We start from the raw sequence: 40,577 nt of genomic DNA, 5'->3' as shown, positions 1-40,577 counted from the left end.
AATTATGCTACCCCGGGTGTGTCGTCCAGCATGGCGTAGTAGCGCTGCTCGGCTTGGGCGGGTGGGATATTGCTGATGGGTGCGAGCAAGCGCCGGTTGTTGAACCAGTCCACCCATTCGAGCGTGGCGTATTCAACGGCTTCAAAGGATCTCCACGGTCCTCGTCGATGGATGACCTCGGCCTTGTAAAGGCCATTGATCGTCTCAGCCAAGGCGTTGTCGTTGCTGTCGCCAACGCTCCCGACCGACGGCCCGATGCCTGCCTCGGCAAGGCGCTCGGTATATTTGATCGAGACATATTGGCTGCCGCGGTCGCCGTGGTGGATCAGGCCACCACGATGGACAGGGCACCGATCATGGATCGCTTGGGTGCGGGCATCCAGCACTAAGCTGGCATGCGCCGTTCTGCTCACCCGCCAGCCCACGATATAGCGGGCGTAGACGTCGATCACGAAGGCCACGTAGACGAACCCCGCCCAGGTCGCGACGTAAGGGAAGTCCGATACCCACAGCATGTTCGGCGCAGGCGCATGGAACTGGCGGTTGACCTGATCGAGCGGACATGGCGCCGCCTTGTCGCTGATCGTCGTCTTCACTGGCTTGCCCCGGATCACGCCTTGCAGGCCCAGATCCCGCATCAGCCGCTCGACCGTGCAACGGGCAATATCGAAGCCTTCGCGCTGCATCTGCCGCCACACCTTGCGCACGCCATGGACCTTGAAGTTAGCGTCGAACACGCGCCGAACCTCTGGCTTCATCGCTTCGTCGCGCTGGGCACGCGGCGACAAGCGTGATGGATCGCGGCGTTGCGCCACATGCTCATGATAGGTGGATGGGGCGATCGGCAGAACCCGGCAGATCGGCTCGACCCCAGACTCATCCCGATCCTCATCAATGAAGCTGGTCGTCGCTTGAATGGGCGGTCGAACTCCGCCTGGGCAAAAGCGGAAGCCTTGCGCAGGATCTCGTTGGCCTACCGCAGATCGCGGTTCTCGCACTCCAACGCCTTGAGGCGGTCTGCCAACTCGGTGGGAACGCCGGCACGCTTGCCGCTGTTTACCTCGGCCTTCTTCTCCCACTCCAACAGCGTGTGCCCCGAGCAGCCGATCATGGTCGCTATGGATGTGATCGCCGCACAGCGGGATGGATGCTCGCTCTCGTGCTCCAGAACCATGCAGACTGCCCGCTCACGAACCTCAGGGGCAAACTTGTGCGTCGTCCTGCCCATCCTAGACCCTTCCTCTCAGGAGTTAGGGCCTCCGACAATCCCAGGGTGGTTCAATTGGCGGGCGACACGGAGTATATCTCAGGGTTTGCGCGGTTGTGGTAACCACTCTCGTCAATAGGAGCCAAGGGCGTTAGATTCGGCGGCAATGTGCTGGAACTCCATTCAAAATTGCGTGCCGTCAAATCGGCTGTTTATCGGGCCATCGTAATATCTCATCGCATGATGGGGGTGGGCATCATGCCTCCCATGCGCATAATGTCTCTGTCGGTGGCTATTGGATGATTCGCAGCGCTGGACCGAACGGCATATTCCTCTGGCCCGGCAAGAGTGGGCGTGACGGCGGGCCGGAACATCCGGCTGCCTATCATATGCTGGATGTGATGGCCGTCGCCGAAGTTTTGCTGGGCCAGGCGGACTTTTCGTCTGAACAGAAAGCAACATTCGCGCTGTTGGCCGGCGCGCATGATCTGGGCAAGATCAGCCTTAGCTTTCGGTCCATGCTGAGGCATGGCCAGCGACAGCATTTTTCCCATTGGGAGCTCACAGAGGCCTGGCTTTTCCCCGAACTGCCTCGGCTTGCGGATCGGCTGAACGGAAGCTGGCGACCTCTGAAGCATCTGATCTCTGCTGTTGCCGGGCATCATGGGCGGCCTTCCGGGCGAAGCGAGGAGGTCTATCAACGTTACCGGGATCAATGGCCCGACGAGGAGGGGCGACTTGATGCCGTCACCCTGTTCGACGCCTTCCTGACCCTGTTTCCGGACGCCTCGCTGGCCGGTCTGCGAGAGGCTGACGCGAAAAGACGAAGCTGGTGGCTGGCCGGGCTGGTGACTGCGGCGGACTGGGTCGCTTCCAACCCTGACTGGTTTCCACCGCTGGAGCCATCGCTGGATCTGCCCGCCTATCTACACCGCGCGCGCGGTCTTGCCGCCATTGCGGTGCGTGAAGCGGGGCTGCAGCCCGTTCCCGTGAAAGACGGCTGGCTGTTTCCGTTTCCCGCTGAACAGATGCGGGCGATGCAGCGGGAGGCATCGTCCATCGCGTTGCGGGACGGGCCGATGCTAGCCTTTATCGAGGATGAAACCGGGGCGGGAAAGACCGAGGCCGGGCTGATTCTAGCGCAGCGGATGCTGCTGTCGGAAAAGGCGAAGGGGCTCTTCTTCGCGTTGCCGACGATGGCGACGGCGGATGCAATGTTCGCCCGGGCGCGCGGGATGATGGGCAGGCTGTTCGATTGCCCATCCCTGACACTAGCGCATGGGCGCGCCGCCCTTTCGCGCGATTTTCGCGCGCTGGTGGGGCGGGAGAGCGGCGACGAGGATGACGTGACCTGCGCGCCATGGCTGGCGGACAGCCGGCATCGCGCGCTGCTGGGTGATATCGGCATCGGCACCATCGATCAGGCGTTGCTCTCGATCCTGCCGTCGCGCTTTTCCACGCTGCGACACTGGGGACTTTCCTCGAAGATCCTGATCGTGGACGAAGCGCATGAACTGGGCGACCCCTATATGGCGGAACAACTGGCACGACTGCTGGAGATGCACGCCATGGCCGGCGGGTCGGCCATCCTCATGTCGGCAACCCTGCCCATCAACCTTCGGCAGCGCTTTGCTGAGGCATTCGAACGCGGCACCGGCCGGGAAGCCGGCGTAGACCGCGACATGGCCTATCCATCGCTCTCGATCGCTGGCGGAGAGGCGCGGCGATCGTATCCTGCGGTTTCGGGCAAGGGCGATGTGGCGGTTTGTCGGCTGGAGGCGATGGCCGATGCCGTGGACGTGCTGGCCGATGGGGCGGCGAAGGGGGCCGCCTGTGTGTGGGTGCGGAACGCCGTGGACGATGCCATCGCGGCGGTGGAGGCGCTTCGGGAGCGGGGTGTGGAAGCGAAGCTGCTGCATGCCCGCTTTGCCCTGCACGACCGCAAGCGGATCGAGGCCGAGGTGCTGGCGCGCTGGGGGCGGGGTGGGCAGGAACGAGGCGGGGTGTTGGTGGCCACCCAAATCGTCGAGAGTTCTCTGGATCTCGATTTTGATTTAATGGTGAGTGACTTGGCACCCATGGCGGCCCTGATTCAACGGATCGGGCGGCTGTGGCGGCATATGGATTTGCGCCCGGCAACCGGGAGGCCGCTGGCCGGGCCGGTGCTGCATCTTCTCTCCCCCGATCCTGATTTCGCGACAGACGAGCGATGGTTGCAGCGCGTGCTGGATCGTGGTGCCTGGACCTATCCGTTGACGGACCAGTGGCGGACGGCGGACAAACTGGTGCGGCGCGGGCGGATTTCCATACCGGCCGATCTGCGGGCATTGGTGGAAGCGGTGGATGGCAACGATATCGCTGAGGTGCCAGCCGCACTGCAGAAAGCGGAGGAGGAACGCTTCGGGCAGATTTATGCCGAGAGATCGCGGGCCCTTAACAATGTGATCGCGATTGCCGAGGGCTATGCTACAGCAAGGGTGGGCAGTTCGCGCGAATATCCGACACGGCTGGGCGAGGAAACCCGAACCCTGCTGCTGGCGCGGCGGGAGGCAGGCGGGCTCAGGCCGTGGGCTCCGCTGTCCGGGAATGACGAGGTGGCGGAGCGCGAGGCGTGGATGCTGAGCGAAGTGAGTGTGCGTTGCCGCTGGCTGGCGCGGTTCGCGCTGCCGGATCAGGCTGCGGCGGATGTGGTGGTGTTGAAGCAGGGCTGGCCGGAGTGGCGGCGTGAAGATGTGCTGGTTTGTCCGGTGGAGGCCGACGGGCGGATCAGCGACGGCTTGCGCTATGAGGTGGATCGGGGTTTAACGGGTTCATCCCCGCAAACGCGGGGATGAACCGTAGCCCGCTTGAGCGTTGGCAAGCCAATATGTCTGTTCCCCGTTTTGGCGGGGATTTTTTTGATATTGTGGGGTAGTGTTTTGCCTCCTTCGCTATTAGATTTGGAAAGAGTGGCCGGGCCGGCTGGACTCGAACCAGCATCTTGCAGTTTAGTAGACCGATGCTCTATCCAGTTAAGCTACGGCCCGATCACGCGCTTCGGGGGAGTTTGGAGTTTCCCGAAGCGCAACGTAAACATAAGTATCCGGCTTGAGCGTTTCAATATGTTTAGATTGATTTTTTCAAACGACGTTGCTGTCGACAGGGATGGGAATTTGACCTATCCATTATCCACATGAATCTGCTTTGGAATTCTTGGATTCCGGTCCGAACACTGGTCGGTCGAAGGTGTGTTCGGCCTTCTGAGGTGGCGTCCCCTTGGGTAGAGGCGTTGGATTGGCCGCGCGCGGATCTCAATCTCGCGTGCCTCGAATTTCTGATCGGCCTCGTGGCCGCTGCTGACCCCCCCGAAGACGCCGAGGATTGGGAGGTCCGGCGGGAGCCTGATATGGAGCGCCTGTCGGCCCGGCTGGAGGCGCTGGCACCCGCCTTCGATTTGCTGGGCGACGGCCCGCGGTTCCTGCAGGAACTGGGCGGGCTGGAGGGCGAACCCAATCCGCCCGACATGCTGTTCATCGATTCCGCAGGCGCCAACGCGGTAAAGAAGAATGCGGACCTGATGGTGCATGGCGGCCGCTATCCGGCGCTGGACCTGCCGACGGCGGCGATGGCGCTGTATCTGTTGCAATCCCATGCCCCTTCAGGCGGCGCGGGGAACCGCACCTCGTTGCGGGGCGGCGGGCCGATGGTGACGCTGGTTGATCCCGGAACCGGTCGCCTGTGGGATATGATCTGGGCCAATGTGCCCTATCGGCCTCAGGGCGAACCCTACACATTCCCATGGATGCGGCCCGCACGCACATCCGAAAGGGGTGAAGTGCTGCCGCCGGATGCGGGCGATCCGCTGGATGCCTTCTTTGCCATGCCCCGCCGCCTGTGGCTGGTGGCGGAAGGCGACGTGGTCACCGGCGTGATCCAGCGGCCGTGGGGCGGCAATTATCTGGGCTGGGTGCATCCGCTGACGCCCTATTATCGCGTGAAGGAGGGGGCGGAACTGCTGCCCGTGCATCCGCGCCCCGGGCGGTTCAGCTATCGCAACTGGCTGGGGGTGGTGATGGCGAGCACGGAGCAGAACCGGCAATTGCGCCAGCGCGCAAAAGCGGTGGAAACCTATGAGGACCGGCTGCCGCTGGCGGCGCGGCGGGGGGCTTCGCTGCTGGTTGGCGGCTGGGCGATGAACAATATGCAGCCGATGGATTTCACCCTGTCGCGCCAGCCGCTGCTGCCGCTGAACAACCTGGGGCAGGCGCGCGTGCGCGGCATGATCGAGGCTTCCGAGCTGCTGTGGGGGGTGCTGCGATCCACGCTGCGGCTCGTGGTGGGGGAGGAGTCAGCGCTCGACGCACTGCGCGAGGACTGGTTTACGGCAACCGAAGAGACGTTCGACCGTCTCGTGCGGCACGCCGGGGACCGAGCGGTGGGCGCGGACTGGCTGGCGGCGCTGCGGCGCAAGGCATTGTCGATGTTTGACCGCGAGGCGCTTTCCGGGCTGACGGAACGGCCGATCGAGGATGTGCAGCTGATCGTGAAGGCACGTCAGATTCTGCAACAGTCGTTCGCCGGGTTCGGCAAACCCGGCGCGGAGACGTTCCGGCTGCTGGAACTGCCCCTGCCGGAACGCAAGGCGCGCGCGGAGGTGCAGGTATGAGTGACGAGAAGAAGCCCGGCCTCGCGCAGGCGATTGCCGTCTGGTGGCGCATCAATATCGAGGCGGATCATGCCCCCCAGCGGGCGCTGGCCGCGAAGTTGCGCCGCGCTGGCACTGGTGAGGCGCTGGGCCATCGGGAGGTGATCGACCTTTATGATCGCGTGGTGGCAGCCGATGCGTGGTTGGGGCGGCGGTTGCGCCATGACCCCGCGCCGCTTGGTGCGCTGGCACGGGTGCTGGCGCATGTGCGCCAGCATGATCCGAAACATAGTTTGGCCTGGCGGTTGGGCGGAGATGATCCGGCCATGTCACCCGCCCGCTTCGAGCGGCTGATGAGAGCCAGCGATATCGATGAGGTGGCGACCGCGCTGATCCGCGCGTTGCCCATGGCCGGGCATGGCTGCGCCGTTGGCCGACTGGGTCGCGACCTGCTGCGCTGGGGCGAGCAGGGTCCTAACGACTGGTATTTCGATTATTTCCACACCTCTCCCCCTGAAACGCAATCCGAAGATGACCTCCAGACGGAGAAGAAGGCATGACCCGCTTCCTGCAATTTCATGTGCTGACGCCCTACCCGCCCTCCAACCCGAACCGCGACGATCAGGGGCGGCCCAAGATGGCGCATCTGGGCGGCGCGCCGCGCCTTCGGCTGTCCAGTCAGTCGATCAAGCGGGCCATCCGGGTGTCGCCGGAATTTGCCGCCGGGCTTTCAGGCCATCGCGGCGAGCGGACCAAGCGGCTGGGAGACGTGATCCTGTCGCATTTGGAGCAACAGGACACACCGGCGGAAAAAGCCGCAAAGATCGCCGAACAAGTGGCGGCCATCTTCGGCAAACTCGACAAAAAGGCCGACAAGGCACAACTTGCAACGCTGGCCTTCATCTCGCCTGACGAACGGCAACTCGCGCTCGATCTGGCGGATCGCCTGGCGAATGGCGAGGCGATCGATGAGAATGCCCTGAAGAAGTTGGTGCTGCGCCATGCCGATGGCGCCGTCGATATCGCCATGTTCGGCCGCATGCTGGCCGACGCGCCCGATTACAATCGCGAGGCCGCTGTGCAGGTGGGCCATGCCATCACCACGCACAAAGCCATGTCCGAAGAAGACTGGTTCACTGCCGTCGACGATCTGAAAACGCGCGAGGATGATGCGGGCGCCGGGCATATCGGCGAACATGGCTTCGGCTCGGGTGTTTACTACCTCTATGTCTGCGTGAATGTGGACCTGCTGATCGAGAATCTGCAGGGAGACCGGGAACTGGCCGCCCGCGGACTGGAGGCGCTGGCACATGCGCTGGCGACGGCGACACCGAAGGGCAAACAGAACAGCCACGCCCACCACCCGCGCGCGGCCTATCTGCGGGCCGAACTGGGCGCGCAGGCCCCGCGAGACCTGACAGGTGCCTTCTTCAAGGCCGTTGGCGGAGACGATTATCTGGGCAGCTCGATCGAACGGCTGGAAGACATGGCCAAAAAGCTGACCGATGTTTACGGGCCTGCCTGCGACGATTTGCGGATTTTGAACATCCTTGGCAGTAAAACTGTAACTCTGAAGGACATAGCCGCATTCGCCGCCAGCGCCGCCAATGCCTGATTATCTGACTTTCACGCTGACGGCGGGCATGGCGGCGATGGGCGATTTCGCCGGCCATGAACGGCGCGGCACATGGCACTGGCCCGGGCGATCCGCCGTGCTGGGCCTGATGGCGGCGGCCATGGGTATCCGGCGAACCGACATTGCCGGACTAAAGCGGCTGGAGGGGCTGCGGCTGGCCGTTGCCGTTTATGAAAGCGGCGTGCCGCTGCGCGATTTCCACACTGTGCAAACCGTGCCCACCGCGAAAATGAAACAACCTCAGACCCGTGCCGAGGCGCTCTCCATCCCGCGTGAGGATCTGAACACCGTGCTCACGCTCAGGGATTATCGGGTTGGGGTTGCCTATGCCGTGGCGCTGTGGCGCGGCGATGCGACCGCGCCCGGCCTGCAGGAACTGGCCGATGCGCTTCGAACGCCTGCCTTCACCCTGTATCTGGGCCGGAAAAGCTGCCCGCTGTCGGCCCCGCCCGGCCCCGCCATCCTCTCGGCAACGGGTGCGGCGCAGGCGCTGGCCAGCCACCCCTTGCCGCCCTTCTGGGGGCAGCGGCCAACCATCCGCTTCATCGCCTCGGACGAGCGGCTTGCCGAGGAAGACCATGAGGAACAGCGGCAGGATCAGGCCACAGACCGGGCCGCATGGCATTTCACCGGTCGCCGCCTGTTCATCCACCACCCACTCGCGGAGGACGCATGACCGCCTGGCTAAGCCGCGTGCAGCTTGCGCGCAATCCCGCGACAAAGGCGCTGGCCGCGCTGATCAACCCGGTGGAAGGCCCTTATCGCCAGCATCTGCACCGGCCCGACAAGGGGCGGATCATGGATGCCCACCACCGCCTGATCTGGTCTCTGTTTGCGGATCGGCCTGCGCGCGATCATCTCTGGCGGGCCGAGGGCAGGGGCCGCTTCCTGATCCTGTCGGCAACCCCGCCGGCCGCCGATGGCGCGGGCCTGTTCGACCCGCCGGACGTGCGGGCCTTCACGCCCGACCTGCGCGCCGGAGACCGGCTTTCCTTCCTGCTGCGCGCCAACGCCACCCAGACACGGAAAACCGGGGCGACACGGGCGGATGGCAAGCCGAAAACCCGGCACATCGATGTGGTGATGGACCGTCTCTATCCGCTGACCCGGGAACGGGACCTGCTGCCCGAACAGCCAAGCGAGCGAGCGGCCTTGCGCATGGCGCTCGCGCAGGAGGCGGCGCAGGCATGGCTGGCAGGGCAGGGAGCGCGCCATGGTTTCCGTCTGGACACGCGCGATGGGCCGGACGGGCCGGTGCCGGACGCGCATGTGGCGGACTATTCCGTGACGCCAGTTCCCGGCCATGTGGGAAAGCGTGAGGGGCAGCCGCAGTTCGGCGTGATGGAGCTTTCCGGCCATCTGCTGGTGGAAGACGCTGATGCGCTGCTCAAACGCATCCTGCAGGGGTTTGGCCGGGCCAAATCCTTCGGCTGCGGCCTGATGCTGATCCGCCGGGCCTGATCGGATGGGCTGCCCCCGATGACAGTGCCCGGGCTTCCCCCGGCTCGCCCCATTCCGCTGAAAGACAGGGCCTCGCTCGTCTTTGTCGAACGTGCACAGCTTGATGTGCAGGATGGCGCGTTCGTTGCCGTAAACGCGGACGGCACGCGCACTCACATCCCGGTGGGCGGTCTGGCGGGCATCATGCTGGAGCCGGGCGCGCGCATTTCCCATGCGGCGGTGGCGCTTGCGGCCCGTTCCGGCACATTGATCACATGGGTGGGGGAGGCAGGTGTCCGCCTCTATTCCGCCGGCCAGCCCGGTGGCGCCCGCGCAGACCGCTTGCTGTGGCAGGCATCCATCGCGCTGGATCCGGCGGCAAGGCTGCGGGTGGTGCGGAAGATGTATGCGCTGCGCTTCGGCGAGCCTGCGCCAGAGCGGCGGTCCATCGAACAATTGCGCGGCATCGAAGGCGCGCGCGTGCGCAGAAGCTACGAATTGCTGGCGCAGGCGCATGGCGTGCGCTGGACCCGGCGCAGCTATGACGTGAAGGACTGGGAGGCAGGCGACGTGCCCAACCGCTGCCTTTCCGCCGCGACGGCCTGCCTACATGGCTTGTGCGAGGCGGCCGTGCTGGCGGCGGGATATGCGCCCGCGATCGGGATGTTGCATTCCGGCAAGCCGTTATCGTTCGTGTATGACATTGCCGATCTGTGGAAGCTGGATACCGTGGTGCCGGAGGCGTTTCGCGTGGCGGGGCAACATGCGCGGGGCAAGCTGGAGATGTCCCCTGATCGGGCAGTCAGGCTGGCCTGCCGGGATTCCTTTCGGCGCACCGGCCTGTTGGCCAAGATCATTCCCGCCATCGAAGATGTTTTGGCCGCGGGAGAACTGGCCCGGCCGGAGCCGCCGGAGGATGCATGGGGGCCGGCATTCGACGATGCGCCTGCTTCGGGTGACGAAGGGCATCGGGGATGATGGTGGTTGTGCTGAACAATGCGCCGCCCCGGCTTCGGGGCAGGCTGGCCGCATGGCTGCTGGAGGTGCGGGCCGGCGTGTATGTGGGTGATTATTCGGCCCGGACCCGGCAGCGGATATGGGAACAGGTGGAGGCCTACATCGAAGCGGGCGATGCAGTCATGGTGTGGAAAGCGCCCACCGATCAGGGCTTCGATTTCCTGACGATCGGCCGAAATCGCCGCGCACCGGTGGATTTCGATGGGCTGAAACTGGTTTCTTTCTTTCCAGAAAAGCCCGGGTGAACCGGCTTGTTAATCCGGTAGGCTATTTGACATCGTGAATATTCTGTAATTACAGTCATTTCCGGAAAGACTGTTCCCCGCACACGCGGGGATGAACCGGCGCAGAATGTGATCCGGCGCGGGCGCCTGGCCTGTTCCCCGCACACGCGGGGATGAACCGAGATTGCGCCCCGGCTGAAGGATTTGCAGGCGCTGTTCCCCGCACACGCGGGGATGAACCGTATGCCTCGCCCACGACAGGCGGGCGTTCATCCTGTTCCCCGCACACGCGGGGATGAACCGCTATATGCTGCCATCGCCATCGGTGCTCTGTTCTGTTCCCCGCACACGCGGGGATGAACCGTGAGCGACTATCAGCAAAACGTCGGCAAGTGGCTGTTCCCCGCACACGCGGGGATGAACCGAGAAAAGCGCCGTCTGGTTGCTACTGGCGTGGCTGTTCCCCGCACACGCGGGGATGAACCGGCCGTCCACCCGCGCGTCCTCCTCCGTCGTGACTGTTCCCCGCACACGCGGGGATGAACCGGTCTGGCCGCCCTTCCATCCGCGCCGAAAGCTCTGTTCCCCGCACACGCGGGGATGAACCGGCCCCCACGATTCCACCCACGATATACACCTTCTGTTCCCCGCACACGCGGGGATGAACCGTGGCGTCCCGGCCCGACCGAGCTGCTGGCCTACTGTTCCCCGCACACGCGGGGATGAACCGGTGGGTGCGGCCACGCATCCGAACGGTGCGCGCTGTTCCCCGCACACGCGGGGATGAACCGCTCATGCTTCGCCGACCGGAACTTCTCGGAAACTGTTCCCCGCACACGCGGGGATGAACCGCAGTTGATGCGCATGTTCGCCTATGCTGTCCGCTGTTCCCCGCACACGCGGGGATGAACCGGACCGTGGCATCCGAGTCCTGAACATGTCCCCCTGTTCCCCGCACACGCGGGGATGAACCGGAACTGATCGACGTTGGCGGGGCCACGTTCGACTGTTCCCCGCACACGCGGGGATGAACCGCTATTGCAGCCTGTCAGGCCTTCGTTGCCGGTCTGTTCCCCGCACACGCGGGGATGAACCGGTCACGCATCGCAGGCTCAAAAACCCCACAACCTGTTCCCCGCACACGCGGGGATGAACCGAACTCGCACGCTACCGGGCGCAGCCGCGTCAGCTGTTCCCCGCACACGCGGGGATGAACCGAACTGGATCACGTTCCGCCGGGCTTCGTCCTTCTGTTCCCCGCACACGCGGGGATGAACCGGCTGCGAGCGGAAAATCGGCAACTCAAGGCGCCTGTTCCCCGCACACGCGGGGATGAACCGCTGCAATGGGACCATCAGCCGTGCTAGGGTTGCTGTTCCCCGCACACGCGGGGATGAACCGGCGCTGACAGATGCTGAGAGCCGCCTTGACACCTGTTCCCCGCACACGCGGGGATGAACCGCGGACAAGAGCGGCCTCCCTTGTGGTGTCGGACTGTTCCCCGCACACGCGGGGATGAACCGGCGAACGTGCCAACGCCCTCGATCCGCAGGACCTGTTCCCCGCACACGCGGGGATGAACCGCGCGAGACGACTGCCTGATCCAGAGTTTCGCCCTGTTCCCCGCACACGCGGGGATGAACCGTTCTCGGGCGAATAGAGGCGATCCTGTCGATCCTGTTCCCCGCACACGCGGGGATGAACCGTCCTCCTTGTTCTGGCGGCAGGCTTCGTCGGCCTGTTCCCCGCACACGCGGGGATGAACCGGCCGGTCTGTTGCTGGTTGCCCAGCACATTCACTGTTCCCCGCACACGCGGGGATGAACCGTCCAGACGCGTCGGCACGCCGTCGCGATCACCCTGTTCCCCGCACACGCGGGGATGAACCGCCGATCAGGCCGCCTTTGACGCAACAAAGAGCCTGTTCCCCGCACACGCGGGGATGAACCGTCCAATGCTGAACTCAAGGCTCAGGTGGAAACCTGTTCCCCGCACACGCGGGGATGAACCGGCGACCTATGAGCAGCGGCATCTGCGGGGCAACTGTTCCCCGCACACGCGGGGATGAACCTGAACGCCACGAAGCGCTTTCGCCGGTTCGCGCCTGTTCCCCGCACACGCGGGGATGAACCGGTTTACACGGAAAAAGCCCGCGAAGTTGTGTTCTGTTCCCCGCACACGCGGGGATGAACCGCTCGCGCGACGGGTAACTATGCCGCCGTGGCTCTGTTCCCCGCACACGCGGGGATGAACCGGGCTATCCGTTCAAGCGCGCTATCCCGGTGGACTGTTCCCCGCACACGCGGGGATGAACCGGTCGAATGGCATGCGCTGAGCGATCAAGCCGCCTGTTCCCCGCACACGCGGGGATGAACCGCTCAGCGTCAGCGATGATGTCAACATCACCGGCTGTTCCCCGCACACGCGGGGATGAACCGTCGGGGCCTTGCCCACTCCACGCCAGTAAAGGCTGTTCCCCGCACACGCGGGGATGAACCGGCATCCTTCAGCATGCTGCCGGATTCTTCGAACTGTTCCCCGCACACGCGGGGATGAACCGGCCGGAACCTTCAGCGGCTCCAGACTGCAATTCTGTTCCCCGCACACGCGGGGATGAACCGGACGGCTCCAATCATAACAATTGCGGCACTGGCTGTTCCCCGCACACGCGGGGATGAACCGCAGGCGATAGCAGCCGGTGGCATCAACGCCCGCTGTTCCCCGCACACGCGGGGATGAACCGATCAAGGCCGCCCTCGCGCTGCTGTGGTGGGGCTGTTCCCCGCACACGCGGGGATGAACCGCGGCTGACAACAAAGATGCCCTCGCGCATGTCCTGTTCCCCGCACACGCGGGGATGAACCTGGTGCGGGCCGTGCCGTTTACGGTGACAGTGACTGTTCCCCGCACACGCGGGGATGAACCCTGCCGACGATCTATCGAAAACCATGCACTGGCCTGTTCCCCGCACACGCGGGGATGAACCGCGGTTCGCAAAATGCTGCCGCCGCAGATCCGTCTGTTCCCCGCACACGCGGGGATGAACCGGTTGTGGATGCCGTCCACAACATGCGAAACGTCTGTTCCCTGCACACGCGGGGATGAACCGTGCGGGTAAACATAGGTATCGACGTAATAATACTGTTCCCCGCACACGCGGGGATGAACCATGCTGGTGGTCGTAGCTGGCATAGTAGCGGGACTGTTCCCCGCACACGCGGGGATGAACCGCCGCCAATGTAACGCAGGCGAAAGCCGGGGCGCTGTTCCCCGCACGCGCGGGGGGATGCCAACCGTACAGATCCTGCCGGGTCACAACCGGACCGAAAATGCCGCTTGCTATCTCGGCGTCGATGCGTTGATCTTGGCAGGAGCCCACGGCCTGTAACCATCCGCCCTGCGTCGCTCACAATATTCGGCGGCAACCAGCTCGAACGTGTTAGTCGCGAGCAGCTGCGCTTCCTGAATTGCCTTCTGTTTTTCCCGTACCGGGTCTTTGTGTGCTGCCAGCTGCTCCTTGGCCGCCCCGCTCCTTTTTCGGGCTTCCCGAAGGCTGATATCCGGGTAATTACCGATGCTTAGCTTTCCCTCGCGGCCAAGCCTCCGGTATTTTTGTCGCCAGTATTTGGAGCCGTTTGGCTGCACCAGCAGATACAGGCCCCCGCTATCGGTCATTTTATACGGCTTTTCACGCCCTTTTGCGGCCCGAATTGCGATTTCCGTGAGTGCCATAAGAAATTGAACTCCCACATAAAAACCTCGATTTGGGGGCCACGGAATCGGGAGGCAAAAAGTGGCCCCCAATTTGGCCCCCAAAAGGCCCCAAAAGTGGCCCCCAAATGACGTTGGCTGCAGCTGGACGTCAGCGAACTTCACGGGCCGATATGTGAGAAAATACGCCTGTTTTCCGTGGGTTGCAATGACACAGGTGGACGTGGGCGGACGTAAAATGGTGCCGGCTGCAGGAATCGAACCCGCGACCCCCTGATTACAAATCAGGTGCTCTACCAACTGAGCTAAGCCGGCGTGTGGGCGGGCCTCTAACGCATCCCGCCAGAAGGGGCAATCGGCCGCCCGCCACCGCAGGCGCAAACTATCCGCTGTTGCGCAGCGCGGTGGCGATTGCGTTCAGGCTCAGTTGCAGGCCCTCGGCGATGCGCGGGTCATCCTCGCCTGCGCGGTGGCGCTTCAGCAGTTCCACCTGCAGCAGATTCAGCGGCTCGATGTAGGGCAGCCGCAGCCGGATCGAGGTGTCCAGTGCGGGGTTCTTTTCCAGCAGGCGGGATTGGCCCGTGGCGGCCAGCAGCCCGTCCACCGTGCGGTGCCAGCCGGATTCGATGCGGCCGAACAGCGGCTTGCCTGCCTCGCCCGCCAGTTCGGCGTAGCGCGCGGCGATCCCCATGTCGGATTTCGCCAGCACCATTTCCATGTTCGCCAGCATCGCCTGAAAGAAGGGCCATTCCGCTGCCATCGCCGCCAGCAGCCCCTTATCCGGGAAAGCCTCCAGCGCGTCGCCCACGCCATACCAGCCCGGCAGCATCACCCGCGCCTGCGCCCAGCTGAACACCCACGGGATCGCGCGCAAATCCTCGATCGCGTCTGATGCGGTGCGGCTGGGCGGGCGGGAGCCGATCTTCAGCGTGGCGATCTCCGAAATCGGCGTCATCGCCCGGAAGAAGGCGCGGAAGCCCGGCTCGTCATACACCAGCCCACGATAGCTGGCGAAGGCGTCGGCCGAGAGCTTGTCCATCGCCGCGCGGAAGCGGCTGATCTCGCCCTCGGGCAGCGCCGTCGGGTCCAGCGTCGCCAGCAGGGTGGCGGCGGCCATGGTATCCAGCGTGCGGCGGGCGGCTTCCGGCGTGCCATATTTCGCAGCGATGATCTCGCCCTGTTCGGTAATGCGGATGCGCCCCGCCACCGTGCCGGGCGGCTGCGCGCGGATCGCCGCGAAGCTGGAGCCGCCTCCCCGCCCCACCGATCCGCCACGCCCGTGGAACAGCTGGATCGGCACATCGGCCGCCGCGAACACCTCCGCCAGCGCGGCGGAGGATCGGTGCAACTGCCATGTGGAGGTGAGGTAGCCGCCATCCTTGTTGCTGTCGGAATAGCCGATCATCACTTCCTGACAGCCGCGCGCGCGCGCGGCGTCCGCCACGCCGGGGATGGCGAGATAGGCCGTCATGATTTCCGGCGCGGCTTCCAAGTCGGCGATGGTTTCGAACAGCGGCACCACCATCAGCCCCGCGGCGGGCGCGTCTCCGGGCGTCAGCAGCCCGGCCTCGCGCATCATCAGCATCGGCTCCAGCAGGTCAGACACGCTGGTGGTTTTGGAAACGATCGCCGTGGTGATCGCCGCTTCGCCATGGCGCGCGCGGGCGGCGGCCGCCGCGCGGAAGATCGCCAGTTCGCCCAGCGTCCGTTCGGAGGCCGGGGCCAGCGGCGTCGTCAGCAGCCGGGGGCTTTTCAGCTCGCCCAGCAGCAGCGCGACCTTCGCATCCTCGCCCAGCGCGGTGTAATCCGCCTCCACGCCTGCCAGCGCCAGCAGTTCTGCCGCGCAGGCTTCGTGCACGTCGCTGTTCTGCCGCAAATCCAGCGTCGCCAGATGGAAACCGAACTGGCTGACGGCGATGCGCAGCGCATCCAGCGCGCCGCCGCCCACGCCCGCCTGATCCGCCCCTTCGGCAATCGCGTTCAGGTCGGCCAGCAGTTCACCCGGCGTGGCATAGGGCACGCCCGCCACCCGCGCGGGCCGCACCGGCACCTGCCCTGTCAGCGCCACCGATGTCGCCGCCAGCCGCGCATAGATGCCCGTCAGCGCCCGGCGATACGGCTCGTCGGCGCGGGCGGAGCTGTTGTCCCCGCTTGCCTCCGCCAGCGCCAGCACGGCGGCGGGCACCGCCGTCTGTTCAGACGAGATCGACAATTCCGCCCCCAGCGAATGCACCTGATCCAGATAATATTGCAGCAGCGCCGCGCCGTTCGCCTGCATCGCCAGATCCAGCGTTTCGGCGTTCACATTGGGGTTGCCGTCCCGGTCTCCACCGATCCAGCTGCCCACCGTCAGGAAGGGCGGCGGCACCTTGCCCAGCGCCTCGGCCCAGCCCTGCGCCAGCGTGGGCAGAACGGGCAGGAAATCATCGCGCAGCCATGCCAGCGCCGTATCGATCTCGTCCGCCACGCGGATGCGTTCGCGGCGCAGCGGCCGGGTTTCCCACAGCAGTGTCACCTGCCGCCGGATCGCCGCCTCGATGCTTTCGCCGGGGCTGGCCTGTTTCGCCCCCGCGTCGGCCAGCGCCATCAGCTCGGCGATGCGGTTCTTATGGTCAATCATGCTCTTGCGGCGAACCTCGGTGGGGTGCGCCGTCAGCACCGGCACCACCTTCGCCCGCGCCAGCGCCGCCAGAATCGCCGCCTTGCCCACGCCCTTGTCGCCCAGTTGCTGCACGGCATCCGCCAGCGTCATCCCGGCCTCCGGCGCGGCCCCTGCAAGCCCAGACATCTGCCGATCCTCCGCGAGGTTCGCCAGCATCGAAAACAGCATGAAGCCGCGCGTGAAGGAAAGCGTATCATCCAGAGACAGCGCCCCCAGTTCGGCCGCCACCGCCTCCACATGCGCCGATCCGCGATGCCGCTGCACCGATGCGGTGCGGATCGCTTCCGTGCGGCGGAACAGCTCGTCGCCGCCGCGCGTTCGGATCACGTCGCCCAATATCCGCCCCAGCACGCGGATATCGGGGTTCTGGATGATCGGCGGCAGGCTGGCCATGGCGCGCTCCCTCTTTTTCGCAGGCGCAGCATAACCCAGCCCCCCTTCCCCGCAAGGGGTGCGGCGGCTAGGAATTCGAATGTGGGTCGGATCCACGAACGGGGATTGCCCATCTATGGTCGCGCGCATGGCGACGGTCGCCTATGTCGGGCTGGAAGCCCGGCCTGTTGACGTTCAGGTTCAGCTGACCTCCGGCATGGTCAGTTTCGTGGTGGTCGGCCTGCCGGACAAGGCCGTGAAGGAAAGCCGGGATCGCGTGACGGCGGCCTTTGCGGCGCTGGGCCTCGCCATGCCCGCGAAGAAGATCACCGTGAATCTGGCCCCGGCCGATCTGGAAAAGGCCGGTTCGCATTATGATCTGCCCATCGCGCTGGGGCTGCTCGCGGCGATGGGGGTGGTGGATGCCGAATCGCTCGCGCATTTCGTGGCGGTGGGCGAACTGTCTCTGGATGGGCGCATTTCCCCCTCGCCCGGCGTGCTGCTGGCGGCGATGCACGCGGCCGGACGCGGGCTGGGTCTGATCTGCCCGGCCGCGCAAGGGCCGGAAGCGGCCTGGCTGGCGGGCACGGCAGACGGCATGGAGGTGGTGGCCGCGCCCGATCTGCACGCGCTGGTCGCGCATCTGAAAGGCAATGAGCCGCTGCCCCCGCCCGATCCGGCGAAGCTGGAGGCGCGCGCCTTTTCCGGCCCCGATCTGGGCGATGTGAAGGGGCAGGAAACCCCCAAGCGGACGCTGGAAATCGCCGCGGCCGGGGGCCACGCGCTATTGATGTGCGGCCCGCCCGGCGCGGGGAAATCCATGATGGCCGCCGCCCTGCCCGGCATCTTGCCCGATCTCACCACGGCGGAAGCGCTGGAAGTGGCGATGATCGCCTCGCTCGCGGGATCGCTGGAGGGCGGGCGCATCGCCCGCGCCCGGCCGTTTCGTGCGCCACATCATTCAGCCTCCATGCCCGCGCTGGTGGGCGGCGGCGTGAAGGCCCGGCCCGGCGAAGTCAGCCTTGCGCATCTGGGCGTGCTGTTTCTGGATGAACTACCCGAATTCCAGCGCGGCGCGCTGGATGCCCTGCGCCAGCCGCTGGAACGCGGCGAGGTGGAGGTGGCGCGCGCGGCCCTGCACGTCACCTACCCGGCCCGCGTGCAGCTGATCGCCGCGATGAACCCCTGCCGCTGCGGCCATCTGGCAGACGCCGCGCTCGCCTGTTCCCGCGCGCCGCGCTGCGCGGGGGATTATCAATCCCGAATCTCCGGCCCGCTGATCGACCGCATCGACCTGTTCGTGGACATCGAAGCCGTGAAAGCCTCAGACCTCGCCCTGCCCCCGCCCGCCGAACGCAGCGCCGACGTCGCCGCCCGCGTCAGCGCCGCCCGCGCCCTGCAAAGCGCGCGCTACGCCGGCACCCCCGCGCGCACCAACGCCGAAGCCGAAGGCAAGCAGCTGGAAACGCCGGACCTTCTATCTGAAGACGCCCGCCAGCTGCTCACCCGCGCCGCCGAAAGCATGAAACTCTCCGCCCGCGCATGGACCCGCGTGCTGCGAGTCGCCCGCACCATCGCCGACCTCGCCGGAGACGCGCAGACCGGCCGCGCGCATGTGGCAGAGGCTTTGAGTTATCGCCGCCGCGCCCCGCAAAGCTGACGCTGGCGTCCGCCCCGCTTCCCGGCTAGAAAACTCGCCTGCAACCACCGGCAAGGGGCCTGCCATGTCACTGATGTTCCAACCGCTTCGGAAATACGCCACCTTTTCCGGCCGCGCCCGCCGCAAGGAATATTGGCTGTGGCAGCTGTTCGTCGCCCTGCTCTACACCGCGCTCACCATCTGGTTGGTCAGCACGCTGGGGCCGATCCCCGAAACCGCCACTGCCGACGAGATGATGGCGCAGATGAACGGTGCCCCCGCCGCCATGTATCCCATGATCGCCATCGGTCTCGCCTCGCTGCTGCTGTTCCTCCCCTCGCTGGCCGTCACCGTCCGCCGCATCCACGACAGCGGCAACTCCGGCTGGTGGATCCTGCTGGGCCTCACCGCCGTCGGCGGTATCGTCATCCTCGTCTTCGCCCTGATCGACGGCACCCCCGGCCCGAACCGCTACGGGGCGGATCCGAAGGGGCGTGCCGCGCCTGCTTATTGAGGGGTGGGCCGTAGGGGGTTTTGCCTCCGGCGGCCGGGCTCTGCCCGGACCCGGCAGGGAAATGATTTCCCTGCACCCTCTACATTGGCGCAGCGGCCCAACTCCAACGTCGCATGAGTGATCAGATTCGATTGCCTGCGGCGCACCGCAGCCCTCTCCCCCTGCAAGGGGGAGAGTTGGAGAGGGGGTGTCACCGCCGGGCCTGATCCACTGACATTACAAAGAGCACAACGGAAGCGCCGCAGGCAATCAACCGCCATCCTCGCGCCCGACGGATAACCCCCACCCCAACCCCTCCCCTGGAAGCGAAGCTGACGCGAAGCGTCAACAGGAGGGGCTAAGTAAAAAGTTCGGGGGTGCGAGCGGCGTCACGCCCCTGCCGGGTGCCGGGCAGCGCCCGGCCCGCCGGAGGCCTCCAACGCACCCACCTCCCCCGACAACCCCGCACAGAAAAACGCCCCGGCCGTTTCCGGCCGGGGCGCTCCCTCTCTCTCCCCAACTTGTTTCGCAGCCTGCCTTGTCAGCTGCGCGTCATCACGACTGGCAGGCTGCGGAAACCGTGCACGAACGACGAATAAACCCTTGTCGGCTCACCGACAATCTTCACCTTCATCTGCCGCTTCTGCATTTCTTCCAGCAGGATGCCGATCTGCAGTTCGGCCAGCCGCGCGCCGACGCAGCGGTGGATGCCAAAGCCGAAGCTCAGGTGCCGCCGCGAATTCTCACGGCAAGGGTCGAATATATCCCCATTGGGGAAGATCGCTTCGTCGCGGTTGGCGGAAAGATACCACAGCAGCACCTTCTCGCCCGCGCGGATCAGCTGGCCGCCCACTTCGAAATCCTCGGTCGCGGTGCGGCGCATATGCGCCAGCGGCGTCTGCCAGCGGATCAGTTCGGAAACTCCGTTCGGGATCAGCGACGGGTCCGCCATCATCTTCGCCCAATTGTCCGGATACAGGTTCTGCACCATCACAGAGCCGGACATGGTGTTGCGCGTGGTATCGTTGCCGCCCACGATCAGCAGCACCAGATTGCCCAGATATTCCTGCGGCGTCATATTCTTCGTCGCGTCGGAATGGATCATCATGGAAATCAGGTCCGGGCGCGGCTCGGAACTGGCGCGCTCGTTCCACAGGCGGGTGAAATAGCCCACCATTTCATAGAGCGTTTCCCAGCGCTTGTTGTTCTTCTCCTCGTCCTCGATCGCCTCGAAATCCGCCGCAGCGTCAGACCATTTCGTCAGCAGCCGCCGATCCTCCCACGGGAAATCGAACAGGATGGCCAGCATCCCCGTCGTCAGCTCGATGGAGACTTTATCCACCCAGTCGAATTCCGCGCCCACGGGCAGGCTGTCCAGCAGTTCCGCCGTGCGCTGGCGGATTCCGGCCTGCTGGCGCAGCATTTCCGCCGGGGTGAAGGCGGGTGCGACGGTGCGGCGCTGGCCGGTGTGATCGGGCCGGTCCATGGCGATGAACATCGGCATCTTCGGCTCGTCCTCGCGCCCTTCGGGCGTGTCGGCGATGGTGATTCCGCCCTTTTCCCAGCTGGACGAGAAGATTTCGGGCCGCCCCTCCACCTCCATGATGTGCTGGTGCGACACGATGTTCCAATAGGGGCCATACATGCTCTCTGGGCACCAGTGCACCGGCCCGGCATGCCGCATTTCGGCAAAATAGGGCAGCACATGGCTATATTCGGTCCACAAATGCGGGTTGCCGATATCCAGAACCTCCGGCGGCAGGGCCACCGGGCGCGCAAGCGTTGCCATTATTCCTCACTCCCTCTTTGTTAAGCGGGAGGGTAACTCAACGGCATTCGGAGTCAATAGAGTGCGGAGTTTTACTCCGCAAAATGCGTCAGAGCGTTTACTCCGCTGCAACGGGCTGCTTCTTCTCCCATTCGGCGACCACCGCCGTCGCCACCGCATTGCCCACCACGTTGGAGGCGGAGCGGCCCATATCGAGGAAGTGATCCACCGCCAGAATCAGGATCAGCCCGGCCTCCGGAATGTTGAACTGGCCCAGCGTGGCGGCGATCACCACAAGGCTGGCGCGCGGCACGCCGGCCATGCCCTTCGACGTCACCATCAGGATCAGCAGCATCGCCACTTCCTGCGCGATGGACAGGTCTATGCCATAGGCCTGCGCGATGAAGATCGTGGCGAAGGAGCAATACATCATCGAGCCATCGAGGTTGAAGCTATAGCCCAGCGGCAGCACGAAGCTGGCGATTTTCGGCGGCACCCCGAATCGCTCCAGCGCCTCCAGTGTGCGCGGATAGGCGGCCTCTGAACTGGCGTGGTGAAGGCCAGCACGATCGGGTCGCGGATCTCCAGCGCCAGCCGTCCGGCATTCTTCATGCCGATCACCAGCCCGCCGGCGAACAGGATCGTCAGCATCAGCAGCGCCAGCGCCACGTAAAAACCGCCCATGAACGCACCATAGGTGATCAGCACGCCCAGCCCGCGCTCGGCGATGGTGGCCGTGACGGCGGCGAACACGGCGAGCGGCGCAAAGCGCATCACGAAGCCCGTCACGATCAGCATCAGGTGCATGATCGCTTCCGCTGCCTTTAGGATCGGCGCGCCTTTTTCCCCCATCTTCGCCAGCGCCACGCCCGCGAACAGAGAGAAGATCACGATCTGCAGAATCTCGTTGGTCGCCAGCGCTTCGAAGATGGATTTGGGCACCAGATGCGTCACGAATTTCTTCAGATCGAAGGCAGCCGTGCTGATCCCGCTTTCCGCAGTCGCGGGCGGCAGCGGCAGGTCCAGCCCCACGCCCGGCTGCAGCAGGTTCACCGCAAAAATGCCGATGGTGATGGACACGAACGACGCGCCGATGAACCACGCCAGCGCCCGCCCGCCGATCCGCCCCAGCGCCTTCGCGTCTCCGCCCATATGGCCGATGCCCGAAACCAGCGCCGCGAACACCAAGGGCGCGATGATCATCTTGATCAGCCGCAGGAACAGGTCCGTCACGATGCCGAGGTAATAGACGACATCCGTCACCGTTTCCGGCGACGCGGCGCGGTTCACGACAAATCCAACGACAAGCCCCAGCGCCAGCGCGCCAAGAATCCACCAGGTGAGCGACTTTCCCATAGTGCGCTGGGTGCCAGCTTGGCGCGGACGGAGCAAGCAGTCTTCCCAGTTGCGCCGCCGCCGAACAGCCGCCATCCGGCTCTGGCGTAGGGAGGACACAGTGAAAACAGACTATGAAGCCGTGCTCTGGGATTTCGGCGGAGTGATCACCAGCTCGCCATTCGAAGCCTTCAACCGCCATGAAGCCACGCACGGCCTGCCGCACGGCTTCATCCGCCAGGTGAACAGCCGCAACCCAGACAGCAACGCCTGGGCAAGGCTGGAACGCAACGAGATCGGCGGCGACGAATTCGACATCGCCTTCCGCGCCGAAGCACAAGCGCTGGGCCATGACGTGCGCGGCGCGGAGGTTCTGGCGCTGCTGTCCGGCGATATCCGCCCGCGCATGGTCGCCGCGCTGGATGCGCTGAAAGCCGCCGGTTTCGCCATCGGCTGCATCACCAACAACGCGCAAGTGGGCCACGGCCCCGGCATGACAGACGACAACGCCAAGGCCGCCGCCGTCGCCGCCGTGCTGGCGCGGTTTGATCATGTGATCGAAAGCTCCAGGGCCGGGGTGCGCAAGCCGGACCCGCGCATCTACCAGATGATGTGCGAGGCGCTTTCGCTGGACCCCGCACGCTGCATCTACCTCGACGACCTCGGCATCAACTGCAAACCCGCCGCCGCGCTGGGCATGGCAGCGATCAAGGTGAACGGGGAGGATCAGGCGCTGGCGGAGCTGGGGGCGTTGTTGGGGATGAGGCTGTAGCGGGATGAACGAAGGGGCTCTGCCCCTTCACCCCGGCAGGGGCGTGACGCCCCTGCACCCCCGACGTTTTAGCCCCTCCTCCTTTAGGGGAGGGGTTGGGGTGGGGGTTCTCCGCTTGGCACTATGTTGGGGGTTTATGGCCTGCGGCGCTTTTCGTTGAGCGTGTTTCGCTGTTGTGGATCAGGCCCGGCGGTGACACCCCCTCTCCATCTCTCCCCCTTGCAGGGGGAGAGAGCTGCGTAGCGCCGCAGGCAATCGAAGCGGATCACACGCACGATGTTGCAGTTGGTCCGCAACGCAAATGTCGAGGGTGCAGGGAAATCATTTCCCTGCTGGGCGCAGGGCAAAGCCCTGCCCGCCGGAGGCATAACCCCCAACCTTGACCCACTCCTCATTCGTCTATAGTATACGATATCACCACCAAAGGGAGACGAGATGCTGACGCTCAGGCGCCGGGAACTTCTGGCGGGTGCTGCCGCCATCGCTGCCCTGCCCCATGCCCCGGCCTGGGCTGCAACCGCAGCTGTGCGGGCGAAGCCGTTGCCCTTGGCGGCGGTTCGGCTGAAACCTTCTGATCATGCGCGCGCGGTGGAGGCCAACAGGGCCTATCTGCACCGGTTGCAGCCGGATCGGCTGCTGCACAATTTCCGCAAATATGCCGGGCTGGAGCCGAAGGCACCGATCTATGGCGGCTGGGAATCCGACACCATCGCCGGCCATACGCTGGGCCATTATCTGACGGCGCTGGTGCTGATGCACCAGCAGACGGGCGATGCGGAGATGCGCCGCCGGGCGGATACCATCGTGGGCGAACTGGCCGAGGCGCAGGCGAAGCGCGGCAATGGCTATGTCGGCGCGCTGGGCCGCAAGCGGAAGGATGGCAGCGTGGTGGATGGGGAGGAGATTTTCCCCGAGATCATGCGCGGGGATATCCGTTCGACCGGCTTCGATCTGAACGGCAGCTGGGCCCCGCTTTACACCATGCACAAATTGTTCGCGGGCCTGCTGGACGTGCATGGCGCGTGGGGCAACCTCCAAGCGCTCAGTGTGGTGGAAGGGCTTGGTGCTTATTTCGAAAAGGTGTTTGCGCCGCTGACGGCGGATCAGGTGCAGCAGGTGCTGGCCTGCGAATATGGCGGGCTGGCGGAAAGCTATGCCGAGCTTGCCGCCCGCACCGGCAACGCCCGCTGGCTGAAGATGGCGGCCCTGCTGTATGACAAGAAGGTGCTGGACCCGATCTTCGCCGGCGAGGACCGGCTGGCCAACATTCATGCCAACACGCAGATTCCCAAGCTGATCGCGCAGGCGCGGATTCACGAGGTTTCCGATGCGCCGGATCGGGCGAAGGCCGCGCGCTTCTTCTGGGATCGGGTGACGGGGCATCACAGCTATGTGATCGGCGGCAATGCGGACCGGGAATATTTCTTCGAGCCGGACCAGATCGCCAAGCATATCACCGAACAGACCTGCGAGCATTGCAACAGCTACAATATGATGAAGCTGACGCGGCATCTGTGGCAGTGGCAACCGCATGGCGCGCTGTTCGATTATTATGAGCGCACGCATCTGAACCATACGCTGGCCGCGCAAGACCCGGATACGGGCGGCTTCACCTATATGACGCCGCTGATGTCCGGCATCGCCCGCGAATTTTCCAGCGCTGAGGACGATCAGTTCTGGTGCTGCGTCGGCTCCGGCATGGAGGCGCATTCGAAGCATGGCGACAGCATCTTCTGGGAGGGCGCGGATGGCACGCTGTTCGTGAACCTCTATATCCCGGCAGATGCGCAATGGGCCGCGCGGCGCGCGCAACTGTCGCTGGAAACCGGCTACCCTTACGCGGGCGAGGCAACGCTCAGCTTCGCGCGGCTGAAGCCCGGCCGCTTCCCGGTGGCGCTGCGCGTGCCCGGCTGGGCGGCGGGCAAGGCGGAGATTCTGGTGAACGGCAAGCCCGCGCAGGCGCAGGTCTCGCGCGGCTATGCCAGCGTCACGCGGCACTGGAAGGCGGGCGACAGCATCGCCATCCGCCTGCCGATGGAGTTGCGGCTGGAACCAACACAGGGCGATGACGGCACCGTCGCCGTGCTGCGCGGCCCGCTGGTGCTGGCGGCAGACCTTGGCCCGGCGGATCAGCCCTTTGCGGGCGCGGCCCCGGCGCTTGTCGGCGCAGACCTGCTGGCGGGCTTCAGCGCCAGCGATCCGGCCGGGGCGCTCTATGCCGCGCGCGGCGTCGCCCGCCCCGGAGACCTCGCGTTCGCGCCCTTCCACCGCCAGTATCAGCGCCGCAGCGCCGTCTATTTCCGCCGCTTTACCGATGGCGAATGGGCCGCGGAAGAAGCCGCCTTCCTCGCCGAACAGGCGCGGCTGAAAGACCTCGCCGCCCGCTCCGTCGACGTGATGCATCTGGGCGAAATGCAGCCCGAGCGCGACCATGATCTGACGAGCGAGATCAGCTATCCGGTGGTCTATCGCGGGCGGCAGGGGCGCGATGCGCGATCCGGCGGTTTCATCGAATTCACCATGAAGGTGAAGCCCGGCCCGCTGCTGCTGCAATCCAGCTACTGGGGCGATGAGCGCCCGCGCAGCTTCGATATCCTGATCGACGGGCAGCGCATCGCCACGCAGAAGCTGGGGCATGACAAGCCCGGGGAGTTCATCGACATCGACACCCCGGTTCCCGAGGCCCTGACGCGCGGCAAGACCAGCGTGCGGGTGAAGTTCGTGCCGCATGACCGCAACACCGCTGGCCCGGTGTTCGGCGTGCGCCTGTTTACGCAGAAGCAGCCATGAGCGGCGTGCACATGACGCTGGACGAGTTGCGCGCGCTGGCCCGCGCCAAGCTGCGCGTCGTCGGCCTTGCGCCGGACCATGCCGATGCGGTCGCCGAAACCATGGTCTCCGGAGAGCGCGACGGCTGCGCCAGCCACGGTATTTACCGGCTGCTGGTGGCGGCGGGCAGCGTGAAATCCGGCGTCGCCGTGCCCGATGCCGTGCCGGAGGTGTCCGAACCCGCGCCCGCGCTGGTGAAGGTGGATGGCAAGGGCGGCTTCGCCCAGCTTCCCTTCGAACGCGGGCTGCCGCTGCTGGCGGAGAAGGCGCGGCGGCACGGCATCGCCGCGCTCGCCATCACCAACGCCGTGCATTTCGCCGCGCTCTGGCCGGAGGTGGAGGCGGTGACACAGCAGGGCCTTGTCGCGCTGGCGTTCACGCCGAACCACGCGTGGGTCGCGCCCGCAGGCGGCACCAAGCCGCTGTTCGGCACCAACCCCATCGCCTTTGGCTGGCCCCGCCCCGGCGGCGATCCGTTCGTGTTCGATTTCGCCACCACCGAAGTCGCGCGCGGCGAAATCGAACTGCACCGCCGCGCAGGCAAGCCCGTGCCGGAGACATGGGGCTATGATGCGCAAGGCCAGCCCACCACAGACGCAAAGGCCGTGCTGGACGGCGCGATGCGCACCTTCGGCGGCCACAAGGGCTCGGCGCTCGCCGCCATGGTGGAACTGTTGGCCGGGCCGCTGATCGGCGACATGACCAGCAGCGAATCGCTGGCGGCGGACGGCGGGCGCATGGGCTCCCCCATCGGCGGCGAACTGATCCTCGCGCTGGATCCGAAGGGCTTTCTCGGCGCGAATCTGGAGGATCGCTTCGCAGCCGCCGAAGCCATGTTCGCGGCCATCGAAGCGCAGGGCGCGCGCCTCCCTTCCGCCCGCCGCTATGCCGCCCGCGCGATCAGCCTCAGCGAGGGCGTCACCATTCCGGCACCTCTGTATGCAGACATCATGGCGATCGGATCGAACCAATGAAACAGGTGCTGGCGCTGCTGGCAGGAGCATGGATGATGGCGACAGCCGCGCAGGCGCAAACGGCAGACCAGACGCTGACAGCGCTGACAGAGGCCGAATATGGCTGGCGCACGCAACAATCCCCGCCCAACGAAGACAGCCCCCAGGCGGAGTTCAACCTGCCCGATGTCGGCCCGGCAGCGCAGGCGGCGAAGCTGACGCGCTGGACGGAAACACTCGCCGCACTCGACGCCATCGACCGCGCCTCCCTTTCCCCCGCGCAGAAGGTGAATTACGCCGTCTATCGCGGCCAGATCGAAGCGCTGCTGGCCGAACAGCGCTTTCGGGACTTTGAAAAGCCCCTCACTTCCGACACCAGCTTCTGGAGCGACCTCGGCTATGTCGCCCGCTCGTCGCTGAAGACGGAGGCCGATTATCGCGGCTACCTCGCCATGCTGCGGGACATGCCACGCTATTTCGATCAGAATATTGCCAATATGCGCGCCGGTCTGGCGCGCGGCTTCACGCCCGCGCAGATCACGCTGAAGGGCCGCGACATCGGCGTGGCGCAGGTGGCAGAGGCGAAAACGGCGGAAGCCAACCCGTTCTACGAACCCTTCCGCCACATGCCCGCGAACATCCCCGCCGCGAAGCAGGCCGAACTGCGCGCAGAGGTCGTGGCCGCGATCAACCAATCCGTTATTCCCGCGCACGCAAAACTGCTGGCCTTCCTGCGCACCGAATATGAACCCGGCGCGCGCACCACGCTCGCCGCCTATGACCTGCCGGACGGCCGCGCCTATTACGCCTCCAAAGTGCGGGAGTTCACCACGCTCGATCTCACGCCGGAACAGGTGCACGAGATCGGGCTGGCGGAAATGGCGCGCATTCGCGGCCGCATGGAACAGGTGATGCGGCAGGTCGGCCACAAGGGCGATCTGGCGAGCTTCCTCACTTTCCTGCGCACCGATCCGCAATTTTATGCGAAAACCCCGCAGGAGTTGCTGAACCGCGCCGCATGGATCGCCAAGACGTTCGACGGCAAGGCGGACCAATATTTCGGCCACCTGCCGCGCCGCCGCTTCGCCATCAAGCCGGTGCCGGACGATCTCGCCCCCTTCTACACAGGCGGGCGCGGCGGGCCGGGCATTTATCTGGTGAACACTTACAATCTGCCCGCCCGGCCGCTCTATTCGCTCACCGCGCTGACGCTGCACGAAAGCGCGCCCGGCCATGCCTTCCAGATGCCGCTGGCGGCGGAAAACAAAGATCTCCCGGCCTTCCGGCGCGACAGCTACCTCTCTGTCTATGGCGAGGGCTGGGCGCTCTATTCCGAGATTCTGGGCGAGGAAATGGGGATGTACGAAACCCCCTACGACCTGTTCGGGATGCTGTCGTATCAGGCGTGGCGCGCCTCGCGGCTGGTGGTGGATACCGGCCTGCACGCCAAGGGCTGGAGCCGGGAACAGGCGCAGGCCTATCTGCGCGACAACACGGCGTTGTCAGAGCATGAGATCGGCACAGAGGTGGACCGCTACATCGCATGGCCCGGGCAGGCGCTCAGTTACTATGTCGGGCAGTTGGCGATCCTGAAGGCGCGGCGGCGCGCAGAGACGGAACTGGGCGAGCAGTTCGACGTCCGCGCCTTCCACGACGCCATACTCGCGCTCGGCTCCGTGCCTGTTTCCGAAATCGAGCGCCGCACCGATGAACTGATCGCCGCGAAGGGGAAATGGGTGATCCCCGACTGACGGTTCGCCGCATGCCGAGTTGCGCGCGGCCTGCCACTGTGCAACCTCTGAACCCCCTGTTTTCACCTGAGGATGATCCGATCATGCAGCCCGTGGCGCGCCGTCAACTTCTCCTGTCTGGCGGGGCGCTTGCCGCTGCGCAGCTTGTGCCCGGCGCGCTGCGTGCAGCCGCCCCCGCAGACGAGGCAGCCGGGCAAAGGCTGGGCGGCGTGGCGGAGGCGCTGCTGGCCGAATATCCGGAAAACGCCAGCGCGCTGGGGCTGGATACGGGGGTGCGCGCGGCGCTGAAATCCCGGCTGACGGATCGCACGCCGGCCGGCGTTCAGGCGCTGGCCGCCGCCGCCCGGCAGCGGCTGGCACAACTGCGCAGCGTCGATAGCAGCCGCCTCGGGCCGGACGCGCGCACCCATGTCGCCGTGACCGCAGCGGCCCACGCGCTGGCGGTGGAAGGCTTCGATTTCGGCTTCGGCGACACGGTGATGCTGAACCAGCTCTGGTCGTATCGGAACGCGCCTTATGTGGTGGCGCAGAATATGGGCGCGTTCGTGGAAATCCCGGACTTCCTTGAGAACAGCCATAGCGTCAGCAATGCGGCAGACGCAGACGCCTATCTGGCGCGGATGGAGGCCTATGCCGCCGCGCTGGATGGCGAAACCGTGCGGCTGGCGCAGGATCGCGGCAAGGGCGTCGTCGCGCCGGACTTCCTGCTGGACAAAACCTTGCGGCAGATGAAGGCCGCGCGCGCCCAGCCGGTGGGTGAATGGGGCGTCGTCGGCACGCTGGCGCGGCGCACGGGTGACATTCCGGGCGATTATGCCGCCCGCGCCACGAAGCTCGCGGCAGACAGGATCGCCCCCGCGCTGGACCGGCAGCTGGCGGAACTGGCGCGCCACCGCGCCGTCGCCACCTCAGACGCCGGGGTGTGGAAACTGCCCAAGGGCGATGCCTATTATGACTGGGCGCTGCGCGCGGCCACCACCTCAACTCTGACGCCGGAGCAGGTGCATCAACTGGGGTTGGAGCAGGTGAAAACGCTGCACGCGCAGATGGATGGCCTGCTGCGGGCGCAAGGGCTGACGCAAGGCACCGTGGGCGAGCGGATGACGGCGCTGGGCAAGGATCCGAAGCATCTGTTCCCCAACACCGATGCCGGGCGGGCGCAGATTCTGGATTATCTGAACGGCCGCATCACCGACATTCGCGGGCGGATGCCGCGCGCGTTCGCCACGCTGGTGCCCGGCAATCTGGTGGTGAAGCGGGTGCCGCCCGATATCGAGGCCGGGGCGCCCGGCGGCTCTGCCACGGCGGGGACGATGGATGGCACGGTGCCGGGCATCTTCTTCATCAACCTGCGCGACACCGCGACGAACCCCCGCTTCGGCCTGCCGACGCTAGCTTACCATGAGGGGATTCCGGGCCATGTCTGGCAGGGCGAATATAGCTATAAGCTGCCGCTGATCCGATCCCTGCTGGCGTTCAACGCCTATTCGGAAGGCTGGGCGCTTTATGCCGAGCAGCTGGCCGACGAGCTGGACGTGTATGATGGCGATCCGTTCGGGCGGCTGGGCTATCTGCAATCCATCGCCTTCCGCGCCTGCCGTCTGGTGGTGGACACTGGCCTCCACGCCAAGCGCTGGACCCGCGAACAGGCGATCCACTGGTTCGCCAGCACCAACGGCTCCCCCATCGAGGAAGTCAGCAGCGAGGTGGACCGCTATTGCGCATGGCCGGGGCAGGCCTGCGGCTACAAGGCGGGCCATAATGAGATCAACCGGTTGCGCCGGAAGGCGCAGAGCGCGCTGGGTTCCCGCTATGACCAGCGGCTGTTCAACGATGCGGTGGTGAAGGCGGGCGGGGTGCCGATGACGGTGCTGGAGCAGCTGGTGGATGCGCATATCGCGGGGGTGCGGGGGTAGGGTTTGCGGGTTTCCGCCCCCGTTCCGGCGCGCCCTATTCCCGCAAACACAGCGTCACCCCGGACTTGATCCGGGGTCCAGCTGTTCTTCGGCGAGGTTTGCGGGTGAAGCTGGACCCCGGATCAAGTCCGGGGTGACGGTTGTGGTTGGTGGGGAGGTTGGTGGATCAGGCCCGGCGGTGACACCCCCTCTCCATCTCTCCCCCTTACAGGGGGAGAGGGCTCCGTAGCGCCGCAGGCAATCAGAGTGGATCACTCGCACGACGCGGACGTCGGACCATAACGCCAATGTTGAGGGTGCAGGGAAATCATTTCCCTGCCGGGTTCCAAGGGCAGAGCCCTTGGCCTTCCCTCTACCCTTCGCCGACCCGCCAGCCCCCTCAGCCGAACGGCTGTTCCAGTGAGACCTGCGGTTCGGTGAACCATTTCGCGCCGGTTGCCGTTACGTGAAAATGGTCTTCCAGCCGGATACCGAAGCGGTCTGGCACCACGATCATGGGTTCGTTGGAGAAGCACATGCCTTCGGCCAGCGGCGTCCTGTCTCCGCGCACGAGGTAGGCGGGTTCGTGGATGGCGAGGCCGATGCCGTGGCCGGTGCGGTGTGGCAGGCCGGGCAGGCGGTAATCCGGGCCGAGGCCGGCCTTTTCCAGCACCGCGCGGGCGGCGGCGTCGACGCTTTCGCAGGGGTTGCCGGGGATCACGGCGTCGAAGGCGGCGGCCTGTGCCTCTTTTTCCAGCGCCCACAGGCTGGCGATTTCGTCGCTCACTTTACCGAAGGCGTAGCTGCGGGTGATGTCGGAATGATAGCCCTCGACGGTGGTGCCGGTGTCGATCAGCACCAGCTCATTTTCGGCCAGTTGCTGGTCTCCGGGAAGGCCGTGCGGGAAGGCGGTGGCGCGGCCGAACTGCACGGCGCAGAAGGTGGAGCTGGTGCCCGCGAGTGCGCGGTGGGCGGAATCGATGAAGCGCTTCACTTCGCTGGCGCGGATGCCGGGCGCGAGGATGCGCGCGGCGCGGCGGTGCACTTCCAGCGTGATGTCTTTCGCCTGCTGCATCAACGCCAGTTCGGTGGGGGATTTGCACATGCGCAGGCCGTCGATGGCGGGGGCGCCGTCGACGATGGCCAGCTTCTCGCCCAGCCGCCGTGCCGCGCCGAAGTTCAGCAGCGGATCCAGCGCCAGCACCGCGCCTGCGGGCAGGCTGGCGGCCACCAGATCGGTGGGGCTTTCATCTTCTTCCCACAGGCGGATGTCGGCCGGAATCGCCAGTTCGGCCTGCAACGATCCCAGCTCGAACGCCGGGCAGATCATGATCGGTTCGCCGCTCACAGGCAGCAGCAGCGCCACCAGCCGCTCGGTCGCGCCCCAGCTGATGCCGGTGAAATAGCGGAGCGATGGCCCGGCGTTCACCAGCAGCGCATCCGCGCCCAGCACCGCTGTCGCTGCGCGGGCGCGGGCGATGCGGCTCAGCCGTTCGTCTGCGGAAATGCCGGGGGCGCGGTTGGGCCAGAGGCTCAGCGCGGCGAGTTCGGCGTCTGCGGTTGAGCCACCAATCATCGGGGTTCTCCAAAACGGGCAAGATCAAAGGGTTTCAGCGGCACGGGCGAGGCATCGCCCGCGACCAGCGCCGCCACCAGTTCGGACGTGATCGCCGCCAGCGTCAAGCCCAGATGCTGATGCCCGAAGGCATAGAGCAGGTTGGGCGCGGCGCGCGAGCGGCCGATGGCGGGCAGATAATCCGGCAGCGTCGGCCGCGCGCCCATCCAGCGTGTGAACGGCCCGCTCAGCGGCAGGCCGAGGGCGGCCACATGCGCCTCCAGCCGTTCCCACTTGCGCACGTCGGGCGGGGCGTCGGGAGTGCCGAACTCCACGAAGCTGGCGGCCTGCACGGCGTGCGCATAGCGGGTGACGATCATCGAGCGATCCTCGAACACCAGCGGCGGCATGTCGGCGGGCCAGCGCGACGCGTCAGCGCGAATATGATAACCGCGCTCGGCGATCAGCGGCGCGGTCAGCCCGGCGGGGGCCACCAGCGCCGCACTGCGCGCACCCGCGCACACCAGCAGCAAGTCCGCCTCATGCCCCGGCACACAGGCGCGCCCGCCTTGCACCCCAACCGCGCCACGTTCGCGCAGGATGCGCCCGCCCGCCGCAGTCAGCGCGGCTTCCAGCGCCTCCGCCAGCTGCCCCAGATCGGCAATCTGCGCCGTGCCGCCGAAGCGCGCCACCCCGGCGATGGACGCCGTCGTCACGCCCCGGATCGCCGCCAGATCGTCCGCGCTTGCCGGGTGCACTATGGCCGTGCCGGTGTCGGCGGCCTCCCATGCGGCCCGGCCCTTCGCCGCGCTCGCCTCGCTTTCCCACGCCACCAGATGCCCGTCGCGCTTCAGCAGCTCGGGGCAGCCCAGCGCCTCGGCCAGCCGTTCCCACGCGGGCAGCGCTGCCGCCAGCAGCGGGCGCAGCGCGTCGCAGCCATCCTGAAACCCGTCCCGGCTGGAGGCGTTCACGAATCTCAACGCGAAGGGCAGCCAGTGCGGGGCCAGATGCAGCGGCAAATCCATCGCGCCGCCCGCCGCGAACCGCCGCTTCCAAGCCGACAGCAACGTCTCCACCGATGCCAGAGGCGCGACCTGTTCCGTGGCGATATGCCCGGCATTGCCCCAGCTGGCCGCAGCCCGCGCCGCGTCCGGTTCCAGCACCGTCACCGCATGCCCCGCGCGGGCCAGCGCCAGCGCGGCGGACAGCCCCACAACCCCGCCGCCCAGCACCAAAATCCGGCTCATCGAAATTGCCCTCTTGTCATGCGTGATTCATTATCGTATACGATATTCGAAGTCAAATGAGGAACGGCAAAATGGCAATCGGTTGGAAGGGTGTTTTCCCGGCAGTCACCACGCAGGTCCGCGCAGACCTGTCCATCGATGTGGCGGATACGCAGCGCGTGGTCGATGATCTGATCCGCGACGGCGTCACCGGCGTCATCGCGCTGGGCACCGTGGGCGAGAACAACTCGCTGGAGTTCGACGAAAAGGTGACGGTGCTCACCGCCATCGTCGAAGCCGTGAAGGGCCGCGTGCCCGTGATCACCGGCGTGTCCGAATATGACACCCGCCGCGCCGCCCGCTATGCGCAGGCCGCCGAAAAGGCCGGTGCCGATGGCCTGATGCTGCTGCCCCCCATGGTCTATGTGCCCAAGGCGCATGAACTCGCCGCCCACTTCAAGGGCGTCGCGGAAAAGACCGGCCTGCCGATCATGCTCTACAACAACCCGCCCGCCTATCGCACCACCATCAACAATGATGTGCTGGAAGCGGTGAAGGATGTGGCGAACATCGTGGCGATCAAGGAATCCGCGCCGGATACCCGCCGCTTCACGGACATCAAGAACGCCTTCGGCGATCGCTTCACCCTGTTCGCCGGGCTGGACGATGTGGCGCTGGAAGGCCTGTATCTGGGCGCGCAGGGCTGGGTTTCCGGCCTCACCAACGCCTTCCCGCAGGAATCGGTGGAACTGGTCCGCGCCTTCGAACGCGGCGATCATGCCAAGGCGATGGAAATCTACCGCTGGTTCATGCCGCTGCTGCATCTGGATGCGGAGCATGATCTGGTGCAGTCCATCAAGCTGGCGGAACAGGTGATGGGCCGCGGTTCCGAACGGGTGCTGCCGCCGCGTTACGTGCTGGAAGGCGCGCGCCGCGCAGAGGTGATCGCGATGGTGGAAAAGGCCGCCGCCACCCGCCCGTCGCTGACGGCGAGCAAGGCCGCTTAAGGACGCGTTCATCTCATGCGCCACACCTTCTTCTGCATAGATGGTCATACCGCCGGCAACCCCGTCCGCCTCGTGGCGGGCGGGGCCCCGCTGCTGAAGGGCGGCTCCATGTCGGAGCGTCGGCAGGATTTCATGACCCGGTTCGACTGGATCCGCACCGGCCTCTGCTATGAGCCGCGCGGGCATGACATGATGTCCGGCGGCTTCCTCTATCCGCCCACGCGGCCGGATACAGACACCGGCATCCTGTTCATCGAAACCTCCGGCTGCCTGCCGATGTGCGGCCATGGCACCATCGGCATGGTGACGTTCGCGCTGGAAAACGGCCTCGTCATCCCCGCCACGCCGGGCAAGCTGAAGATCGAGGTGCCCGCCGGGATCATCGACATCGCCTATGAAACAGCGGGCAACAAGGTGACGTCGGTGAAGATCACCAACGTCCCCGCCTATGTCGCGGCGACGGGGATCGAGGTGGAACTGGAGGGCTTCGGCCCGCTGACGGTCGATGTCTCCTACGGCGGCAATTATTATGGCATCGTCGAGCCGCAGGGGGCCTACACAGGGCTGGACGATCTGGGTGCCTCGCGCATCATCGAACTCAGCCGCCGCCTGCGCGCGGCGATCCGCGCAAAATATGAACCCGTGCACCCGCTGGACCCGACGATTCGCGGCGTCAGCCACATCCTGTGGGCCGACAAACCCCGTGGAGACGGCGCGGACGGCCGCAACGCGGTTTTCTACGGCGAAGGCGCAATCGACCGCTCCCCGTGCGGCACCGGCACCTCGGCACGGCTGGCGCATCTGCATTCGAAGGGGCTGCTGAAAGCGGGCGACCGCTTCGTCCATGAAAGCTATATCGGCAGCCGCTTCATCGGCCGGGTAGAGGCGGAAACAAAGCTGGGCGACACCCCCGCCATCATTCCCTCCATCGAAGGCTCCGCGATCCAGACGGGGATCAACACGATCTGGATCGACAAGGCCGATCCATTCTGGGAAGGCTTCCAGGTCAAATGAGGAGCCCGGATTGAGCCTTGTCGTGCGCACCCTGTCGGATCGAGTGTTCGAGATCGTGCGCGAGCAGATCGTGACGGGGCAGTTGGCTGACAACGCGCCCATCCGGCAGGACGCGCTGGCGGCCGAACTGGGCATCAGCAAGATTCCGCTGCGCGAGGCGCTGGCCCGGCTGGAGCAGGACGGGCTGATCGTCAGCCACGCCAATCGCGGCTATTTCGTGCAGCCGCTGTCCGCTGAGCAACTGGACGAGATTTTCGAGCTGCGGCTCTCCATCGAACCCGCCGCCGCCGCCCATGCCGCGCTGGCGGCGACGGATGCCGAACGCAGCGCCGCCATCGACGCGTTCGAGCGGCTGGACAGCGCCGCGGGCATCAATCTGGCCGAAGTGGCCGTGCGAAACCGCGAATTCCACATCGCGCTGACGAACAGCCCGGACAGGCCGTTGACGATGCAATTGGTGCAGCGGCTGTCGATCATGGCGGAACGCTATGTCGTCGCGCATCTGGAGCCTGCGGGCCGGGAAACCCGCGCGCATCAGGAACATCGCGGCCTGCTGGACGCCTTCCTCGCCCGAGACGCGGCGAAGCTGCAGGCGCTGCTGGCGCAGCATATCCGATCCACGCTGGACGATCTGAACGGCGAACCGGGTGCAATACAGGGAAAGGGAGTGGATGTTCGGCAGGCGCAAATCTCTAAGTGAAGTCACGCAGCACAGCCACGGACATGCGCTTGCGAAGACCCTGTCCTGGCCGCACCTGATCGCGCTGGGCGTGGGGGCCATCGTCGGCACCGGCATCTATACGCTGACAGGCGTTGGCGCGGAGCGCGCCGGGCCTGCGGTGATCCTTGCCTTCGCCATCGCCGGGGCCGTCTGCGCCTGCGCGGCGCTGGCCTATACAGAGCTTGCCACTATGATTCCGGCGGCAGGCAGCGCCTATACCTTCAGCTATGCCGCCATCGGCGAAACGGTCGCCTGGGTGGTGGGGTGGAGCCTGATCCTCGAATATTCGCTGGCCTGTTCCACCGTGGCGGTGGGCTGGTCGGGCTATCTGGTGGGCTGGATCCAGTCGGCCGGGGTGGAGCTTCCGCACGCCCTGCTGGTGGGACCGCATGCGGGCGGCATCATCAACCTGCCTGCCGTGCTGGTGGCGCTGGCGGTGATGGGGATGCTGATCGCGGGCACGCGGGAAAGCGCCACGCTGAACATCATCCTTGTGATCATCAAGCTGCTGGCGCTGGGGGCCTTCATCCTGTTCGCCATGCCCGCCTTCGACAGCGGCAATCTGAAGCCCTTCATGCCCTATGGCTTCGGCTCCACGCTGGATTCGGATGGCGTGCAGCGGGGGGTGATGGCGGCTGCGGCCATCGTCTTTTTCGCCTTCTATGGCTTCGACGCCGTCGCCACCTCAGCCGAGGAAGCCAAGAACCCGAAGCGCGATCTCACCATCGGCATCATCGGCTCCATGGCGGTGTGCACGCTGATCTACATGCTGGTCGCGGTTGCGGCGGTGGGGGCCATTCCCCACACCGAGCTCGCCAACTCGCCCGAGCCGCTGGCGCTGGTGCTGCGCACGCTGAACCAGCCGGTTGCCGCGCATCTGGTGGCGCTGGCCGCCATCATCGCCCTGCCGTCGGTCATTCTGGTGATGATGTATGGGCAAAGCCGCATCTTCTTCGTGATGGCGCGCGATGGGCTGCTGCCGCGCCGCCTCGCCAAGGTCAGCCCGCGCACCGGCGCACCGACGCTGATCACCATCATCACCGGCATTTCTATCGCCGCCGTGGCAGGCGTGTTCCGGCTGGACGAGATCGCCGAACTGGCCAATGCGGGCACGCTGCTGGCCTTCATTTCGGTGGGCGCCTGCCTGATGATCCTGCGCAAGACCGCCCCCAACGCCGAGCGGCTGTTCCGCAGCCCGGCCCCCTTCGTGGTGGGCACGCTGGCGATCCTGGGCTGCCTCTACCTGATGTTTAGCCTGCCGGGCACCACACTGGTTCGCTTCGGCATCTGGAACCTGATCGGGCTGGCGATCTATTTCGCCTACAGTCGGCGGCACAGCCTGATGGCAAAGGCGGGCTGAGCGGGGAACGCATTCGCGGTTAACCGGCAATCCCTGACGCCGGGCGGACAACAAAGCGATTCCCCTGAAACCGGGGTCGTGCAATGAGCGGAATCTACGCAATGTTGCGCGTCCCGGAGTCCCTCATGTTGTGTCACAGTCATGTTTTTGTGTCGCTGCTGGTCCTGATCGCATCCGCCCCCGCATCTGCTCAGGCATCCGCACAGGCTGAGACTGATCAGGCAAAGGCCATTCGCGAAGCCGCCGTCATCGATGTTCCGCTGTTGCTGGAGCGCGCCGATGCTTCTGAGGGCAATGGCATCCTGTGGAGCAAGGGGGACAGGCCTGCCAACCAGCTGCTGGCTCGGGCGACGGCGAAGCCTGTGCAAGTCGCACGCTTCGCGCCGACGGGAGACGCCTCCGATGCACAGCTTTTGTGGCGTGCGTTCCCCGGCGGAGAGAAGGCGGCGAAGCGAAGCGGCGAACTGAAGCTGGCAGACGGTCCGCGGACGTTCTGCGGAGCCGCCGGGCCGCGCAGCTTTGTTTGCTGGTTCGATACGGACGGGAACGGTGAGTTCGACGAGATGGCAGAAGCCCTCGCGGAGCGCGGGACGAAGCCCTATCATCTCACTATCGTCAAAAGCCGCCAGCCATTGGCAAAACCAAAGCCATACCAGATTCTGTCGGACGATCAGCGCCCGACCATCCCCATCGCGATCAGCAATTGCGACAAGGATTATGACCGTCCGCGCTTTGTCGCCCGCTCCACCCAGGATCAGGATGAGCCGGTTTCCTACGAGTGGCACGAAAAGGACAGCAGCTTCGCCATGTGCCGGCGCGGCCGACAAGTTCCGCCCACAGCAGCCAACGCAGCCCAGATACCGGCTGGCGGCTATCTGGCCGAAATCGGCCCGTTGACCTTCGCAGTCGGCCCGAAGAAAAATCCGACACTCACCCTGATCGGATTGACGGAGCCAGACGCGCTGTACCGGCTTGAGGCCGCCAGCCTTGTGAAGGTGGCTGTCGGCCCCACACCGGTTCAGGCGCAACTGATCGCCCGCCAGCAATTCCCTTATCCGACACTGCTGTCCGACAAGGGCGGCACGATCGAGCAGGGCAAGCTTGTGGCAGGGCAAACGCTGGCCAGCATTCCCTTTCACCATGCCTATCGGGGAAAGCTGACACAGGACGTCACCATCACGACCCTGCTCGGCAAGAGATCAGTCAGCGCAGGCACCATCGTCTATGGCTTTCCGGCGCGGATGCAACTGACATGGTCGAGGGGCGGCGTGCCGATGAGCATGCAGAAGGCTGAAAGCGAATTCCGCGAAGCCACCATGCAGTTGACATGGTGTGCCCCGGTGCAGGGGCCGCCCCCCGCAAAGGTTGATGAACGCAGCCGCGGCCGGAATGGCTGGACGGCAGCCTGCATCCCGCACGGCGCGATGGGAACCCACACCGTCCTGACCGGCCTCGAACCCGCGTTCGCCATCTCTGGCGTGGCCTATGACGTCTACACGTCCTCGAACGACGGCCCCCCTCCCATCGAGCGGAACGATCAGGCCGAATTCGCAGCGCCGTTGCGGATCGTCTATCTGTACGACGGAATGGACAGGCAGTTGATCTCCATCGCCGAGCAGATTTATTTCGGCGACTCCCTGACCAGTCAGACCATGAAGAAAATCAACATGAACGGCCGACAAGCGGTAATCGACATTGCTGGTGCACCGGTGGAGCTGACCGTGACGGATGACGCCGAGTTGATCGTGAAGCCTGCAGGCCAACCTAAGGAAGGCGTACCGCCCCTGCTGACATGGGACCAGAGCGCGATGCTGCGCGAACAGTTGAAGAAAATGGGGCTGACCGCAGTGCCTCGCCAACCCGATGACCAATAGCCGGGTTGGCGTTGCGATGCCTTCAGCATGACCAGCTATCTGGACGCGTGGCGCGATCTTCCGCGCCCGCAGTTTTTCATGCTTCTGGTTTTGGCGGTCGCGGTCGGGCTGGCCAATGTTCGCCAGCCTTACCCGGAGATTGCCCCGCTCCACCATATTCCGACGCTGCTTCTGGTGCTTGCCGCGCCGCTGTTGCTGGGCCGCTGGCCACTTTCGAACAAGGCGGTTGGTGCGCTGCTGATCTTCTGGCTGCTGCACACGCTTGGAGGCCGATACACTTATTCGAATGTACCTTATGACGAATGGGCCCATGCCTTGAACGGCCCTGCGTTCAGCGACATGTTCGGGCTGGCGCGCAACGGCTATGATCGGCTGGTGCATTTCGCGTTCGGGCTGCTGTGGGTGCTGCCCTTTTCCGAGGCAATGCGACGGCATGCAGGGATGGGGCGGCGCGGCAGCTTGTGGATGGCCTTGTTGTTCGTCGGAACCGCCAGTGCGCTTTACGAGATTTTCGAGTGGATGCTGACGATCCTTCTCGCGCCCGACATGGCGAACGAATATAATGGTCAGCAAGGCGACATGTGGGACGCCCAGAAGGATATGGCGGCGGCCATAGTCGGGGCAGTGATCGCGGCCCTGTGGCATGGCCGAAAGAGCAAACGAACCGGTTGATTTGAGCCGGTAGTTCGCGATCCGGCAAAACGTTTGCCGATCATAGTCTTTGCCAACCGTCCGGCCTTAACCGCCCCTCTCCCCCCGCTCAGGCTGAGCTTGTCGAAGCCCCATCTGGCTCAACCATTCCGCTCTCACCGTCCGGGCTTCGACAAGCTCAGCCTGAGCGGGGGAGGGGCGAGCAGGCGACGCCTGTTGGCAAAGGATGCAATCATCAAAAGATTCCGGGGGTGCAGGGGCGTCACGCCCCTGCCGGGGTGAAGGGGTGGAACCCCTTCGTTTTTTTGGCCCGGCGGTGGGGTAGAGAAGCTGGACCCCGGATCAAGTCCGGGGTGACGGTTGTGGGTGGGGTGACGTTGGGGGGGACAGTAGTTGAGAACTCGCGGCGTCTGCTTGGCAGCGCCCCCTCAGGCCGCGCGGACCAGCGCGCGGCGGCGGCGGTCGAAGCTGCTGGGGATGTTCATGGCTTCGCGGTATTTCGTCACCGTGCGGCGGGCGATATCGTATGCCGTCTTTTTTCAACGCTTCGACGGGCTTGTCGTCTGACAGCGGCTTCAGCGGATCTTCCGCGTCGATCAGGGCTTTCAGGCGCTGGCGCACGGCCTCGGCGGAGGCGTCTGTGCCGCCGTCGCTGCTCTGGATCGCGGTGGTGAAGAAATATTTCAGCTCGAAAACGCCGCGGTCGCAGGCCAGATATTTGTTGCTGGTGACGCGGCTGACGGTGGATTCGTGCATTTCGATCATGTCCGCGATCTGCCGCAGCGTCAGCGGTTTCAGGTGCGCGACGCCCTTTTCGAAGAAGGCTTGCTGTTCCTCCACC

The 40,577-nt window shown here is 65.5% G+C and carries 26 protein-coding genes, 2 tRNA genes, 3 pseudogenes, 1 CRISPR repeat array and 1 other annotated feature; of the genes and pseudogenes, 21 read left to right on the top strand and 10 right to left on the bottom strand.

Annotation, left to right across the window (positions count from 1 at the left end; genetic code table 11):
* Positions 1-2: 2 nt before the first annotated feature.
* Positions 3-1,228: pseudogene (locus tag FJQ54_RS00735) on the bottom strand (IS3 family transposase).
* Positions 834-947, bottom strand: a sequence feature (AL1L pseudoknot). It overlaps the preceding pseudogene by 114 nt.
* 278 nt (positions 1,229-1,506) lie before the next feature.
* Here FJQ54_RS00735 and cas3 point away from each other — a divergent pair.
* Positions 1,507-4,041, top strand: coding sequence for a CRISPR-associated helicase Cas3' (gene cas3, locus FJQ54_RS00730; protein WP_181159927.1), 2,535 nt, complete (start codon positions 1,507-1,509; stop codon positions 4,039-4,041).
* 115 nt (positions 4,042-4,156) lie between these two features.
* Here the strand turns inward: cas3 and FJQ54_RS00725 are convergent.
* Positions 4,157-4,233, bottom strand: a tRNA-Ser gene (locus FJQ54_RS00725).
* Between the two features lie 146 nt (positions 4,234-4,379).
* Here FJQ54_RS00725 and casA point away from each other — a divergent pair.
* Genes casA through cas2e form a run of 7 tightly spaced genes read left to right on the top strand, consistent with a single transcriptional unit; the run spans position 4,380 to position 10,169 of the window.
* Positions 4,380-5,852, top strand: coding sequence for a type I-E CRISPR-associated protein Cse1/CasA (gene casA, locus FJQ54_RS00720; RefSeq protein ID WP_140926374.1), 1,473 nt, complete (start codon positions 4,380-4,382; stop codon positions 5,850-5,852).
* Entirely contained in the window at positions 5,849-6,391 is a 543-nt protein-coding gene (casB, locus tag FJQ54_RS00715; RefSeq protein WP_140926372.1) for a type I-E CRISPR-associated protein Cse2/CasB, read from the top strand. The genes casA and casB overlap by 4 nt, the downstream gene beginning before the upstream one ends.
* A complete protein-coding gene (gene cas7e, locus FJQ54_RS00710) occupies positions 6,388-7,446 on the top strand; it encodes a type I-E CRISPR-associated protein Cas7/Cse4/CasC (RefSeq protein WP_140926369.1) in 1,059 nt (352 codons plus the stop codon). Before casB ends, cas7e begins: the two co-directional genes overlap by 4 nt.
* Entirely contained in the window at positions 7,439-8,143 is a 705-nt protein-coding gene (gene cas5e / locus FJQ54_RS00705; protein ID WP_140926367.1) for a type I-E CRISPR-associated protein Cas5/CasD, read from the top strand. Before cas7e ends, cas5e begins: the two co-directional genes overlap by 8 nt.
* On the top strand, positions 8,140-8,928 hold the full coding sequence (gene cas6e, locus FJQ54_RS00700) for a type I-E CRISPR-associated protein Cas6/Cse3/CasE (protein ID WP_140926365.1): 789 nt from the start codon (positions 8,140-8,142) through the stop codon (positions 8,926-8,928). Before cas5e ends, cas6e begins: the two co-directional genes overlap by 4 nt.
* Before the next feature lie 18 nt (positions 8,929-8,946).
* Positions 8,947-9,885, top strand: coding sequence for a type I-E CRISPR-associated endonuclease Cas1e (gene cas1e, locus FJQ54_RS00695; protein WP_140926363.1), 939 nt, complete (start codon positions 8,947-8,949; stop codon positions 9,883-9,885).
* The gene (gene cas2e / locus FJQ54_RS00690) at positions 9,882-10,169 is read left to right on the top strand and encodes a type I-E CRISPR-associated endoribonuclease Cas2e (RefSeq protein ID WP_140926361.1); all 288 of its coding nucleotides are present in this window, start codon (positions 9,882-9,884) and stop codon (positions 10,167-10,169) included. The genes cas1e and cas2e overlap by 4 nt, the downstream gene beginning before the upstream one ends.
* A 70-nt stretch (positions 10,170-10,239) precedes the next feature.
* Positions 10,240-13,379: direct repeats of the CRISPR family, unit length 29 nt; unit sequence CTGTTCCCCGCACACGCGGGGATGAACCG.
* A gap of 108 nt (positions 13,380-13,487) precedes the next feature.
* Here cas2e and FJQ54_RS00685 read toward each other — a convergent pair.
* From FJQ54_RS00685 to ppc, 3 genes are all read right to left on the bottom strand, one after another.
* Positions 13,488-13,880 carry an Arm DNA-binding domain-containing protein gene (locus FJQ54_RS00685; RefSeq protein WP_140926359.1) on the bottom strand — a complete coding sequence of 131 codons (393 nt, stop codon included), beginning with the start codon at positions 13,878-13,880 and terminating at the stop codon, positions 13,488-13,490.
* 218 nt (positions 13,881-14,098) lie between these two features.
* A tRNA-Thr gene (locus FJQ54_RS00680) sits at positions 14,099-14,174 on the bottom strand.
* A gap of 67 nt (positions 14,175-14,241) precedes the next feature.
* Complete coding sequence (ppc, locus tag FJQ54_RS00675; protein ID WP_140926357.1) at positions 14,242-16,914, bottom strand: phosphoenolpyruvate carboxylase; 2,673 nt, start codon at positions 16,912-16,914, stop codon at positions 14,242-14,244.
* 115 nt (positions 16,915-17,029) lie between these two features.
* On the opposite strand from ppc, the gene FJQ54_RS00670 reads away from it, so the two are divergent.
* Both FJQ54_RS00670 and FJQ54_RS00665 read left to right on the top strand, forming a co-directional pair.
* Positions 17,030-18,553, top strand: coding sequence for a YifB family Mg chelatase-like AAA ATPase (locus tag FJQ54_RS00670; RefSeq protein ID WP_140926355.1), 1,524 nt, complete (start codon positions 17,030-17,032; stop codon positions 18,551-18,553).
* A 64-nt stretch (positions 18,554-18,617) separates the two neighbouring features.
* Positions 18,618-19,046, top strand: coding sequence for a DUF805 domain-containing protein (locus FJQ54_RS00665; RefSeq protein WP_140926353.1), 429 nt, complete (start codon positions 18,618-18,620; stop codon positions 19,044-19,046).
* Positions 19,047-19,566: 520 nt separating this feature from the next.
* On the opposite strand, the gene FJQ54_RS00660 is transcribed toward FJQ54_RS00665, so the two are convergent.
* The gene (locus FJQ54_RS00660; RefSeq protein ID WP_140926351.1) at positions 19,567-20,814 is read right to left on the bottom strand and encodes a cytochrome P450; all 1,248 of its coding nucleotides are present in this window, start codon (positions 20,812-20,814) and stop codon (positions 19,567-19,569) included.
* 97 nt (positions 20,815-20,911) lie between these two features.
* A pseudogene (locus FJQ54_RS00655) lies at positions 20,912-22,149 on the bottom strand (dicarboxylate/amino acid:cation symporter).
* A gap of 100 nt (positions 22,150-22,249) precedes the next feature.
* On the opposite strand from FJQ54_RS00655, the gene FJQ54_RS00650 reads away from it, so the two are divergent.
* The 5 genes from FJQ54_RS00650 to FJQ54_RS00630 all read left to right on the top strand — a co-directional run bounded on the left by FJQ54_RS00650 (position 22,250) and on the right by FJQ54_RS00630 (position 30,349).
* Entirely contained in the window at positions 22,250-22,900 is a 651-nt protein-coding gene (locus FJQ54_RS00650; RefSeq protein WP_140926349.1) for an HAD-IA family hydrolase, read from the top strand.
* Between the two features lie 435 nt (positions 22,901-23,335).
* Positions 23,336-25,690, top strand: coding sequence for a glycoside hydrolase family 127 protein (locus FJQ54_RS00645; RefSeq protein ID WP_140926347.1), 2,355 nt, complete (start codon positions 23,336-23,338; stop codon positions 25,688-25,690).
* A complete protein-coding gene (locus tag FJQ54_RS00640; RefSeq protein ID WP_140926345.1) occupies positions 25,687-26,703 on the top strand; it encodes an Ldh family oxidoreductase in 1,017 nt (338 codons plus the stop codon). The genes FJQ54_RS00645 and FJQ54_RS00640 overlap by 4 nt, the downstream gene beginning before the upstream one ends.
* Positions 26,700-28,433 (top strand): DUF885 domain-containing protein, encoded by a 1,734-nt coding sequence (locus tag FJQ54_RS00635; protein WP_140926343.1) that lies wholly within the window; start codon positions 26,700-26,702, stop codon positions 28,431-28,433. The genes FJQ54_RS00640 and FJQ54_RS00635 overlap by 4 nt, the downstream gene beginning before the upstream one ends.
* Positions 28,434-28,516: 83 nt before the next feature.
* The gene (locus tag FJQ54_RS00630; protein WP_140926341.1) at positions 28,517-30,349 is read left to right on the top strand and encodes a DUF885 domain-containing protein; all 1,833 of its coding nucleotides are present in this window, start codon (positions 28,517-28,519) and stop codon (positions 30,347-30,349) included.
* A 379-nt stretch (positions 30,350-30,728) separates the two neighbouring features.
* On the opposite strand, the gene FJQ54_RS00625 is transcribed toward FJQ54_RS00630, so the two are convergent.
* Together FJQ54_RS00625 and FJQ54_RS00620 are read right to left on the bottom strand one after the other, a co-directional pair.
* Positions 30,729-31,904, bottom strand: a complete 1,176-nt coding sequence (locus FJQ54_RS00625; RefSeq protein WP_140926339.1) for a M24 family metallopeptidase — start codon at positions 31,902-31,904, stop codon at positions 30,729-30,731.
* Positions 31,901-33,130: an NAD(P)/FAD-dependent oxidoreductase gene (locus FJQ54_RS00620; protein ID WP_140926337.1), complete on the bottom strand. Its 1,230-nt coding sequence runs from the start codon at positions 33,128-33,130 to the stop codon at positions 31,901-31,903. Before FJQ54_RS00620 ends, FJQ54_RS00625 begins: the two co-directional genes overlap by 4 nt.
* A gap of 71 nt (positions 33,131-33,201) precedes the next feature.
* Here FJQ54_RS00620 and FJQ54_RS00615 point away from each other — a divergent pair, with 71 nt between their 5' ends.
* The 6 genes from FJQ54_RS00615 (at position 33,202) to FJQ54_RS00590 (ending at position 39,757) form a co-directional block, all read left to right on the top strand.
* On the top strand, positions 33,202-34,116 hold the full coding sequence (locus FJQ54_RS00615) for a dihydrodipicolinate synthase family protein (RefSeq protein WP_140926335.1): 915 nt from the start codon (positions 33,202-33,204) through the stop codon (positions 34,114-34,116).
* Positions 34,117-34,131: 15 nt separating this feature from the next.
* Positions 34,132-35,130, top strand: coding sequence for a 4-hydroxyproline epimerase (locus FJQ54_RS00610; RefSeq protein WP_140926334.1), 999 nt, complete (start codon positions 34,132-34,134; stop codon positions 35,128-35,130).
* Between the two features lie 10 nt (positions 35,131-35,140).
* On the top strand, positions 35,141-35,830 hold the full coding sequence (locus tag FJQ54_RS00605; RefSeq protein WP_140926332.1) for a GntR family transcriptional regulator: 690 nt from the start codon (positions 35,141-35,143) through the stop codon (positions 35,828-35,830).
* Positions 35,802-37,211: an amino acid permease gene (locus FJQ54_RS00600; protein ID WP_140926330.1), complete on the top strand. Its 1,410-nt coding sequence runs from the start codon at positions 35,802-35,804 to the stop codon at positions 37,209-37,211. Before FJQ54_RS00605 ends, FJQ54_RS00600 begins: the two co-directional genes overlap by 29 nt.
* A 149-nt stretch (positions 37,212-37,360) precedes the next feature.
* Positions 37,361-39,085: a hypothetical protein gene (locus FJQ54_RS00595; RefSeq protein ID WP_140926328.1), complete on the top strand. Its 1,725-nt coding sequence runs from the start codon at positions 37,361-37,363 to the stop codon at positions 39,083-39,085.
* 27 nt (positions 39,086-39,112) lie between these two features.
* On the top strand, positions 39,113-39,757 hold the full coding sequence (locus tag FJQ54_RS00590) for a DUF2238 domain-containing protein (protein WP_140926326.1): 645 nt from the start codon (positions 39,113-39,115) through the stop codon (positions 39,755-39,757).
* Between the two features lie 407 nt (positions 39,758-40,164).
* On the opposite strand, the pseudogene FJQ54_RS00585 reads toward FJQ54_RS00590, so the two are convergent.
* A pseudogene (locus tag FJQ54_RS00585) lies at positions 40,165-40,577 on the bottom strand (RNA polymerase factor sigma-54); the annotation flags it as partial.

This window comes from Sandaracinobacter neustonicus (assembly GCF_006385875.1).
Classification (GTDB): domain Bacteria; phylum Pseudomonadota; class Alphaproteobacteria; order Sphingomonadales; family Sphingomonadaceae; genus Sandaracinobacteroides; species Sandaracinobacteroides neustonicus.
This window is presented reverse-complemented; position numbering and strand designations above follow the sequence as displayed.

What these genes read in the sequence shown, in the direction of transcription:
- cas6e (WP_140926365.1), top strand. Translation starts at nt 8,140, where the DNA reads ATGACCGCCTGGCTAAGCCGCGTGCAGCTTGCGCGCAATCCCGCGACA.
- cas1e (WP_140926363.1), top strand. Translation starts at nt 8,947, where the DNA reads ATGACAGTGCCCGGGCTTCCCCCGGCTCGCCCCATTCCGCTGAAAGAC.
- FJQ54_RS00685 (WP_140926359.1), bottom strand. Translation starts at nt 13,880, where the DNA reads ATGGCACTCACGGAAATCGCAATTCGGGCCGCAAAAGGGCGTGAAAAG.
- FJQ54_RS00630 (WP_140926341.1), top strand. Translation starts at nt 28,517, where the DNA reads ATGCAGCCCGTGGCGCGCCGTCAACTTCTCCTGTCTGGCGGGGCGCTT.
- FJQ54_RS00640 (WP_140926345.1), top strand. Translation starts at nt 25,687, where the DNA reads ATGAGCGGCGTGCACATGACGCTGGACGAGTTGCGCGCGCTGGCCCGC.
- FJQ54_RS00615 (WP_140926335.1), top strand. Translation starts at nt 33,202, where the DNA reads ATGGCAATCGGTTGGAAGGGTGTTTTCCCGGCAGTCACCACGCAGGTC.
- casA (WP_140926374.1), top strand. Translation starts at nt 4,380, where the DNA reads ATGAATCTGCTTTGGAATTCTTGGATTCCGGTCCGAACACTGGTCGGT.
- FJQ54_RS00590 (WP_140926326.1), top strand. Translation starts at nt 39,113, where the DNA reads ATGACCAGCTATCTGGACGCGTGGCGCGATCTTCCGCGCCCGCAGTTT.
- FJQ54_RS00610 (WP_140926334.1), top strand. Translation starts at nt 34,132, where the DNA reads ATGCGCCACACCTTCTTCTGCATAGATGGTCATACCGCCGGCAACCCC.
- FJQ54_RS00670 (WP_140926355.1), top strand. Translation starts at nt 17,030, where the DNA reads ATGGTCGCGCGCATGGCGACGGTCGCCTATGTCGGGCTGGAAGCCCGG.
- FJQ54_RS00665 (WP_140926353.1), top strand. Translation starts at nt 18,618, where the DNA reads ATGTCACTGATGTTCCAACCGCTTCGGAAATACGCCACCTTTTCCGGC.
- casB (WP_140926372.1), top strand. Translation starts at nt 5,849, where the DNA reads ATGAGTGACGAGAAGAAGCCCGGCCTCGCGCAGGCGATTGCCGTCTGG.
- FJQ54_RS00660 (WP_140926351.1), bottom strand. Translation starts at nt 20,814, where the DNA reads ATGGCAACGCTTGCGCGCCCGGTGGCCCTGCCGCCGGAGGTTCTGGAT.
- cas7e (WP_140926369.1), top strand. Translation starts at nt 6,388, where the DNA reads ATGACCCGCTTCCTGCAATTTCATGTGCTGACGCCCTACCCGCCCTCC.
- FJQ54_RS00625 (WP_140926339.1), bottom strand. Translation starts at nt 31,904, where the DNA reads ATGATTGGTGGCTCAACCGCAGACGCCGAACTCGCCGCGCTGAGCCTC.
- ppc (WP_140926357.1), bottom strand. Translation starts at nt 16,914, where the DNA reads ATGGCCAGCCTGCCGCCGATCATCCAGAACCCCGATATCCGCGTGCTG.
- FJQ54_RS00620 (WP_140926337.1), bottom strand. Translation starts at nt 33,130, where the DNA reads ATGAGCCGGATTTTGGTGCTGGGCGGCGGGGTTGTGGGGCTGTCCGCC.
- FJQ54_RS00635 (WP_140926343.1), top strand. Translation starts at nt 26,700, where the DNA reads ATGAAACAGGTGCTGGCGCTGCTGGCAGGAGCATGGATGATGGCGACA.
- FJQ54_RS00600 (WP_140926330.1), top strand. Translation starts at nt 35,802, where the DNA reads ATGTTCGGCAGGCGCAAATCTCTAAGTGAAGTCACGCAGCACAGCCAC.
- FJQ54_RS00645 (WP_140926347.1), top strand. Translation starts at nt 23,336, where the DNA reads ATGCTGACGCTCAGGCGCCGGGAACTTCTGGCGGGTGCTGCCGCCATC.
- cas2e (WP_140926361.1), top strand. Translation starts at nt 9,882, where the DNA reads ATGATGGTGGTTGTGCTGAACAATGCGCCGCCCCGGCTTCGGGGCAGG.
- cas5e (WP_140926367.1), top strand. Translation starts at nt 7,439, where the DNA reads ATGCCTGATTATCTGACTTTCACGCTGACGGCGGGCATGGCGGCGATG.
- cas3 (WP_181159927.1), top strand. Translation starts at nt 1,507, where the DNA reads ATGATTCGCAGCGCTGGACCGAACGGCATATTCCTCTGGCCCGGCAAG.